This window comes from Adlercreutzia sp. ZJ154 (assembly GCF_011039055.1).
GTDB lineage: Bacteria > Actinomycetota > Coriobacteriia > Coriobacteriales > Eggerthellaceae > Adlercreutzia_A.
Map to the genome: position 1 here is coordinate 1 of NZ_JAAKEF010000013.1, position 57,671 is coordinate 57,671.

Below are 57,671 nucleotides of genomic sequence, written 5' to 3' on the forward strand. Positions count from 1 at the left end.
TGGTAAACACGTCTGAAATTGGAGGCAAGCAACGATGGGTTATCGCCTAGCCTGTCCGGCCAGACAGGCTAGGCGATTATTTGTCCTTGACAAGAAAACTGGTCATATGAATGTTCTACTCATATTAAAGGCAGCTATATGCTTCTCTCGTTCTGATGCTGCTTTAAATATGCAACCTGTTCAGAGATGCTCTTACTTTGGTCATGAAGAACAAGCGTAATCAGATAATATGGAGCATGTTTTTCGTAGACTCCGAAGTCGCCGGATTCATCTATGAACACGCTTAAATCTGCCATATGCTCCTTATACATTAAAATGGCGGGGAAATATCCCCGCCTTAGGGTGGACCAGGGTCTTTCGACCAGCCCAGAATATGTTTAGTTTATACCATGTTTTCAGTGAAACTTCAATCTCTTGGAATCTGTTTGAATCATTGTGTATCTGAATTGACCGATTGCCGTCGAAATTACTTTTATAAACTAGATACGTATGCAAATGACTTGGAAGAGCGCGTGGTTCGCAATCACGAGGTCGTGGGTTCGATCCCCATATGCTCCACCAGGAACCTCAAGGGCTTCGGGTTATCTCGGAGCCCTTTTTCGCGCCAGCCAACTTCCTTTGCGGCATTGGCACGCCGCGGCATCGACGATGTGGCGCAATACGAGCCGTGCATCATGGGCAAGCGGACGACTCGCTAGACTCAAGCGCCGTGGCTTATGGCAGATGCGCGTCCGCTGGGTAGCAGATAGAATACGAAAGCCCCGGAAGGGGTGATTCCTCACCGTTCGGGGGCTTTTGTGCTTAATATGGTAACTGCGGACGCTATTTGATGTCAATGATCTCTCGATCACGATTTATAAACCACAAACGCTTGACGGCTTTGACGTGTGGGTATAACTTGCGCAGCTGCCTTTCGATTTCGGCATCGGACGCACCTTTCATCCTCTGGGAGTCAAGTAGCCATCTCGTGCTCCTGGATGTTGAGATTGGACGGTGCGGTTATTTTCCCTTGGCGCTTGGTCATGCGATTGATTATACGACTGCCGACAAGAGCACTTTGAGAGGCTATGCGGGCATCGAAGGAAATCGCATCCATTTCCCGGGACTCTTCTTCTGCAACTTCGCCTAAACCGCAATTCACAACCCACGTCCCATCAATGAACGAAGGGCGATTCCTATACGCAACCCACTTGTCGCCATAAGCAACAATTTCGCTTTTCCCAAGAACAATGTTTTCACAAGAGCAAAGTTTCTCTAGTATGTGATAAACAACACAAACCTATCGCGCTATACTCTGCAATCTAAATAACCATCCAAACACTCGCGAACACATACTCCGCGAGCAGTCAAATTAGGAAGGAATAGCGCGCGATGATAGACCCGTTTTGGTTCGTCACCATTGTGACGTTGCTTTCCGGCGCAGGCGGTACGGGTATCGGCGGGCTTATAGGCGCGCTGTTCAAGAACGGATCGAACCGCACCATCAGTCTGCTTTTAGCATTCGCTGGTGGTGTTATGACCGCCATGGTGTGCTTCGAGCTATTAGCTGAGGGCGTTGAAGCTGCAAACCAGCTCTTCAATATGGGAGTCTTGCTTGTTGTTGTTTCCGTAGCGTTTGGCGTTGCAGTTGTATACGCGCTCAACTACATTATCGACCGGCGCACCGTTCGGGAAGTGCAGCACACGGCGAATGAAGGTCATCCTCAGGCACATGACGACATCGATGAACTCGTGCATGCCGATCACTATGCTGAGCACAAGCGTGCGGGCGATTCGCGTGGATCGCTCGTAGTGGCTGGCATTGTTATGGCATGCGCAATTGCGTTACATAATGTCCCAGAAGGTATGACAATTGGCGCAGGGTTTGTCATCTCGGATAATCTCATGCTCGGTACAGGCATGATCATGGCCGTCCTTATCGGTCTGCATAACATTCCCGAGGGCATGGCTGTCTCGGTGCCTCTTATCAGCGGCGGTATGAGTAGGCTGCGTGCGGTTCTGCTCACTGCGCTATGCGGTCTGCCAACGCTCTTCGGTGCGTGGCTTGGCTTGTGGCTTGGCGACATAGGACCACTCGGTCTTACCATTAGTTTGGGATTTGCATCGGGCGCGATGCTATACGTCGTATTCGGCGAAATTCTGCCCGAGGCATATCTCATGTACCGCTCACGCATTCCAGCATTCTCTTTTCTTGTTGGTCTTATGCTTGGTCTATTCATGATATTTAGCTAGCGAACGCTAAGACAGTTTCTAAGCCAGAAGGGGTTCTTAGCTAAACTATAGATTCTTAAGTATTCATATTACCTGTTCGGGTAGATCAGGCAGCTTACGCGACGCTACACCCTTTTGCGCAAATCGCATAACAAACTGCTTTGAGGCCTTTAAGTCTACTTTAAAAGACTGCTGCTCTGACTAATGGTGACGCCTATTTCGTCTGCCCTCTGCGCCGCAAGACCGGCTCTTTCCGCGAACTCGGACCAACTCTCCGCAATATCAACCATACGATCGATCCGCGCATACGGATCCGAGATACTGAAGCGCTCGGCCAACCGAAGCAAATCGCTGCGATCTATTCCCGTGAACTTTCCGTTAACAGACAAGAAATGCTGGGACAACCAAGGATTGTTCTCTGCATACGCATAAGTCAGGTCGTAAGCAGGAGCAAGCTGCCAGCTGCCCCCTTCTGGAAGCAAAAACGACCAGTTCTTCGTATGGTCATCGTTGTTGGTCATACACACATTGAACACCACTCTGTCAAAAAGCTCATCGAGAGCATCCAAGTCAAGCCCCAAGTCAATTGCAACCTCGAACAGCTGCACAGTACTGAACGTACCTACCATATTGAAATCGAGGTTAGCAAGCACACACAGATGGCTTGAACTCCAGCGCACCCACTCGTTTGCCCCAGCAGATAACATCGATCCCAAAAACAGGCTTATACGCCATAGCTACTCCGCCTTTGTACTTCCCTGTGCACCCTTGGATCTTGCGCGCTTCCTTTGCTTTCCATATTGCCTCAATTGAATCGGACTGATGGGTGTGGCAGGCGCGATCAGATCAAGCTGTTCCTCTATGCCAAGCACCTTCATCACCTTAATGAGCGTCAAGAGACGCGAGCCGTCACCTCTCTCGAGCTTTGCTATGGTCGCTTGCGTCAACCCCGAACGAGACGCGACCTCGTCTTGCGTCATATTCATATCGAGGCGATGCCTCTTCAGGCGCTGACCAAGCGTCGTTTCCCAATCCTGTGCATTTCTTTTCATAATGTTAATCTTAATATTTCTATGGTTTATTAAGTATATATAACTATACCATATAATTTTATTATGTTTATTGTGCATATCTATTGTTGCTTCAATGCTGACATGTTCCATATTCAGCCCGTACACGCAAAGTTGGTGAAAGTGATTAGCGCTTTCTTTCTTAGAGATCTTCCCCTAGCTCAGCCTTCCAATCGAAATCTGCGGGCGGCATAACGGGAAGTGAGCCGTCTTCTTCAATTCCATCGCGTCCGTTCCACTGGCACTTCTCCATATCGACGTGGGTATCATCAACAAAGATCACGCCCTCAGCCTCAAGCATCTTTTTCTGCTCGTTCGGTCCACCGAAGACGTAGCCCTCGCACAGCGCACCATCTTTAAATACCACGCGGTGACAGGGGATATCTTCTGGTCCTGTGCCGGGACGCGGGTTCGAATGCATGGCGAATCCGACGAAGCGTGACTTGCGCGGCTGCCCGATGAGCCGCGCGATCTGACCGTAACTAGCCACCTTCCCACGCGGAATACGAGACGTTATATTATAGACTTTGTCCGAGAAGTCGCCCACTACACACTCTCCGATCCCAGACGCACTGACCGAGACATTCCCCACAAGACACAACACGCAAATGCCTACTACATGATACCATCCTATTATCGACGGAAAACAATCTCTACCCAACAGACCAATCTGCAAGGAGATGCATGGACAAGCTTGGCATACTCATAGCAAACACTGGCAGCCCCAGCGCTCCCACGCCAGATGCCGTCCGCATCTACCTGCGCGAGTTTTTGAACGACCCGAGAATCCGCCCTATGAACCCGATTCTGTGGAAGGCGATTCTTGGTGCGTTTATATTGCCGAAACGTTCAGTAGCGTCAGCCGAGAAATACCAGAGCATCTGGACTACTCAGGGGTCCCCTTTGTCTGCAAGTATGGCTTCTCTTGCCCGCAAGCTTGAGAACAATCTGGACGAATGTATTGTCAAGGAAACTATGAGCTACGGCTCGCCCTCTATGCCAGACACACTTCGCGAACTGCGCGATGCCGGCTGCGATCAGCTTATAGCAATACCCCTCTACCCGCAAAGCGCGTATTCCACCACAGGGGTTGTCAAAGACAAGCTCAATGCTGCGCTCGCCAAACTGAACTGGAACCCAAAGCTAACATTTGTTGAGAATTATTGGGAGCAGGAAGCTTATCTGGATGCTGTAGCCAACTCCGTACTAGCCGCCGGATTCTCCAAAAACGATAAGCTGATGATAGCTTTCCATTCCATTCCCATGCGCGACGTTGCCGCAGGTGACACATACGCCGAACAGGCAAAAGTCACAGCAGCCGAAATCGCCAACAGGCTATATCTCGCACCTGATTGCTGGCGCATCGGGTTCCAATGTCGCTTCGACAGTCGCAAGTGGGTAGGCCCTTTCACTACCGAAGCACTACAGCACCTACAAAAGAGCGTCGGGAAACTCTTCGTAGTGGCTCCGAACTTCTCAATTGATTGTCTCGAAACACTCCACGACATAGAAGTAACTCTCAGGCAGAATTACCTCAGAATCAACCAAGACGCAAGCCCTGACAGTTTCGTGTATGTGCCGTGTCTGAACGACTCCGATGCCCATGTACATATCTTAAAAACGCTCATATACCCCCAAGAATATAAAATACACAACGAACGAATGGAATAGCAATGGCAGAAGTTTCATTAACAAGACAATTCATAGGTCAAGCTAGATTAGTACGGCTTCTGCTTTGGCGCGTAGGAGATTCTACAGATATAGACGTGTGTTTTAGCACAGCACGGGAAGCATCTATGCTAACTGAAGACGACGAATCATTCCTGCGTGCATGCTTAAAAGCCGAAGAATGCCAGCGAACCGACAACAAACAACTTACAGAAATTGACCAGTCCACAATTAAGCGTCTGCGCCGCTGCGCCGACAAGCTTAACCGCGCAGATGCCGCCTAAGCGCTATGGCTTTATCTGGCACAAAATTTCCCAACCAGAAAGCTAAACACCGTACAAACAATTAATTAATCAGATCGGTATTCATTATTCGTTACGTTTTTCCAACACATACTTATCACGAATATCAATTACTTCTTGCTTAGAATTCACACCAAGCTTGCGATACATATGATAGTAATGAGACTTAACCGTATTCTTTGAAATGAACAGCTTATCAGCGATTACAGACATAGTATGACCTGCAAGCAATAGATGTAATATTTCTTGCTCGCGCTTTGAAAGGTCATAATCTTCCGCAATTAGGGCTTCTATTTCGAAAGGAATTATATTCTTATTGCTATTTTCAGATTCAGCGCTGCCCTCTGCCCCTGTCACTTTATGCGATTTATCAACCAGCTCTTCGGGCATAAAATCTGCTTTCGAACATGAAGCAGGGGCTCACAATGCTCTACTCATATCGTCTTGTTTCAAATCGTGCTTGTTGTAATAAGCTTGTTGCGATAACTTACAAATTGGTTTCCAGTCAATAAATTAATCTTTCTATACACCCTTAATTCTTGTTACAGCAAACACCGCCACCAACAACGCAATCTCCAACATAAAACACAATTGACTGCCCGGGCGCAGTACGAATATGGGGCGCGTCATAGTGAACATGCGCCGTTCTATCTTTCGCAATCTCTATACGCGCCGCCACTGGGGCTTGCCTATATCCCGCCTTAACTTCACCAACAAATGCTCTCTCAGTGTAATTGCCAGAAATTATGTTCACATCACTAAGATAAGCTTCACTCTCAAACAGTGCGCTTTGCGGCGCAACAACAAGCTGATTGTTGGCTAAGTTCTTTTCCAAAACATATAACGGCTCTTTGCTTGCAATACCTATACCGCGCCGCTGTCCAATCGTGTAATTTATAAGACCGTTGTGGCATCCAAGTTTTTTGCCTTCAATGTCCACTATATCGCCCTGCTGAAATAGCGAATCGCGCCCGTTTAATTCCTTATATCGCTCAATAAAATCTTTATAGTTTCCATTTGGTATAAAACAAATGTCTTGGCTTTCGCTTTTATCTGCGTTATTGAACCTTTGTTCATGAGCAATTTCTCTAACTTGATTCTTAGTTAAATGACCAATGGGAAACAACATATGAGAAAGGTCGTCTTGAGTTAAGTGGTACAACACATAACTCTGATCTTTGGTCTTGTCGGTGGCGCGCAAAAGTTGCCATTTCCCCGTTGCTTCATCAAAATGCCGGCGCGCATAATGACCTGTTGCCACATAAGTAGCTCCCAGCTCCCGCCGTCGCTGCTGCAAAGCCTCAAACTTGAGATACCTATTGCAATCAATACACGGATTCGGAGTTAATCCCGAGATATACGCATCACAAAACCTGTCTACAACGTCGTGCCTGAAATGCTTTTTCATGTTGAATACAAAATGCTCAATACCAAGCTTTGCGCAGGCATTACGAACGTCCATAACATCATCAAGCGAACAACAACCAGATTCTATATCTTCTCCAATTAATTGATCGTCAAACAACTTCATTGTAGCGCCCGCAGTCTTATAGCCCTCTTCGAGAAGAAGAAATGCGGCAACTGTGCTATCCACGCCGCCGCTCATTGCCATAAGCACATCTGCTATTGGTACAAGATCATAATTGCTCATATTGGTTTGACACCACTAATTAAGTCTCTCCTCTAATGCGCCAACTATTATTCGCAGCGCCTTTACGCGAGCATAGCGCTTATCGTCGCTTTCCAGCACCGTCCACGGCGCATAACTTGTACTTGTTAGACGGAACATGTCATCTATTGCGCTTTTGTATTGCGGATACTTTTCGCGGTTACGCCAATCGTCAGGCGTTATTTTCCACTGCTTTGCAGGGTCTGCCGCCCTAGCCTCAAAACGCGCTAGCTGCTCTTCGGGGCTTACATCCACCCAAAACTTCAACAAAATTGCGCCCCAATCAACCAGATCGTGTTCAAACTCGTTTATTTCATCGTATCCGGCAGCCCATGCATCTGGCGGCGTTATTTCCTCTACTCGCTCAACTAGCACGCGCCCATACCACGAACGATCGTACATTCCCACATGCCCTGCCTTCGGAAGACGAGTCCAATAGCGCCACAAGTGCGGATGCGCCAATTCGGGCTTTGTAGGCGCGGGACTTGGGAATATAGTGTAGGCACGCGCATCTAAAGCCTGAGCAACGCGCTTAATGTTGCCACCTTTACCCGCTGCATCCCATCCCTCGTACATTAAAATTAACGGAATACGCGCCTGAAACATAAGGTTTTCAAGTTTGAACAGCTTAGACTGCAAGTGCTTTAGCTCTTTTTTGTATTCGCTCTGAGGTAGCACTAAATTATGCTTCATGGTGTCTACTGTTGGATGATTTGCCACTATTTCGAAACGGGACTGCGCCGGCGCAAACGAATGTTGAGCTATAGCAATCGCTTCAGCATCTTTTTGGTTGGCATCATTTTCTTCATATTGCGCACCTGCTGATTGCGCATCCATTGCAGCTTTAGTTTTCGTTTTCAGCGCTTCTGTTTGCTCCGCCGCTTTATTTGCAGCCTCTTGTTTGCGGGCAAGTGCATTCTCTAGTGCATCTACTAAAGTACGCGCAATTAGCAAATTTGCACTTCGCTTATCTTCGCCATTCACCAACACCCATGGCGCAAAATCGTAATTCGATCCTTCTAGAAGCCTATCGTATAGCTTATAGGCGCTCTCATAATCTTTCACACTTGCCAGCTTTTTATCAGGCACACGCCAACGAGTAGCTTTATCGTCATACAATCTATCAAGGCGTTTCTTTTGTGCCTTTTTCGACACATGTACAAAGAATTTCACGACCACATAACCATCGCGCGTCAGTTGACGCTCAAAGTCGCTTATAGACTCTAGATAATGCCGTGTGCCACCCTGCGGAAGCAACAATTCAGCCTCTGATTTCGCCATCATTAGCTGCATTGCCTTTGTATACCAGCCGCGATCATAAAATGTGATATGCCCGCGCTCGCCTAGCGCTTTCCAATATTCCTGCATCATAGGGAAAAAGCCAGAAACACCCTTATTATGTCCCGCAAAATCTTTCACTTCCTGAGAATTAATATCGGGAGAAACATACACACTGGTTGCACGTGCATCTAAATTGTACATAAGGTCAGATATGCGTGAGCCTTTTCCGGCACCATTCCAACCTTCGAACAGCACCACTAACCCAGCCCCTTCTGCAACTGCACGCTGTTGCAAAACCACAAGTTTATCCATTAATTCATCATGAGCATCCTTATATTGCTGCTTATCAGGCTGCGGCATGTTGAAATCTACTGTATCAAGCATGAGTACTCCTTCCATTTTGCGCTAAACATATTAGCATTCAGGTTCCGCACAATTCGGGCAGGAGTGTCTACTTATTTATGTATACACCTTTTTCTGATGCTCAATTTGCCGATTTCTGACGGCATGACGTTATACTTGTAGATATACACAAAAATCTAAATGGAGGCTTCAAAATGAGTGAAGATGGCAAGTCACTATATGTAACAGCGCCCTATCTGCAAAACCGTGAGCTTTCATGGCTAGAATTTAACAAAAGAGTTCTAGACCAAGGGATTGACGATACCGTACCGCTGCTAGAAAGACTTAGCTTCATAAGTATTTTTTGGAGCAATCTGCAAGAGTTTTTCATGGTGCGCGTTGGCAGTCTTACCGACCTTTCACTTTTGAAAAAGACAATAATTGATCAAAAGTCAGGAATGACACCGGCAGAACAATTAAGCGCCATATATAAAAGATGCCACGAGTTATACCCCTACTACGAAGATTGCTTCAATAAACTTCAGCAATTGTTGCTCCAAGAAGGCATACTGAATGTTGAAAACCACGAAATTGACGAAGAGCAACGCGCTTTTCTGGATGAGCATTTTCAAAATAACATTATGCCGTTTTTGTCTCCACAGATAATAAATGCTCACCATCCATTTCCGCATTTGGAAAATGGCGCATTGTATGTAGTGGTACGGCTTGACGAACACGGAAGTAAGAAGAAAAGCAAGACAGAAAAGGGTGGCGCAGAAGGCGTTACACTTGGCATAATTCCACTACCGCGTCAATGCGAACGCATCGTGAAATTGCCGGGTGCGGGATGTCAGTTCATGTTGCTAGAGTCGATTATAGAAATGAATGCTGCCGCAATTTTCAACATGTACAAGGTGAAGCACACAAACGTCATCTGCGTTACGCGCAATGCCGATTTAGATGCTGCCGAAGGCAGTGAAGAGCAGGGTGAAGATTATCGCGAGCAGATGAAGCGCATCCTAAAGAGGCGCGCTAGGTTGGCTCCTGTGCGTCTGGAAAGCCACCGCGAATTGTCTACAACGGTGAAGCGCGAATTACTAGAGCGCTTGCAACTAAAAAGCTATCAAACGTTTGTGTCGGCTGTGCCGCTAGACATGAGTTATGTTTATGATTTGCGCAAATACATTGATAGCCAGAAACTCAGCCAACTTACATATGAGCCGTTTACGCCTGCATGGCCTGCTTGCTTAGACCGCAAACGCTCTGTAATCAACCAAATTGTCGAGCGCGATATATTGGTTTCGTATCCATATGAAAGTATGGATTCGCTAGATATGTTGTTGCGCGAAGCGGCAGTTGATCCTGCAGTTGTTTCCATAAAGATAACGCTATACAGACTGGCAAAACAGTCGCGAATGGCAGAAGCGCTTATAGCCGCGGCTGAAGCAGGTAAAGAAGTAACCGCCGTATTCGAACTGCGCGCACGTTTCGACGAATCGAACAATATAGAGTGGTCGCAGCGCTTTGAACAAGCTGGATGTAAAGTGTTATACGGCTTCCGTGAATTAAAAGTGCATTCAAAAATATGCTGCATAACTCGTCAAACTCCAGATGGATTACAGCATATTACGCAACTTGGCACCGGCAATTACAACGAGAAAACCGCTGCGCTCTACACTGACTTCTCTTTCATGACAGCCGATCCTCAAATCGGCGAAGACGCTACAATGTTCTTCCGCAACTTAGCCCTAGAGTGCTTAAGCGACGAGTATAAAACCTTATGGGTAGCGCCCCTAATGATAAAACAGCATATTTTAGACGGCATAGACGAGCAGATAGAACGCCACAAACAAGGATTGCCAAGTGGGCTATTTTTCAAGACCAATTCAATAACCGATTTGGAAGTAATTGAAAAAATAGTTGAAGCTTCACAGGCAGGCGTGAAATGCACTCTGCTGGTTAGAGGCATATCATGCATCGTACCCGGACTTGCCGACTACACTGGAAATGTTTGCGTAGTAAGCATAGTTGGTCGTCTTTTAGAGCACAGCCGCATTTATTGCTTCGGACCGCTAGATGCAGATGCGCGCATTTATATGTCTAGTGCCGATCTTATGACGCGCAATATGGACAAACGAGTTGAGATAGCTTGGCCCATTACTAACGAGCGTCTGCGCCAAGAAGTTATAGGTTATATTGGCACATGCATGGCTGATACTGCAAAATTACGCGACCTGCTACCCAACAAAGAATATACTCCTTTGCGCTTCTTTGCACCCGAAGACCCGCAAACTGGAATGCCGGTTTTATTCGATGCGCAAGCATTCCTTATAGGAGAAGCACAAAAGATGAATTTGGCTGCAGCCGAGTTAGATGCGTTTGCTAGAGCATCCAGTATTGCAGATAGCCCATGCATGACTGCACGGCAACACCAATCGAAAAAGAAAAAGAAATTAAAGCCGGAAGATTTGCCAGCAATAGAAACAACAGCACCAATAGTGCCTAACCTACAAGATGCGCCCGTCTCCTCTGCCCAAACGAAAACTATCCCCGTTTCGCCCAAAGAGCAGGAGCAGGAACAGAAGCAAGAGCAAGCGTTTGGCTACGGAATGAAATCGCCCAATAAACAGGCGAACTCTACACAAGCTGCAACCACTATGCCTATAGATGCAGAGTTGCTTCAAAAGCTAGTTGATAATACTCCGCGCCCCGAGCCTGTTGCGAAAGCTGTAGCGCGCCATGCAAAGGCGGCACACGACAAAGATAAAGTGCTTTATAATTCGCCGGAAACTTTCTTCGAGAAACCACAGGAAGACAATCAGATTGTTATTCCAGCTGAAAAGACAGGCTTCTTTAGCAGATTATTCGGCAAATAGAACACTAGCTTTCCACATTAATAATCGAAGGAGGGTGAAGTGAAGGCTGCGTAGCTTCCGAGCGTAACCCTCCTTCGATTATTTATACATCAACATTAAACCGCACGAACCGCCTGAGCAACTTGTTCAGCTATGCGCTTTGCAACCGACTCGTCTGCGGCCTCTACCATGACACGCACAACAGGTTCAGTACCGCTAGGACGCAGCAGCACTCGCCCATTGTCACCAAGTTCATCCTCAGCAATTTTCACAGCCGCAGCAACACTTTCATCTGCGCTAACAGCATGTTTATCAGCAACATTAACGTTGATTAGTTCCTGAGGAAATTTTTTCATAACGCTGACAGCTTCTTCAAAAGTACCACCAATGCGTTTTACAGCTGCAAGGAATTGTACTGCTGTCATAAGCCCATCGCCAGTGGAGTTGTGCTCAAGCAATATCATATGCCCCGACTGTTCGCCACCAATAGAGTACCCATTAGTGCGCATCTCTTCTAGCACATACCTATCGCCAACTTTTGTTTGAATGACATCTATACCTGCGTCGCGCATTGCATGAACGAAGCCAAGATTACACATAACTGTACTAACCACTGTATTTTTGGCAAGAGCGCCTCGACGCTTCATATCTAGCGCTATAACCGCTTCTACAATATCGCCATCTATTTCGATACCTTTAGGCGTAACCATCATAACTCGGTCGGCATCTCCATCATGTGCAATGCCAATGTCAGCACCTGTGTTGCGTACAAGCTGCTTGATCGGCTCTAAATGCGTAGATCCGCATTCAACATTTATATCGGTACCATCGTAATCATCGTTAATGACTATTACATCGGCACCAAGACGCTCAAGCGCAACAGGGCTCGTAAGAGAAGAGGCACCATGACCCGTATCAAGAGCAATAGTCATGCCTTCAAAATTAATCCCCTGCTTTTCAATAGAGCGCACTGCATGATCGATATAAATATCGCATGCATTTTCAACTTCTATAGCCACGCCTAACTCAGATCCTGACGGCATAGCCGCATCAGGGCTTCCTTCAGCGCACGCAACTGTAATTTCGCCTTCAAGACCACCAGAAGTGATGAACTGCTCTATTTCGTCTTCCAATGCATCGGGCAACTTAAAGCCTTTTGCGTCGAAAAGTTTAATGCCGTTATACTCCGGAGGATTATGAGATGCAGAAATAACAGCACCACCTGCAGCATTAAGCTCTCGCACTAGAAGTGCCACGCCCGGTGTAGGAATAACGCCGGCTAGCAATGCACTACCCCCAGCGCTTGTTATGCCTGCTACCATAGCCGCTTCAAGCATATCACCAGAAAGGCGCGTATCCTTGCCGACAACTATTGTCTTTCCTAAAAACTTAACAGCCGCCTGACCTAAATAATAGGCGATCTTATTAGTAAGTTCGACGTTAGCAACGCCTCGTACACCGTCGGTTCCAAATAACCTTGCCATACTATTTCCCTCGCTTAATATGACCCTCAACAAGACGAGCTGCCCCACTAGGTCGCTCTTCGTCGGTCATGCGCTCGTTCAATTCCGCTGCAAATTCATCCATAGATATATTGAAGCGCGAAAGCAAAACCATTAGATGATACACAATATCAGCTGTCTCATAACGCAAATGATCCACAGCAAAGTCAATTATAGCCTCATCATTAGAATACACATTAAGCATCTCAGCTTCCTTGGCAGCAAGCCCCGCTTCTGCCGCTTCCTCAGATACTTTCTTGCATAAATCGTCCAATTTCCCTTGAAGCAGTATTCGTGTATAGCTGCTTTCCCGGCCTTCGCTTTTACGCGACTCTATGGTGGCAGCCAGACAATCAAGTGCCGCCCCTATCTGAGATAAGGGCGGCACCTCGCCTTCGGCAATATATATCTTGCTACTATTCATTATCGCCTTCATTATCGGCATCAGTATTGTTAGCTTCAGCTTCGACATCGGTTATGCCAAATCCAAGCCCTTCAACAGCCCCGAGCAGCGCATCAAGCTCTTCAAGGTTTCGCTGATAACTGCGCGGCGGCAAAGCCTCGCCTAGCATTTCTTCGCCTTCATTGTTGAAACGCGGCGGCTCATCTCCGCCTATCAGAATAGTATCGTCAGGGCTAAACACCATGTCTAGCAGCTGCGACATATCATCGCTTGTGGCAGACAGGTCATCTTCTATCACGTGCATAAGCCCGCGCTCTTCTAGACCCTCTTTCAATTCCTCAATAGCCTTAACGCCTATTCCCTCTATGCGCAGAAGATCATCTTCAGTATGACCCAAAAGATCGGCAACTGTTTCTATACCAGCCTCGCTAAACTTATTAGCCCAGCGCTGAGACACTCCCAAATCGTCAAATATATAAAGACGCGCCTGCTCGTCGGTCAGATTATGTCTGCGACTACCCATGCTTAAAGCATTCAGATAGCTACCGTAGCTGCCTGTAGTGTTAAAGAAACCATCGCCATCTAAAGACCAATCTTGAGGATGCGGCAGTAAGTCTTCTATTTCACGAAGCGCCTCTGGAGCATATTCTGGCAAAACATCGCCATCTGCTGATTCAACAGGTTGCCCCTTATATGTAATTCCCACATTGCGATAACGCGTAAGTCCGGTACCAGCAGGTATGGGTTTGCCAATAATTACATTCTCTTTTAAGCCAGCCAAATGATCGGTCTTGCCCTCTATGGCAGCGTCGGTTAGAACCTTGGTAGTTTCTTGGAACGATGCAGCTGACAACCACGAATCAGTTGCCAGTGATGCCTTTGTAATACCGAGCAGAAGCGGCTGACCTATAGGCGGCTCTTTGCCTTCCGCAATAAGATCGTTTGCGACTTTCTCAAATTCAAAACGATTAACTTGTCCGCCCGGCAATAGGTTAGAATCGCCCGCATCTAATACCGCTACCTTGCGAAGCATCTGGCGCGCAATAACTTCGATATGCTTGTCGTTAATATCAACGCCTTGGCTTACATAAACACCTTGAACCTGTCCGACAATATAGCGAAGCGTGGTATTCGGGTCGGTCAAACGCAGCAAGTCGTGCGGATTAATAGAACCCTTTGTAAGCTGCTGCCCTATATGAACTTCACAACCATCTACCACACCGGGCATCATAGTAACGCGCGCTGATACTACGTATTCGCGCAGATTACCCTCTTGGTCATGGATGGTAAGCACCTTAGATGACTTATCGCCACCTATTTGCAAAGTGCCGGATATTTCCGCAAGCACAGCCTGACCCTTAGGCTTACGCGCTTCGAAAAGCTCTTGAACACGGGGAAGACCATGGGTGATGTCTTCACCAGCAACGCCGCCGGTGTGGAACGTGCGCATCGTTAGCTGCGTACCGGGCTCACCAATAGACTGCGCAGCAATAATGCCGACAGCAGTACCTATGTTAACTGGACGACCAGTTGCCAAATCCCAACCATAGCATTTCTGGCAAACGCCATGTTCAGCATGGCAAGTCATTATTGTGCGAATTATAACTTCTGTGATACCAGCGCTTTGCATATTGCGAAGCTGCTGCATGGAAGTTATATAGTCGCCAGCATCCATCAAAACTTCGCCATTTTTGCCAGTAACAGGTTCTAATATACAACGCCCAATCAGGTTCTCGTCAAGTTCGCCCTTTTCAGTCTCTAGCGCATAAGGTACGCCCTCATGAGTATGGCAGTCTATTTCGCGAACAATAACATCTTGCGCAACGTCAACCAGACGGCGAGTCAGATAACCAGAGTCGGCAGTACGAAGCGCCGTGTCAGCCAAACCCTTACGAGCGCCATGCGTAGAAATAAAGTACTCCAACACCGACAAGCCTTCGCGGAAGTTTGCCTTAATAGGACGGTCAATAATTTCGCCTTTCGGGTCAGACATAAGACCACGCATACCAGCCAACTGACGAATCTGCTTGATATTACCGCGGGCACCCGAGAAAGCCATCATGTAAATAGGATTAAACTTGTCAAAGTTTTCAGCCATGGCATCGCCAACTTCTTCGTTGGCTTCATTCCAAATGTCCACAACCTGCTTATGACGTTCCTCGTCGCTAACAAGACCTAGTTCGTAGTCTTCATCTATGGCAGCTACCTTAGCATCAGCCTTCGCAAGTATTTCACCTTTGTTAGGCGGGATAGTAGCGTCGTACACCGATACGGTAACACCAGCACGTGTGGCGTAGTGGAAACCAGCATCTTTCAAACCATCCAAAATTGGAGGCAACTCAGAAAGTTCATAGGTGTTGCAAACATCCTCTACCAGACGGCTAATTTCCTTCTTGTTCATTTCGTAGTTTAAGAAAGCATAATCTGGCGGCAGAACATCATTGAAAATAATGCGTCCAACTGTGGTTTCTATACGATCGCCTGCCTTGTGTTCCTCATAAACGCCATAGCTAGTAGCAACTTGGCAAGGTACACGAAGACGCACTTTAATCTTAGCCTGCAAATCTAGGTCGGCACGCGCATCGTATGCACGCATTGCATCATCTATGTCGGTAAATACGCGCCCTTCGCCCTCAAAGCCATCACGTGCAGCTGTCAGGTAATACAAACCGATAATCATGTCCTGCGTAGGTACAGTAAGCGGGCGACCGTGTGCCGGAGACTTTATGTTGTTTGAAGACAGCATAAGAACGCGAGCCTCAGCCTGCGCCTCGGCACCAAGCGGCACATGTACAGCCATTTGGTCGCCGTCGAAGTCGGCATTAAAAGCAGTACAAACAAGCGGGTGCAGACGAATTGCTTTACCTTCAACAAGCACTGGCTCGAAAGCCTGAATGCCCAAGCGGTGCAGGGTTGGTGCGCGGTTCAAAAGTACCGGATGATCTGCGATAACTTCCTCAAGCACGTCCCATACGCGGCTTGCTCCGCGATCTACCTTGCGCTTCGCATCTTTAATATTGTTCGCATATTCAAGCTCAACCAAACGCTTTATAACAAAAGGCTTGAACAGCTCTAATGCCATCTGACTAGGCAGACCACATTGATGCAGTTTCAGCTGCGGACCAACAACAATAACCGAACGACCTGAATAGTCAACGCGCTTACCCAACAAGTTCTGGCGGAAACGACCTTGCTTGCCCTTCAGCATATCGCTAATCGACTTCAACGGACGATTACCGGGACCTGTAACCGGGCGACCACGACGACCGTTATCAAACAAACTGTCAACCGCTTCCTGCAGCATGCGCTTTTCGTTGTTAACGATAATTTCAGGTGCACCCAAATCGAGCAGACGCTTCAAACGATTGTTGCGGTTAATTACACGACGATATAAATCGTTTAGGTCTGAAGTAGCGAAACGACCACCATCCAACTGCACCATTGGACGCAGATCGGGCGGTATAACCGGCACTACATCCAAAATCATATCGGTGGGGCTATTGTCGCTCTTCAGGAACGCATCTACCACCTTCAAGCGTTTTGTAGCCTTAACGCGCTTTTGACCCTTACCGGTGCTTATAACTTCGCGCAACTCTTCTGCCGTGGCTTCCAAATCTATCTGATCTAGCAAATCGCGGACAGCCTCAGCGCCCATGCCGCCAGTAAAGTAATCGCTATAGTTCGCGCGCATTTCGCGATAAAGAGCCTCATCTGGCACAAGCTGCTTTGGCTCTATACGCATAAATTCATCTAGCGCATCGGCACGCAGCGCCTTGCGCTCGTTAAATTCTTCGTAAATGTCGGCAATTTCTTGATTAACCTCTTCGGGGGTTAAACGATCGTCATCGTCGGCATAATCGATAAAATCGTCATCCTCGGGTACATAGTCGGTAGAAAGCTTACGTGTAGCCTCTATCAACCTGTCGCGCTCAGCGTCAATTTCCTCTAAGTCAGCCGCAAGTTCATCACGCAGCTCATCTGCATCTTCTTCGCGCGCTTCCTTATCTACACTAGTAATAATTGAGCTAGCGAAATAAAGGACCTTCTCCAATTCCTTCGGCGGAATGTCTAGAAGATAACCTAGACGCGAAGGGGACCCTTTGAAATACCAGATATGACTTACCGGCGCTGCCAGTTCTATATGACCCATGCGTTCGCGGCGAACCTTTGAACGCGTAACTTCAACACCGCAGCGTTCGCAAACAATGCCGCGGAAACGAACGCGCTTATATTTACCGCACGCGCATTCCCAGTCTTTCGTGGGACCAAATATCTTTTCGCAGTAAAGACCATCTTTTTCAGGCTTCAAAGTACGATAGTTAATAGTCTCTGGCTTTTTAACTTCACCACGCGACCAGCTACGTACATCTTCAGCACTTGCAAGGGATATGCGAAGCGCATCGAAATTGCGCACATCGTATTCGGTGTTCGCCATTATTCGGCTCCTTTCTCTTCATTGGAACCGATCAACTCATTAGCAAGGTTGTCCAATGCTTCTGCGGAATTATTGTTCACAGGTGCGCTGGTGCCTAAATCGGCGCCTATCAGCGTATCTCCATCATCAATCAATAAATCGGCTGTGTTGTCGCGGTCGATATCACTCATAAGTTCACCAAGTTCAGCAGCTATATCGTCTATAGCGTTGCTCTCTTGCTTCTCGGTTTCGCGGGCACCCGATGCCAAAGCCTCATAAATAGCACGGTCTTCGTCGCCCTCGTCACCGTCAATGTTTACATCGCTTGCGCCGAGCGCACCTTCAAGTTCAACATTCAAGCAAAGGCTCTTCATTTCCTTTACCAAAACCTTGAACGACTCAGGCACTTCAGGAGCCGGAATATTTTCGCCTTTCACAATGGCCTCGTAGCTCTTTACACGACCTGCCGTGTCGTCAGATTTCACAGTTAGAATCTCTTGCAACACATTGCTTGCGCCGTAAGCGTAGAGCGCCCACACTTCCATTTCGCCGAAGCGCTGACCGCCAAACTGCGCCTTGCCGCCTAGCGGCTGCTGGGTGATAAGACTGTAAGGACCAGTAGAGCGTGCATGAATCTTATCGTCAACCATATGACCAAGTTTAAGAATGTATGTAGCACCCACAGTAATAGGTTCGCGGAATTTCTCGCCTGTACGACCATCGTATAGCCAAGTCTTACCGGTAGGAGTAAGTTGCGGCACCATTTCGTCGCGCGCCATTTCGCCATACTTCTTATGGTTCATATTTATAAGGTTGCGATTAGCCTTCACAATGGCATCTGAAATTTCGTCTTCAGTGGCACCGTCAAACACAGGCGTAGCAACAAACATGGGGCCTTCCACCACGTCGTCGGTTTCAGCGTCGTCAGACCAACCCCACTTCGCAGCCCAACCCAAGTGATTCTCAAGCAGCTGACCCACATTCATACGGCTAGGAACGCCCAGCGGATTCAGGATTACGTCGATAGGCGTACCATCAGCCAAGTAAGGCATGTCTTCCACAGGAAGCACGCGACTGATAACACCCTTGTTACCGTGACGACCGGAAAGCTTGTCGCCCTGTTGCACCTTACGCTTTTGAGCAACATAGACACGCACCAGATCTTTAACTTGCGGCGGCAAATCGTCGCCAGCTTCGCGGCTGAAACGCAAAATGCCAATAACGCGACCACCCGCACCATGCGGCACCTTCAAAGAGGTATCGCGCACTTCGCGTGCCTTTTCACCAAATATAGCACGCAGCAGGCGCTCTTCAGCGGTAAGCTCGGTTTCACCCTTCGGAGTAACTTTGCCGACCAAGACATCGCCCGGACCAACCTCGGCACCTACGCGAATTATTCCGTCGGCATCAAGGTCGGTAATCATATCGTCAGAGATATTCGGTATTTCGCGCGTTATTTCCTCGTCGCCCAGCTTTGTTTCGCGGGCATCAACCTCGTATTCGGCTATCTGAATGCTGGTAAGCAGGTCTTCGGAAACCACGCGCTCGGATACGATAATAGCGTCCTCGTAGTTGTAACCTTCCCACGGCATGTAGGCAACCATCAGATTTGCGCCCAGCGCCAACTCGCCATGATCGCAGCTTGGACCATCAGCTAAAACATCTCCCACTTCCACTCTGTCGCCGGGGCGAACAATGGGCTTATGGTTAATGCAGCCAGACTGGTTAGAGCGCTGGAATTTAGGAATTAGATATTCGTCGTATTCCCCATCGTCTGTCTCTATGATGATGGTCTGACCATCTACATAGTCAACCACGCCGGAATTCTGCGCGACTAATATCTCGCCAGAGTCAACCGCGATGCGATGCTCAATGCCAGTACCAACAAGCGGTGCTTCGGTGCGCAGCAGCGGCACAGCCTGACGCTGCATGTTTGAACCCATCAACGCACGGTTAGCATCGTCGTGTTCGAGAAATGGAATAAGAGACGTAGCCACACTAGTCATCTGGCGCGGAGAAACGTCCATATAATCAACTTGCGTAGGCGGAACTTCATCAGGTTCGCCAAATTCACCAGCAGCATTCTTTGTACGGCAGAGAATACGAGCACTGGGATGCCAATTACCGTCTTTATCGTATGTGCCGAACTCGCGCGTTTCAGGATCGAATGGATCGTTAGCCTGCGCGATAACATAGTTTTCTTCCTCGTCAGCCGTAAGGTAATCTACATCATCTGTTACTTTGCCATCGACCACACGGCGATACGGACTTTCAATAAAACCAAACGGATTAACGCGCGCATATGCCGCCAGCGAACCAATCAGACCAATGTTTGGACCTTCAGGTGTCTCAATTGGGCACATGCGACCATAGTGAGAAGTATGCACGTCACGCACTTCAAAGCCTGCGCGTTCGCGCGACAAACCGCCCGGACCCAAAGCCGACAGGCGGCGCTTATGCGTAATGCCGGCAGCAGGGTTTGTTTGATCCATGAACTGAGACAGCTGCGAAGATCCGAAGAACTCCTTGATAGCTGCCACAATTGGACGAATATTCACAAGGCTTTGCGGAGTGATTTCTTCAGGCTCTTGCATGCTCATGCGCTCGCGTACCACGCGCTCCATGCGTGAAAGACCAATACGGAACTGATTTTGAATCAGTTCGCCCACAGTGCGGATACGGCGATTACCAAAATGGTCAATATCGTCAACCTGATAACCTTCTTCGCCTGCATGAAGTGCAATTATGTAGCGCATTGTGCGCACAATATCTTCGCGCGTAAGCGTGGAAGACTCAGCCGATTCAGGATTTTCGCCCAGCTTTTTATCTATCTTGTAGCGACCTACCTTCGCCAAATCGTAACGCTGCGGATTAAAGAACAAGCCATCTAACAGCGTGCGAGCTGAATCAATTGTAGGCGGCTCACCCGGACGGAAGCGCTTGTAAAGCTCAATTAGGCTTTCTTCGCGGGTAGTAGCTGGGTCACGCTCTAGGGTGCGGCGCAGCATTTCAGAATCGCCAAGAAGATCGATTATCTCTTCGTTCGTCTCGGCTAGTCCAAGTGCGCGCACCAACAGCGTGGCAGGCTGCTTACGCTTACGGTCAATACGAACCGACAGCACATCGCGCTTATCGGTTTCAAATTCTAGCCAAGCACCGCGGCTAGGAATAACCTTAGCGTTATATATAGTTTTGTCAGAAGTCTTATCGCGCTCGCTTCCAAAATAAACACCCGGGCTGCGCACTAGCTGACTTACCACTACACGCTCGGTGCCGTTTATGATGAACGTACCACGCGGAGTCATAAGCGGAAAATCGCCCATGAACACCTTTTGTTCTTCAATAACACCTGTTTCACGATTAATGAAACGCACATTTGCGCGAAGAGCAGCTTGGTAGCTGACATCTTTCTCCTTGCATTCATCAACCGTATACTTCGGCTCTTCGAATTCGTGTTCGCCGAATTCGAGCGCCATATCTTTAGTGCTGTTCTCAATTGGAGCAATATCGTTGAAAGCTTGCGTAATTCCTTCTGTTTGGAAATGCTTAAAGCTTTCTGTTTGGATACCGATAAGATTCGGAAGATCCATTACATCTTGGATCTTTGCGAAACTGCGTCGATCTCTGTAATTGCTGGTAGTAGGTGATTTTTTTAGCTTTGCCACGAAGCTGATCCCCCTTCAAAATTCCTTTGGAACTGAAAATTGCAGCAACGCACTAAAATACTTAAAAGTACGCCCTTGGTCAAGAAAAATTTTTTAGAAATATGTAATTTTTGTGTTTTATATATAAACAACCACCAATAAGCAAACCAACAACGGATGCGTTCAATCTTAACATTCATATAACCGATCAAACGTAAGCGATGCCTAACGATGTGTGATACGCTTTCACCATAACTTTCTAAACAGAAAAGGAGTTCGAAATGGGCAATTGTTTGGTGGCGCAATCTGGAGGACCAACTGCTGTTATAAATGCTTCACTGGCAGGCGTTGTGCGCGCAAATCAGCTAAACCCAATATATGACCACGTATATGGTGGCATTCACGGCATAGAGGGCGTGCTTGAAGAGAAACTTTACGATCTGACCAATCTTTCAGGAGCAGAAATTGAATTACTGCGCCAAACTCCATCAAGCGCGCTTGGTACTTGCCGCTATAAGTTAAAGCGCGACAATCCAGCCGATTTCGAGCGCCTGTTAACCATAATGGATAAAAACGATATAGACGTAATGTTTTATATCGGCGGCAACGATTCTATGGACACAGTAGATGCACTTTCGGAATATGCCGCCGCGCACAACAGCAAGAAGCGCTTCGTTGGTATTCCGAAAACTGTCGATAACGACCTAGTGCCTGTAGACCACTGCCCCGGCTTTCCAAGTGCCGCTAAGCTGGCTTGCCTAGTAACGCATGCCACACGCTTAGATTATGATGCCTACACGCGCCCCGAGGTATTTGTGCTTGAAACCATGGGTCGCGATGCTGGCTGGTTAGCTGCAAGCTGCTGTTTAACTGGCGATGTAGATTTGTTGGTGCTACCCGAAGTAGACTTCGACCGCGAAAAGTTCTTAGCGCAGGTGCAAAAGAAGATGGATGAAGGCGGCTCGTGCTATATAGTGGTCAGTGAAGGCGCACATTATGCCGATGGCACCTACATCTCTGCAGGCGATACTGCAAATGATGGTTTCGCGCATGCTGTGTTGGGCGGTGCTGCACAAACACTAAAGCAAATGATAATCGATGCTGGCATTGCTCCGCGCGGCGTAGTGCAAGACCTTTCGCGCGCAGCACGGTCTTCAAATTTCGCACAATCGAAAATAGATGTGACCGAGGCTTACGAACTTGGCATGAGCGCACATATGCGTTCCGCAAACCCAGAGTTTACTGCGCAAGTTGTAGGTGTAAAGCGCGGTAGTGCACGCAAGATGGAATGTTCGGGCGGCAGCTGCCAAATGATTGAGTCTTACAATGCAGAATTTTTCGCAGGACCTGCAAGCGAGTTCGCGAATTATGTAAAAGCATTCCCGACCGATTGGATACTGCCCGACTATCAAGGCATAACTGAAGATGCGCTTGAATACTTCCGCCCATTAGTAGAAGGCGAACCGGCAATAATCTATGGCAAGGACGGAATGCCCGCTACCATAGAGCCTTTCAACAAGCGCTAAAACGCCGCTTCAAAAGGGTCAGATTCCGATATTTCGGACTGACCCTTCGTAATTTCTATAAGTTTATCTATAAGCGCTTGCTGGTTGCCGGCAAGCGCTCTGAATTTCAAAGACACATCCTGAGCAAAATTACTTTCTTGAAGTTTCGCCCCTGTGGGCTGCACCGTACGCAGCACTTGCTCGTATTGTGAGTACGGAACGCACAAAGACACATCGATACATTGCGATATGGTAACAACTTGCGCCATATCAATTGCCGCTTGTACTGCCCCCGAATACGCACGCACAAGACCACCTGTGCCAAGCAGCGTGCCGCCAAAATAACGCGTTGTTACACAAATAATGTCTGTAAGCTCTGCATGACGCAAAACATTCAAAGTAGGCATACCAGATGTACCGCTAGGTTCTCCATCGTCTGAATATCGCACACGCTCAGATGCACCACCCGCGCCCCGCACAATATAGGCATATACGTTATGTCTGGCTTGCGCATGCTTAGTACGAACGCTTTCAAGAAATGCCAACGCTTCATCTTCAGTTGAAACTGGTGCTAGCTGCGCTATGAAGCGTGATTTTTTCTCTACAATTTCCGCCTCGGCAAAACCTTGTATTGTGCGATACGCTTGCGTCATTGCCCTAGCCTCTCGGCAGCATCGAACCATTCCAGTTCTAGCTGCTCAATTGATTTTTCAAAGTCTGCTATTTCTTCCTGAATTGCACTTAGCAGTTGATAATCGGTTGGGTCGGCTTGCGCCAGTTCCTCTTGCTTGGAAGTTATTTTCTTGCGAAGTGTATCTATTTTTCCCTCGTTGGAAGCCATAAGCTTACGCAGTTTGCGCTGCTGACCACCCGATAGTTTCTTATCAGCGACAGTATCAACTTCGGCGCTCGTTTCGGGTGCGCTCACAAAGCGAGTTCCGCAGGCGCTTTGCGCCGAGGACTGTTTGAGCGACTGAGCATTCCCGAAAGGAGCACCGAAACCCCCGGAACTCTCTGAAAGGTTTTCCGTAATTTGCAGATATTCATCAATACCACCGGGAAGATGACGCAACTTGCCATCTATCAGCGCAAACTGATGATCGGTTACGCGCTCCATTAAATACCTGTCGTGCGTTACAAGCAGCAAAGTGCCCGGCCATCCATCCAGCAGACTTTCTACCGCAGCCAACATGTCGGTATCTAGGTCGTTGCCGGGTTCGTCCAATATAAGCACGTTTGGCTGATCTAGCAAAATAAGCATCAAAGCCAGCCTGCGCTTTTGACCGCCCGACAAGTCGCATACCGGTTCATTCAAATCGGCTTTGGAAAACTCTAGGCGCTCTAATAGCTGAGCTGGCGATTGCTCTTTGCCATCTAACATAATGCGGCGGGAATATCTACTTATAACTTCACGCACTCTATCACTACCAAGAGATGCAAGCTCATCTAAATGCTGCGAAAGCACGGCAAAGCGCACGGTCTGCCCTATTTTTATACGACCGCTGCTGGGCTGCAATTCGCCCTGAATCACTTGCAGTAATGTTGTTTTGCCCGCACCATTTTCTCCCACAATTCCGTAGCGATCGCCCGGACCTATCATCCACGTTATATCGTCAAGCACACACCGCGCCGCGTTGTCTTCACCTTCGCAAAATTGAACAGTTACATCCTCTAAATCTACCACTTGCTTTCCAAGGCGCGCCATTGCCATGCGCTTCAGTTCTAGCTGATTGCGCAAAGGCGGCACATCGGCAATTAAGGCACGTGCAGCAGCCACATGAAATTTTGGCTTAGTTGCACGAGCGCGCGCACCGCGCGATAGCCATGCCAATTCACGACGCAACATATTCTGTCGTTTTGCTTCTGCTTGCGCAGCTATTCTTTCACGTTCAACTCGCTGCATTATGTACGCAGAAAAACCGCCCTCAAACGGCTCTATAGTGCCATCATGCACTTCCCACATTTGCGTAGCCACTTCATCTAAAAACCAGCGGTCGTGCGTGACCACCAAAAGCGCCCCTTGACCGCTGCGCCAGCGAGTGCGCAGATGCCCAGCCAACCACGTAATAGCGCGCATATCTAAATGGTTTGTAGGCTCGTCTAGCATTAACACATCCCACTCGCCTACCAGCAAGCGCGCTAAATCTGCACGGCGACGCTGACCACCAGATAGCTCTTTAATATGCTGCTGCGGATCTATGTCGGATAGAAGCCCTGAAAGTACTCCACGTATGCGGCTACTGGCAGCCCACACATATTCAGGAATATCTCCCAAAACCACCTGTTCTACAGTTGCATCAGCCGCTAGCGAATCGCTTTGACCAAGCACGCCCACACTTATGCCATGCGTTCGCACCTCCCTACCACTGTCGGGCTGCACATTGCCCGCCAATAGTCCCAAAAGTGTAGATTTTCCATCGCCATTGCGCCCAACTATGCCGATACGATCGCCTGTATTTACCCCAACAGACACGTTCTCGAAAACGCGCTTTGTCGGAAAATCAACCGTAGCTTTCTCGCAACCTAAAAGAAATGACATTAACGCTCCGTCCGCTTTTGTTTATAGCCGCGCAGCTTTCAGCGCCGCTATCTCCGCCGCCCAGCCCGACAAATTATCTTGCGGCGTTTCTAGAAAAAACGGCAGACTGCGCAGCGCTTCATGGTTTATAACTGCCGTAAGAACTTCAAAGCCTATCTCTCCTTCGCCAATTTTAGCGTGACGGTCTTTGTGCGCTCCGCAAATGTTTTTTGAATCGTTTAAATGTATGGCGTGCAGGCGGTCCAAACCTACAATTCTGTCGAATTCCTCTAGCACATCATCTAAGTGTGCAATGTTATAACCACCATCCCAAACATGACACGTATCCAAGCAAACTCCCACACGATCACTTAATTCCACCTGAGCAATTATTTGCGCCAATTCAGTAAAAGTAGCACCAACTTCACTGCCTTTTCCTGCCATAGTTTCTAGCAATAACAACGTAGTTTGCTCTGGGCGCAAAACCTTATTCAGCGCATCGGCAATAAGTTGAATCCCCACATCGACACCTTGCCCCACGTGGCATCCCGGGTGCATGTTATACATTTGATATGGGGTAGCTTCCATACGCTGCAAATCGTCAGCTAACACTTCAAGCGCAAATTCGCGAGTTTCGGGCTTTTTTGATGCGGGATTCAAGGTGTAGGGCGCATGAGCCAGAAAACAAGTTATGCCTGCCTCTTGTGCAAGCGCGTTAAACGACGCAACATCTGCAGGATCTATGGGTTTTGCCTTGCCACCACGAGGGTTGCGCGTAAAAAACTGAAAAGTATTAGCCTCAATAGATAAAGCATCTTTTGCCATTTGACTATACCCTTTCGCGCTAGACAAATGACATCCTATTGTGAACATGACCTTCTCCTCTGAATTCGGCTATACGCAAAACCCAAACGCTTTAAAACATTACCAAACATAGAACTACAAACAAATTCTAGATGCTTCATATTACGACAAACGATAGAATACCTCTTTAATTAAAAAGCATACTGCCTGTATCGGAGGTATTCTGCATGCCGTCGAAGCGCTGCGAAGTTCGTTTTCTTGCTGCATTACTGCTTGCGCTGACGCTTGCGTTTGGGTGTTTGCCGGGTTGCTTGCCCACGCCGCAAAAAGCTACACCACCAGTCGCAACAAGCACAACCAGCAGTTCGGCTGATAGCTCCAGTTCCACCGATAACTCCAGTTCGGCTAATGCTCCTGCAGAAGCGCACCCTAATGCAATAACGAATCGCGCGCTAGAAAACACAACACAAATTGCCACAATTACTCAAAACATTGAGTCTATCCAAGCACTTCCCGCTTTTACCGAAGCGCCGGGTGTATACATAAATGGCAACATTCCTTCATTTACAAGCGAAGACTTAGCTCTTCCATATGGAACGGAAAACTACGGACAACTAGACCAACTAGGGCGATGCACAGCCGCAATAGCTATGGTGGGTCCAGAAACTGAACCGACCACCAAACGCGGTAACATATCGCATATTCACCCCAGCGGTTGGGTGCAGGCGCGCTATCCCGAAATAGGGCTTGACCACTTATATGAGCGCAGCCATATGATTGCACATTGTCTAACAGCTGAAGATGCAAACGAGTGCAATTTAATAACTGGTACAAATTATATGAACCAAGGTGCCATGCAAAAACTTGAGCAGAAGATGAATGTTTTTGTAGATTCTACCGGCAATCATATTTTGCTGCGCGTAACGCCAGATTTTCACAATGAAGAACTGGTTGCACGAGGCGTGCAAATGGAAGCATATTCGCTGGAAGACGATGGCGAAGCAATTTGTTTCAACGTGTATCTATACAATGTACAACCGGGCGTTCAGATAGACTATTCCACAGGACAAAGCCAAGTTGCAACGTCTACCGCATACAATAACTGCGATCCGCAAAACAACGGGATTCACAATGCACACAGACATCACCAGAATCCAAATACTCTTTAGAAGTAGTGCGATACTGACTTGCTTCGTATCGCTAGCAATGATCGTTCCTGCAATAGCTTTAATGTTTAACGTACCCGTAATGGGCTGGATGATTCCATTCGCATTCCTACTAGGCGTGCTTATAGTTGCCCTAGCAGCCAAAAGCGGCTCTGCGAAAATTACGCTTTACGCTTGCGGCATAGCTTTAGTAAGCCTAGTTCTGTGCACATTAATTTGCGGTGCATTCTTTGACTTTTCGTATGACGGAAACACACATCATAAAGAAGCGGTGGTATTTTTAGCGCAAGGATGGAATCCGCTGCGCGAATCTGTTGCCAACTGGCGCGGCTTTCAAGAACTTTACCCCAATGGCAGCATGATTCAGCTATGGATAGACCACTATGCGCACGGACCGTGGCTTTTCGGCGCAGCAATGTATGACTTAACGGGGTGGATAGAAACCGGCAAGTCATACACACTGATATCAATGGTTGCAGCGGGATGCATGTTAGGCGCAATGCTTAGCGGACGCGGCTTTCCGGGTTGGCAATGCGTACTGCTTGCATTGCTTGCAGCGGTAAATCCGATAACTGTACCGCAATTTATCACGTTTTATAACGACGCATTTCTTATGATGTCTCTTTTTGCGGTGTTGCTTAGCCTATACATTGTGGCACTTAGGAAAAACAGCTTACAAAATGATGTGATATCAGAAGTATCAGTGCCATCGGATAGCGCATTTCGTATAAGCTTGCTGGTGTTTGCATTCGCGTTTATATCGTGCGTGCAAGCCAAATTCACTGGCTTGGCGTATGCCGGTTTATTTTCAGTCGCATTTTTGGTGGTATATGCGGTGCAGGCTGCGAAAAGCCGCAAGGGCTGCATTGACGGCGGTGCGGACTCGTGCACGCGTGCCGCTGAAATTACCAGCGCCGAAATTGATGCCGATAAAATTGCGCAAGATTGCAAAAACTTTGCCCTAAAGCGTTTCTTACTAATGGGCATACTTATGCTTAGCACGCTTATTGTTTCGGTTTGCGTTGTTGGCTATAGCCCCTATATAACAAACTTTTTAAATGCCGGGCATCCATTCTATCCGCTTATGGGCGAAGGCGCTGTTGACATTATGACAGCCAACAGCCCAGCAATATTCGCCAATATGAACACGCTGCAAAAAGAATTTGTGTCGCTGTTTTCGCCACTTGCTAGCCCCGAAGTAACCGACAACTACGAATTGGCGCTAAAGTTGCCGCTTAGCATCAGTTTCAGCGAACTAAGGCAAATGCCCGCAAACGATTCGCGCATAAGCGGATTCGGTTTACTGTATAGCGCAATTGCTATTGTGAATTTCATATGCGTTATCCCAATGCTAATAATTAGCCGCAAGCGCTGGAATGTATTTTTCATGGGATGCGTTGCGTATTATGCGTGCGTAGTGGCGCTAGTATTCATTTTTAGCGACGGCTGGTGGGCGCGATATAGCGGGTACAGATATTTCTCAAGTATTATTTTGTTAGCGTTTATGTTTAAGTTGCTAAACGAAAGAAATTGCCACATCATTAATTACCGCATCGTTAAACCAGTTGCGGTGCTGTTTGCCGCACTATTGGTGGCAAATACAGCGCTTTTCTTAGTATTGAATACCAGCGTGCAATATGTCAGATCTTGCGCCTTAAACAGCCAGCTTATGCAACTGAAGCAGGAAGTTGACAATGGTGCCGAGCTGCATCTAGCCTCAGAAAATCAAGAGCTTGGATTGCTGTTCAACCTAGACTCTATGGGGGCTAGATATATATACGATGGTCCCGTTACGGAAGATTTCGCCCCCACCGGTGCCACCCACAGATTCTTATACAGGCTTGATTAAATAATAAGTACCAAGGATGGAGACGACGCTCGTATCCATCCTCCCTCAGGTGAATGTCAGCAAAGACTCACAACTCCAAGCTATTCGGATCAAGCAGAAACTGCTTCAATCCTATAGTCACAATGCCCCGCTCATCGCGACTCGCCTTTGCACTGCCTCCCACCACAACGATTTTCTTGAAAAAGTCCTTCACAGCAAGCAACGGACGCTCTTCTTGAGCGCGCTTTTCGGCATCAGGCAGCGCAAATGCCGACTGTATGTAGTAACGCCTACTCCCCTCGTTGGCGACGAAGTCGATCTCAACACGCTTGCGCTTGCCGTTTTCAACAAGATCCACGACCCCAACATCAACATGATATCCGCGAACGACCAGCTCGTTGTACAACACGTTTTCCATGAGATGCGTTTCCTCTTGCTGGCGGAAATTGAGTAGAGCATTACGCAATCCCACGTCCTCGAAATAGTATTTGAGTGGCGTGCTGATGTACCTCTTGCCTTTTACATTGTATTGTTGGGCTTCGGATAGCAGGAAAGCGTCTTCCAAGCAATCGAGATACCTCTTAATGGTAGGGGCGGAAATCGACGAACTTTTTAGTGTACGAAAAGCCCGCGCAAGCTTATCAGGGTTAGTCAGCGACCCCACTGCAGAAGCGACAATGCTAACCAGTTCACCAAGCTCAGCTTCATGGCGAATGTCGTTTCGCTCTACGATGTCGCGTAGATACGTTTCACGAAACAGTGCCTCAAGGTAATCGGTCTTGTCGCGATCCGTTTTTAGACCAACAATGTAGGGCATGCCACCGAACGTAATGTAATCACCTTCACAAGACCGTTATGCTTACGAGCTATCAACTTCCCAAGGTATGTATCGCGTCTGATTCTCATATCGACTCCTACTTTAGAAATTTGTAAATTTTTACATTTTTCTAAAGTAGGAGTATACGACAAATCTGTCGTGCCCAACACGATACGAATCTGCATCGCTACGCCATCGACATCATCTTCTAAAATAAAAAGAGAAGTATCTTTAACGTGAATGATTCGCAAGTAACTGCAACTCATTCTGTCTGAAAGTTTCGCAATTACCTAACTTTGTGTGTAACGGCATATCTTCCGTTTCCGCAATAAGGCATCCCAATCTATTACGGGAAGTTTAACGGGCAGTTTAGGCTGTTATGATTCGGCTATAGATTGGCAAATATCTCGAGGATAGAAGGGAGATCCCGTAATGAATATCAGCGAGGCGATGAAAAACCAGATAACCGCAAAAGGTTACGACCTCGATAACGTTGAACTTCTTGAAATACGAGGAAAGTTTGACAAACAAGTAGTGGGATCCTACACCGAAGGTGTATTCAAAGCCGGAGATGGCAGTTATTTTAAGTGCGGCGAAGGTATGCCGAAGTCAAATTACGAGCTGCGTGCGGGACTGCTTGTGCGAGCAGGCACAAAGCTGTTTGAAATTACCGAAGAAGAAGCCAATGAATGGCTGAAGAACAAGGACATGTCGATATATCCCGTTCAATAAAAACAAACGAAGGGATAATGTTATTACGCAGCAATAAACTATGCGTTATCCCTTCATCGTTTATTTCTTCATCCAGCTATCTTTATGCGCAACGCACATACCCCAAGCATCAGTGAAACGCCGACTCCCGCGAAATAAGCTCAGTCGGAATAATTTTTCCCGATAGCGACTTAACCATATTGAGCGCATCGGGCGATTCAAAACACCGATTGCGAGTATTTTTGTTCATGGGTCTAAGTATTTCGGCTTCTACAAGTTGATGAATAGCATCATTAGCCGCCGAAAATCCTTTACCGGTAGCATCCATCACGGTAGCCACTGTAATTATTGGCTTTCCGGGAAGTTCCTGCAAAACAAGGTCTATCACGCTTCCCTTTCGCATGCCCGGCAATCGCCTGAGCCATTTTTCTTCCATATCGGTTATCTGATCCATAAGCGAACGGACAAGGCTAACTGAAAAAGCCATGCATTCCGCACAATGAAATGTCCATCTATCAAGAGCCATAGCTGCTTCTCGCTCGCTGAACGGCTTATTCGCCCGATAAGGGAACAAAAGCTGAGCATGGTCGCGCACATTCATAGCGGGAACAACCGCTATTGGAGGAATTATGTGGTTATAAAACAAGCGCCTTTTCATAATCATGTGGGCAAAGGCTCTCCCAGTGCGATCCATACCAGTTTTGAACGGTCGAATTGCTTCTAAATGAAAATGAGCAACAGCAGCTTGAGTAGTCGGAGAAAGATTGTTTCCGTTGCAAAAACTCATCAGATCATCAATAAGCATGGGAATGCGATCTGGTTCCGGGGCAATATATATGTTCTTTACAACCCCAGAAAAAGCCATGCGCATCCGATAGGGCTGCTCGCGAAAGTGCATTTCCTCGTCTGCCTGTTCCCCATCTTCATACATAATCTGACTATGCAGGCGCAACAAAGTATTGCGATCGAATGTGAAATTAGCCGTCCCGCAAGCTATATCTTGAATAGCGGCGCAATAGCGCACAGCTGCTTGCGACGCGCGCTGAGTATTATCGCCTGCTATTTTGCCGCACGAAAGCGCAGAATCGTAGCCATAGCGTTTCGCATGCCGCAACGCCTCTGCCTCTATAAGAAGCATGGTTTCAATATCGGGTGCGGTACCATCAACGCATATGGTAGCCATAGCCTCCAAATGCGCAAGCAAAACACGCAGCGCATGATTATATGGGTAGCGAACACTACGTTCGTCAATACGCGCATACTTGATTTCAGCATCAGCCATAGTGCCAAGTGTTTTGTTCTGAAAAACAAAATTCCGATTACTGAAAGGACGCGGCGAATAAACGCTTCCCATAGTAGGTTTTTGAGCTTCATGAACAGCATTCAATGGATCTTCAGTAACCATTTGGACACCAATCACGCGATTGCCTACAGCAAATCTTTAAGGCAAATACTCGCCCAACGATTAACAGTACCTATCAACTAGCAGCAATTACAATAAGAAACGATCAGCCCATCTAGGATTCGCCCAATACTCATCCAAAAAGCGAACAAATAGGTGCACGCATATTAAAGAGCACCTATATTATCCTGTACAACCTCAAAACGCTCTCCATTAATGCCGCGGAAAAACATGATTATTAGATTCAACCCCTTATCCCCATAAGCAGAAAATATTGTTGAATCATCTAGCTGTCGGTCAAATTCTATTGAAGTTGCAAATGGACCAGCTTCAATAGGTATGGAAAGTTCATTGAGTTTCTGCTCGAAGGCTTCCATGCTATCCACGCGAAATGAGATGTGATTCTGCGTGGATGCTGCCCCTTTTAGTGTTTCTTTATCCTCCTGCTCAAGCAATTCTAAAATAATATTATCCCCGGCTTTAATCCAAGCCATATATAGCGGCTTATCGCCCTCCATTGCTTGCGTCTTAAATAGCAGTTCAAACCCAAGATTCTCGTACCAGAGGATCGTTTCATCTATGTTATTACAGTATATACCACCATGATGTAGATTCTTCAGCATTCTCAATTCACCCCATTCTCCTAATTGGTCTATATAGCCTATATAGGCAATTCGCAGACCACCTCTATCCTAGATAATACGCGCCAAACAAGGCGCCTTTTACGATTTACCAAAAGTCCTTTTATGTATTGCGGTCTGTTGCTTAAACAGCAATATTCCACCCCGCTCTTCAGATTGCCTGTTGCGGTTTATAAGGCAAAAGCGAATAGGTGTGCACATTATTTAACGGCATATTGCGAAGGTCTTTTTGCCTCCTTATGGTGATAGAAGTCGAATAAATTCGCAGAGCAAACTAGGGGGCCCAAGTATGTTCTGCGAATCCCTTTTCAATACAAAAGATAGGCCAACTAATCATCTCGACCACCTTTTCACACATAGTTCGACAAAAAACGCCGAACTAAAAAAGAGAGGAGAAGAAATGGGTAGAGAAGAAATCGTCAGCAAGCTATCCGAGCGTCATGAAGGGGTTCACCATGTTTATACAACATGCGTGAACAACGGATGCTGGGATGCAAGCTGCATCATGAAGTGCGCCGTAAAGGACAATAAAATAATTTCAATCGAGCCTGATGACTCCATCCATCCAAACAACGCCCGTGAGGATGTAGGCGATGAAGCCATCAATCAAGGCATGATTCAGATGCGTGGATGCCCCATGGGTCACGCATGGCGACAAGAACTGTACGCCGAGAGTCGTTTGCTATACCCAATGAAGCGCATTGGAGGTAAGGGCGCTGGCAACGGACATTTTGAGCGCATTTCATGGGAGGAAGCGCTTGATACTATCGCGGAAAAAATGCGTGAAGTAAGCGACAAATATGGGGATGCCTCGATCGCTTATTGCCAATATTCCGCTTTTGAACATTCTGATCTTCCTCTTGCTCCATGGCTGCGCGGCGCGCTGGCAACATGGGGCGACCATTCTACTTCTGGCGGCCATGCGGGTGAGGAATTTTTTGCCGGGGTAGACCTTGTTGACATAATGTTTAATGGCACGTCTCAATCGTATCCGGGCTTTGAGGCTCCAGACCTGCTGAACAGCGACCTTATCGTACTTTGGGGATTTGATCCTTTAGTCGGATGGTTTGGCGCAGTTCCGTACTACATGAAGCTTGCTCAGGAACGCGGATGCAAGGTTGTTTGCATAGAGCCACGCTACACGGTTTCTTGCGAAGTTTTGGCAGATCAGTGGATTCCTATTCGCCCCGGCACCGACATGGCTTTAATGTTAGCCATAGCGTATGTGCTCTACACCGAAGATTTATATGACCATGAATTTGTAGACCAATATGTTGAACCTGTAGGTTTTGAAACATGGCGTAAGTATGTAGTAGGTGAAGTTGACGGCGAACCTAAAACTCCAGAGTGGGCAGCACCGCTTACTGGCATTCCTGCTGAAACTATCCTCGCTTTCGCGCGCCTTTACGGCAACGCAAAAGCAGCTCATCTGCAGGTACATTATTCAGTTTCCAAGCGCAACTTGGGCGACTATGCCGGTGCAGGCGCTATGCTGCTGCAAGCCATGACCGGAAATATTGCTCGCCCCGGCGGCTGCGAGTCGGGATGCTCTCTTGTTACTATGCCGCACGTAATTCCACCGAACCTAGATTGGGGTCGCGCTCCAACCGAATTCTTCCCACCAGTGGTGTGCAATAACAACAAGATTACAGAAGCTATCTATTGCAGGCCTCTATACGATGCTGGCGAAATGCCCGAAGAGGAATATCGCCGTCGCATCGGCGCACCGCTAGATTCACCTCTACCAAACATTCACATGATTATCATGGACAACAATTATGCGAACAACCAGCACAATGTGAATAAGCGCATGCGCGGTTATGCATCTATGGATTTCTCGTGGGGTTGGCAGTGGCATGAGGGTCAGCCTTCCGCAGAGTTCCTAGACATTGTTCTTCCTGCGCCTATCCATCAGTTTGAAACCATGGACACATACTTCTTTGGTAACGAGCGTATGTTCTTAGGACCTTGCGGCATGCGCAACTACTTCGTGTATTGCGACCAAGCAGTAGAACCGCCTGAGGAAGTTCGTCCGAAGGAATGGGTATGGATGCAGATAGCAAAACGCTTGGGTATTGGCGAGAAATACAGCTCGAAACTTTGCCAGTACGACGACCCGAAAGAATTTACCGAAGGCGTTAAGGCGATTTATCGCGAGGGATACGAAACTTGGGCACGCGACGATTACGGCATGCTTGCCGCAGCTGGCATTACGCCCCTACCTTGGGAAGAGTTCGTTAAGCACCCCATTATTCGCGTTCCTATGGAAGAGCCGTTCTATCCATTCAAGAACTGCATAGAAGCAGGTGTAAGTCCGTTCATTACTCCTTCCGGTAAGTTCGAATTCGATTCAAACTACATCAAGGAAAACCCGCTGCCTCAGACAAAATACCGCGGCGAGTTCAACACTTACCCGGTTTGGCAGCCTAAGTACCAAGATGTTCCCGCCAACGATAGTTACTATCATCCAAAGACCGGCGAATTCCCGCTTTCACTTGTAACGCCTGTTACGTCTTATCGTCAGCATTCGTCTAACGATAAGAATCCATGGATGCGCGATGATGTATACAAACATGCGGTGTGGATCAACCCAGCCGACGCGGTACCTCGCGGCATCAAAGACGGCGACATGTGCAGCGTATACAACGAATTAGGTGAAGTTCGCATACCTGCCTTTGTTACTTCCCGCACAATCCCCGGCACTGTATCTATACACCACGGTTCATGGTATCGCCCTGACACAACGGAAGTAACAGACAAGATGCCCTATGGTGTAGATCAAGGTGGAAACTGTAATTTGCTTATCGGCGATACGCATCTCCCGCACATCATTGGAGCACTTTTGACTGCGGGTCTAGTGCAGATCAAGAAGTTTGGAGGAGATGAATAATGACACAATATGGATTCTTTTTCGACCAAACGCGTTGTTACGGATGTCAAGCGTGCTCAATAGCTTGCAAAGACTGGAATGACATAGCGCCCGGTCCTGAAAAGTGGATGTGTGTATATGAATGGGAAGTTGGAACATTTCCCGAAGTGCGCCTGCATGAACTAGCTTTCTCTTGCGGTCATTGTGAGGAACCAGCTTGTATCGGTGCTTGCGCTCACGGTGCAATCTTCAAAGATGACAAGTATGGCACCGTATTGATAGATAAAGAAAAGTGCGAAGGCGATCGCAACTGCTTCGCCGCTTGCCCTTACGGATCCATCAAATTCGCAAGTGATGATAAGTCTGAAAAAGCGAGCAAATGCACCATGTGTATCGATCGCTTGGAAAAAGGCTATCTTCCCGAGTGTGTTATGTCCTGTCCAATGCGCGCGCTGGACTTCGGTCCCCTTGATGAACTTCGCGCAAAATATGGGGATTGCTCTCAGTTAGAAGAAATGCCTGCACCGACCACAAAACCGGCATGGATAGCCAAGCCTATCGGGGATAAAAGGCAACTTTTGCCATACGATGCAGACGAAGCTATTAAGTTGAGTATGCAGAGGGGAGATCTGCCGCCGGTGTTTACGAATGCCGAAGACATTACGCCGGAAGACGGTGTTATCAGACGCAACAAACTTATCATGAAAAACGCCACCGCAGAAGATGTCATGCTTAATACCACTAACAATCAGGGTTAAAAGTTCAGAAGTTCGGGGCGGCAATTTGGTTTAGCCGCCCCACACCGCTAGTGTTAATCGCTTAGCTCGCGTAAATTGCCGTGAACCGTTTATTGCGCAATTTTCACTTTGCGGGTTTTGCTTTTACTTTTGCTTTTGCTTCGCAGCTTTTACTCTGTGTTTTCCTTCGCATGACTTCCTCAGTGTATTGAAGGAGTTAATATGTCCGAAATTAAAAAACAAAGATATGGTAATTGGATTCTTATAGCCGTTGCATTGCTGTTATTCGGTACTGCAATCGCCACAACGCAGTTCAAAGTGCCAGTAATTATGGCGAACCTGATGGAACAGTTCAGCATGGACCCAGACGGTGCATCATGGCTTATGTCCATCTTCACGTTTGTTGGGATTGTGCTTGCCTTACCAACAGGAATGCTTGCCAAGCAGTTCGGTCCCAAGAACATGCTAGTTGCAGCAGCGGCTATTATGGCGGTTGGCTCGCTTATAGGCGCATTTTCAACTAGCAGCTTAATGCTTATTATTTCGCGCGGCATTGAAGGCGTGGCATTTATCTTCGTAACCATTTGCGGTCCGCTTGCCGTGCAAAAATATGCTGCACCAGACAAAATAGGTTCCGCCACAGGAATTTGGGCACTTTGGGTATGCCTAGGTTCGGTAGTAGGTGGCACGCTAACCCCGTCGCTATTCTCCGCTACAGGATTTATGGGTGTTTGGATTATTTATGCAATAGCGGTAGTCGTTTTCATCGTTGGCGTAATCGTATTTGTGAAGCTGCCGGATGGCGAGGCTTCTGCTGCTAGCGAGGTCGATATTGCCGGCATCGAGGCTGAGGCTGAGGCTGGGGTTGAAGCTAGCGCTGGCGCTGGCGAAATTAGAGCAGCTCACGCAGCAGAAAAAGTAAGCTATGCAACATTTTTCAAGCCTAACACTTTGCTGTTCTTCTTTACGTTCCTAGCCTTTAACATGGTGCTGATGGCTGTGCTTTCTTTCTCGCCTACATGGATGCAACTTCAAGGTATAGACCCAACAGTATCCGGATTTATCAGCACGCTTCCTATGCTGCTTGCTGTTATAGCCTCACCAACATTTGGCTCTCTGGCAGACAGATTGGGTCGCTGCAAGCCTCTGTACATAATAGGCATGCTAGCCATGGGTCCTTGCGCATTCCTAATGCTTACAGGCTCCGATGCCATGCTGTGGGTTGGCGCTGTTTTGATGGGTCTTTTGGGCTTGGGCGTTCCGGTGATGTGTCTTACATCGTTTAATGGCGTTCTGGCTGAGCCAAAACTTGCTTCAGTTGGCATGGGTGTACTTATGCTGGTGCAAAGTCTTGGACAGTTTTTGGGGACATTTATCTCCCCGATGCTGCTTGGACCAGCATCCGACCAGTGGATGACCCTTGGAATTGCCATGCTGATAATTGGACTTATCGGTACGTTGTCTATTGTTGTATGTAAGTTTAAATAATGCGATAGCGTAAAACAGTGGAACGAAAAGCGACGCTTTCTTGTGCTTTCTCGTTCCACTGTTTTTTTGTTTACTATCCTCTGAGCACCCACTTTCCATCATTAAAGAAAAACTTCCTAAACAAGCTAGCCCCAGAAATTAAAAGTTTAGAAATAATTTGCATATTTTGTCGCTATATCCATTGCGAATCTCCTGCCTACTTTATCCCTCATTTTAAAAACATGGGGTAAATTGGGATAAACCGGAACACGGCAAAATAATTTCAGATTCACGAAAGCCTTACTCGGAATTTACTGCAGCATTACGAAAGCTACGAAAAAGAAGGCACTCAGTCACTCAGCCAACTATTCAAAACAAGACTTCCAAAACCATCGGTTGAGGCGATCGCGTAACAGTGAAAATGCTGAAGACTTTCATCCAGCGGCACCGAAACTAAATCCGATCTTAACTGAAAATATTGACTATCTTTCATGGCCGATGGAAGTATAAATACTTCGTTGGTCATATCTATTGAATAGAACTCCGTTTTTGATTCGGAATTGATATACCTGAATAAGGGCTTGTAGGTATGCTGATTGAATAATGACACGATGGAGTCCATTGTTATGTTGCATTCGTCATTAGGTGTAAAAATCGGCATGTCTTTAAAGTCCTCGAATAAAGCAGCGTTTTGAAGCGATATCGGCGAATCATATCTACAAAACACGCTGAAGTGAACGGGTGTCAACAATTTTGCGATTATTCTTTCACTTCTGAAATAGTCTATCTGCTCATTCGGCTCACCATATCGATAAGAAACGGCGAGATCTAGTTTTCTATCATTTAACGCTGTCATCAGATTAACTCGGTAGGTGGGTACGAATTTGAAGGAATAGTCATTGTGCTTTTTGCGGAAATCCCGTAGAAGCGAGATATAAATAGGAGTGGATTCATCGTTGTATGGTGCATCCATAACGGTAAGATCTTTTATTTGGATAGAATCCAATTCCCTACATTTCGATATAAGATTGTCATATTCATCTACGATAGGCTTTATGCCATTTGCAAAAGTCTTTCCACAGGGAGTAAGGCTGATACTGTTTCCATTGCGCTCGAGAAGCTGAATCTCCAAAGACGATTCCAACTGCTTTATATGTCGACTTAAATTCGATTGCGAGATATAAAGTGAGGCTGCTGTTCTAGAAATATTAAGATTAGCTGCCAAGGATAGAAATTCTCTAAATGGAGCTAGAATCATTTCTCTCACCCTCTTATTCAGCTGAGTTAGAACATGCGGCGCACACATTAGAATATGAAAGCACTTATCAGCATGATTAATACAAATATAAATTAAATCCGAGCTTCACCAGTATCTAAATCCTGCATAGCAGGTTTCATTTTCTCCATCCCATTATGCGTATAAAACACAGCCTTATCAGATTGTAACAGGTCTGAAATTCCAATGTCGATTTTAATCTGATACGTGAAGAGAATCAGATTCTATCGACTCTAAAAGCTGGTAAATCGAATAGATAGGGAGTTAATCATGTGTTTCAGGCCGGCAACCGTTGAGCAGGCGCAAGTGTGCCCGAATTGCGGAAAGAAGGTTAATGCCGCATTGGGAAAAATGCCTTCCAAATGTCCATTCTGCAAAACCGTTTTTAAAAACGCCGAGGACGATAGTGCTACGGAAGGCGCACAGCCTATCCCTCCTTCGGTACCTAAAAGACCGGCTGCCCCGGGAAGTACAAGCAATAAATAGATAGAGGGAGAAAGGGAGGAGAAATGAAGGATACATGGAGAGAAGAAAAAGACGGCAAGATTTATGTGAGAACCTGCGGATGGTCGCCTCCGGGAGATCACCCAGTAGGTTGCGGAATGATCTTGACTGTTAAAGATGGCAAGCTCATCAAAGTTGAAGGCGACCCAGAGCATCCGATTTCACAAGGGCGTCTGTGTCCACGATGTTTAGCAATGAAGGAATTCATCGATAGCCCAACCAGAATCAAATATCCGATGAAGCGCGCCAAAGAAGACCGCGGAAAGGATACATGGGAGCGTATCACATGGGACGAGGCGCTTGATATAATCGAAAAAGAAGTAAGGCAGATATGGGAGAACTACGGTCCTGAGTCAATTCTTCTCTTTCAAGGCACCGGTCGCGAATCCACACTTTATGCGCCAGCCATGGGTTCTGCCGTGTTGGGAACGCCGAACTTCTGCTTCTCTATGAGCGGTGCTTCCTGTTATGGGCCGAGAACTGCCGTGGCAGACTTCCTTTTGGGAGCCGGTTATCCGGAACTCGATTACGCACAGTTCTTCCCGGATAGATACGACAACCCTGAATACGAGATTCCGAAGTACATCATTTTGTGGGGTAAAAGTCCGTTGCAATCGAATCCCGACGGGTTTTATGGGCATTCACTTATCGACCTTATGAAACGCGGCTCGAAGATCATCACCATCGACCCGCGTCTTACATGGCTCGGTACACGCGCCGCATATCATCTACAGCTTCGTCCGGGAACAGACACCGCTTTGGGTCTTGCGATGCTTAATGTAATTATCACTGAAGATCTGTATGATCACGACTTTTGCGAAAATTGGGTATTCGGTCTTGATGAACTAAAAGAGCGCGTAAAGGACAAGACACCTGAGTGGGCCGAAGAAATTACGTGGGTTCCTGCGGAGACTATTCGCGAAGCAACAAGAGCCTTTGCTACCAACAGACCGTCCTCTATTATGTGGGGTTTGGCTATCGATGAACAGCAGAATGGTGTTCAAGCAGGTCAGGTTCTGCTTTCAATCGCTGCCATTTGCGGCTACATGGATGTTCCCGGCGGAGTTGTATTAGCTAAGCCATCCAGCTTCATGGGTAAATGGCGTTTTGAGTGCTCAAAATATATTGATCCGGAAGTCGCTGCAAAACGCATAGATGGCAAAGAGCAATATCCGGCATATGCGGCAGGTCCTATGGCGCATCCTGATCTCATCTTGGAAGCTTTAGATACTGGCAAGCCATACCCGCTGAAGATGATGTACTTTTATGCCACCAATCCGTTGGCCGGCACATGTTGGGGCGAGCCGGAGCGCTGGGCAGCTCATATGAGGAAGATGGACTTCAATGTAGTACAAGACTGCTTCATGACTCCTACCGCTATGGCATTCGCCGACATATTCCTCCCTGTGAGTGGCTTTGCAGAGCATGACGGCGTAGTTCTTCCCCACTTCGGTAGAAACACCCACTTCCTAGGTGCCATGAATGCGGCACTCGACCCGGGCGAGGCGAAATCCGACATTGAGATAAACATTGCATTGGGTAAAAGACTTAACCCGGAGGCTTGGCCATGGGATACAGCCGCCGAGTTCTTTACGGATCAAATCCATACTATGTACGATTGGGATTTCGATGACCTGCGTGACATGGGTGTATTCCAACAGGCGAATCCCTACTATAAATATGAGAAAGGTCTTTTGAGAGAAGACGGCGAGCCCGGCTTCAACACGCCTACTGGTTTGATCGAAGTTTCAACATGTCTGTACGAAGACTTCGGAGAAGATCCATTGCCTTATTTCCAAGAACCTCCCTACAGCCCAGTAAGCACTCCTGAAATCGCCGAGGATTATCCGTATGTTTTGACGACCGGTGGTCGCGATTTCGTTTCGTTCCATTCCGAACATCGTCAGATTCCGTCACTCAGAAGCATCACACCTGATGCAATCGTCACCATACATCCGGAAACCGCAAAAAAGCACGGTATCAAAGACGGCGACTGGGTTGAGATTAAAAATATGTACGGCAAATGCGTTGAGAAGGCACGTTTGACCTACGAAGTTATGCCGCAGGTCGTTCATGCAACGCATGGATGGTGGTATCCGGAGCAGGACAGCGAAGCACCTAATCTTTACGGCGTATACAAATCCAACATCAACAAATTGATCCCCTATGGCTACAACAGCAAATTGGGATATGGAGCACCGTATAAAAGCATGCTTTGTAGTATACGAAAAGTTGATTCGCTCGAAGGGTAGGGATGGCGATGTCAGATTACGGAATGATCATAGATTACAAATACTGCACGGGATGCCATACGTGCGAGGTGGCATGCAGACAGGAGAAAGACTTTCCCCTTGATCAATGGGGCATCAAGCTGACCTCCGAAGGTCCGGCGAAATTAGGAGATGAGTGGTACTGGATGAATATCCCTGTTCCATCCAACCTCTGCGATTTGTGCATCGAAAGGATAGAAGAAGGCAAGAAGCCGGCATGTGCGCACCATTGTCTCGCTCAATGCATAGAAGTAGTCCCGATCGAAAAGATTGGCGAAACGATGAAGACCAAAGAGGATGGGGTGGTTTGCTTTATTCCTTAATTGGTTCAAAGGTTTTTTGGAGAGTTTGAATGTCAGGCGGATGGGCTCCCTAGAGCTCATCCGCAGTTGAAGGGATGCAAATATGGCTGACCAAGAAAAGAAACAGACGGTATGTCCAAATTGCGGAAAGCCAATCAGAAGGGCAGTGACAAACCGTGAATTTGGAGGACAGGTACATAAGTGCCCTTGGTGTAAAACCGAATTTTCTTCGGATGGTCAAAAAGACAGTCTGCAGCATGGAAAGCAGGAATAATCATGGATGAAACTAACGTTCAAAATAAGTTAGAGTTGGAAAAAGTTCATAAGAAGTCGAATTACGCATGGGCCGTGGCGAGTTCAGGTTTTCTGTCCCAGATAATCTGCGTTTGGTGTTTGGCGATTTTCGGCACATGTCTTGTATATATTGCACAGGATTTCGGGGTGGCTCCACCATCGCTCTCCATCGGAATTTCCGTTTTCGGTCTTCTGTATGCAGGATGCTCCTTCATTTGGGGCACCATGGCTGATAAGATAGGTTTGAGGATAACCATAACCATTGCAGGTATTGGTGTAGGCGTTTTCCTGATAATTTGCGGATTCGTTGCCAGCAGTCCGATTATGGCAATCGTGCTTTACGCCTGCGCAGGCGTATTCGTTTCCGGATGCGGATCTGCGGTTCTTCCAAAGATCGTGAGCACATGGTTCGCTCCGAACATGCGCGGCAAAGGCATTGCCGTAATCACGTTAGGCGGAAGCTTAGCAGGTGTTCTGGGCGGAATCGTTATGCCACAGTTAATTCTTGCTGGTGGGTGGAGATTATGCTTTGAGGGAATAGGTGCCATCATTGTTGTTCTGGGTATCGTAATGTTCCTTGTGATGCGCGATAGCCCTGCGAAGATTGGCACGGTTCCGCTTGGCAACAAAGGGATGCCGAAGCCTATTGAGAAAAAAGTAGTAACTCCTGAAGAGAAAGCTGAAGACAACAAGAGAAGGCTTCTGGTGCTGAAGCAGCCTATTACTTGGATGTACGGTGCTATTTTGATTTTCTGGCAGCTCGGTTTGATGTCACACACAGCGTTCAATACAGCAGCTGTCCAAAATGTAGGTTTCGACATTGTGGTTGCAGGTTTGGTTGGAACAAGCTGCACCGTCGGTATGACCATCGGGCAAATCATCTTCCCAACACTGTCAGATAAGCTCGGAAGAAAAGGTGTTCTAGTGGTCATTATGGCCTTGGCCGGCGTAATGGCGATCGTTTACTTCTTCGTTCTTACATCGGGGACCACCAACGACATGTTCTTGTATCTTACCTATGGTGTTTTCGGTCTGTTCTTCTCAGCCACGCCGCTTCACAACACGTTGATGGGTGAGTGCTATCCGGACGACCTGCGCGGCACAGGTCCTGGTGTTATTTCCACCATTGCTTTGGTTGGTCGCTTCGGCGGACCTATTGCTTGCGGCGCCTTCATCGGTATGATGGCAGATCAATCGGCTTACTATGCGGTATTCATGGGAGCTTGCTTCATAATCTCAGCGTTCCTTGCACTGCTTTGGGCTCCTAAGACCGGCGGTAAATATGGCGATCCTGAAGCACATGAGGAACTTGTATAGATAAAACCTTTCACACGAAACCGAGGCTTCATTTGAAGCCCCGTAAAATTCGAAATAACTAAACGAGAAGCTTATCGGATTAAATAAGATGTAATTGCATTTCTTATAGTATTGGAGATAGAAATGAGTGCATATACTAGTGATATAGCGAATGCACCACAGTTAACAATCCCTCAGTTTATAGATGAATTAGGCACGAACAAAATCACATGGATGCTATTTATTCTACTCGGACTTTCCATGATGTTCGAAGGATACGACTATGCAATCGTCAATTTTGCTCTTCCTTCCATTCAGGCAGAATGGTCGCTGAATTCGGTTATTGCCGGTTCTCTTTCATCGTGGTCGCTTATGGGTCTTGTTATAGGTGGAGTGATTTCAGGTCCGTTAGCTGACAAAATCGGTAGAAAGAAAGTGTTGGTAAGCTCGGTATTCCTTTTCGGATTACTAAACCTTCCACTCTATTTTGCGCAAGACTGGATTGTATTTTCGGTATTCAGAGTTTTGGCAGGTGTCGGTTTAGGTGCATGCATTCCGATAGTCACCACATGCTTTTCGGAATGGATGCCGTCCAAACGCCGTGGATTCTTTATAACGTTTGGTATGGCATGGATGATTCTCGGTACGGTCATCGCCGGAATTGTGGGCGGCGCGCTGTGCAACTCCGCTGCTGCCGCAAGTGTAATAGCCGGAGAAACCGAGTTGTCATCGGTTCAGACGGTGGCGCTTCCTTTTTTGGATGGCTTGCATATTGATCATTGGAGAGTAGCATTCTTTATTGGTTTCTTGCCGATAATCTATTCGGTCATCCTGCAGTTCTTCATGCTGGAAACCCCCTATTATTATGCATCCAAAGGTCAATCGAAAAAGTGTATCGCTGTACTTGAAGATTACGAGCGCAAAGCCACAGGAAAAACCGTTCTTGCCGAGCGCTTGAACCCTAATCATCTTCTACCCGTAAGACCCGAAAAGGTGAAAGTAAGCCCATTGGAACTGTTCAATAAGAAATACGTTAAAGCTACTTTGGGGATTTGGATAGGGTATTTCTGCGGATGTTTGGTCTTGTATGGAATGAACGCCTTCTTGCCGAGATTGTGTGGTGCCATGGGTTATACCTACACCCTTGCCACCATCAGTATGGCAGCTGCATTTATCGCGAACATATTGTGTGGTTATGTGTCTGACATAATTGGTCGCAAGAGAACCGTGGTAATAGGGTTCATAGCTGGCGCTGTGTGTATGTATTTGCGGCTTCGCCTGCATAGAGGCATGGCCGTATGTAGCGCTTACAATCGTGATGATAGCACTGGGCTTCACGGTGAATTTCGGACAAACCGCTATCCAGCCAATCATGCCGGAATCGTATCCGACTGAATTGCGTGGTATGGGTACGTCGTGGTGTCAGGCCATCGGTCGTTTTGGCGGAGCGCTTGGTCCTATCATGTTGGGAGCAATAGTAGATGCGGTCATGCAGTCGGGCGCAACACCGACGTTCGCTATGGGCACATCTTTCATATCGTTGACGGTCTTTGCGATCATAGCGGCTTTAGCCATCGCGATATTCATCAAAAACGACAGAGCCGGCAAAGATCTTGAAGGTTAATTCAATATAAAACTTTATCGAACGGATAAAAAATGATTAGAAAACCTGAAGAAATACTTCCTTCATACAATGAAGATATATACAAAGACGAATGGCAATGGCAAGAGGGAGACATTACGGTTACAAGAACTGCCCAGTACACGGCTCCTGGCTGTCATAACAGTTGCAGCGTTTTGTTCTATACGAACAAAGACGGAAAGTTGGTGGATATAGAGGGCGACCCCCGCAGTCAATACAATAACGGTCGTCTTTGCATGCGCTGTCTTAACATGGTGGAAACAGTAAACCACCCGGATCGTTTGAAATATCCGATGAAGCGGGCGCGAGAAGACAGAGGCAAGGATGCATTCGAGCGCATTTCATGGGACGAAGCATACGACATCATAGAAGCCAAAGTAAGGCAAATATGGGAGGAGTCGGGTCCTGAGGCTATAGTGGGTCTTCAGGGCACGGGCAGAAATGTCGTGTGGCTTAACCCACTTTTGACGTTTGCGGGTTTCGGAAGCCCGAACGTGGGAATGGCGTTTCTTTCCGGAGATGCTTGCTATTTGCCAAGGCTCTGCTGCAGTGTTCTCTGCATGGGAGAGCTATTTGTTTCAGATTGCTCACAGTTCAATGAGCAGCGATACAGTGATCCCGAATGGGTTCGTCCGGAATGTATGCTTATTTGGGGGAACAACATCGTTGCAAGCAACGGTGATGGTTTCTTCGGTCATTGGGTTGTTGATCTGATGCGTATGGGAACCAAGATCATCGTTGTAGACCCGCGTCTCACTTGGCTCTCGGCGCGTGCCGAGCATTGGCTTCCCATTCGTCCCGGAACAGACGGTGCTCTTGCCTTGGCCATGAGCAATGTGATTATTGAAGAAGATCTGTATGATCATGATTTCGTGGAGAATTGGAGCTTCGGTTTCGATGACTACGCTGAAAGAGTGAAGGAATATCCTCCCGAGAAAGTGGCAGAAATCTGCTGGATTTCAGAAGACAGCATAAAGGAAGCTGCCAGAGCATTCGCTAAAGCCAAACCGGGGTGCATACAGTGGGGCTTGGCAGTGGACCAGCAGAAGTACGGTACAGAAGCCGCAAGGGCGATATGTAATATAACCGCGATGTGTGGCAATATAGACGTTCCCGGAGGAAATGTTCTCTCTAGAACCATCTACAACATTTACGGAACGTATGCATGTGGCATATGGACCGTTGCGGAAAACGTTTTGAAGAAAAATCTAGGACAAGACGCTTCCCCGTTGTTCGCTGCCGGCTTCGGATCGGAATCGCAAGGCGATGCAATTCTTCGCGCAATCGAACACGGCGATCCTTATCAGGTGAGAATGTTGTTCATGCAAGGTACCAACCCGATAGCCAACATGGCGGCCGACGCTCCCCGTGTTTACCGGGCTTTACGGGACAAAGTGGAATTCAATGTAGTTTGCGATGTGTTCAAGACACCAACCATCATGGCGTGTGCGGATGTTGTTTTGCCAGCGGCGATGAGCTGCGAACGCAATTCTGCGCGAGCGTGGCCTTGGCCGTTGAGATCTATCGTAAAAGTAAGCCAGTATTACGAAGCAAAATCGGACGAGCAGATAATTCTTGAGCTTGGTAAGCGTCTTAAGCCAGAAAACTGGCCTTACGAAACAGACATCGACCTTATGACATGGTGGATACAATCCGGAGATTTGAAGCGTCAGGTTTCAGACAAGAGCACGGATACTGACGGAATTGAAGTGAATTCCAACAACGCTGCATGGCCTCCGACCGCTGATTTCGATTGGTATCAATTGCGCGATGAGGTCATCAAATGGGAAGACTACATTTATTACAAGTATCAAAAGGGAATTCTGCGTCCCGGAAATGAACCCGGCTTCAATACGGTTACCGGTCTTTACGAATTCAAGAGCACTTTGCTTGAGATGTGGGGGTTAGATCCGCTGCCATTTTTCGGTGAACCGCCGGAGAGTCCGTACTCTACGCCGGAACTTATGGAGGAATATCCGCTGATTCTGACAACGGGAATGCGTTCCTTCGAGTTCTTCCATTCAGAACATAGGCAGTTGCCTACGATGAGGGAGTTCCATCCTTGGCCGATAACCGAACTCCATCCCGAAACCGCGACGAAATACGGCATTTCTGAGGGTGATTGGATTTGGATCGAGAATATGCGAGGAAAATGCAGACAAGTAGCCCACCTGAATCCTTCACATCCTAAATGGCTGGTAAGTTCGGAGCACGGATGGTGGTATCCAGAACAGGCAGCTGCCGAGCCCCATCTGTTCGGTAATTTCGATTCGAACATCAATAATCTGACCCAGATGGATGAGTTCGGACCAACCGGATACGGCGCGCCTTATAAGTGCCAAATTTGCAAAGTGTACAAGGATGACGGCAACAATAAGATGACTGTTACCGAAGAGATAACAACTAATAAAGGAATGTAGAATGAATAGCGAAAATTTGCGTGGGCTGCTTTTTGATTATGATTTTTGCACAGGATGCCATACTTGCGAGGTTGCATGCAAAAAAGAGCATGGATACGAAAAAGATCAATGCGGGATACACGTTTTAAGCGTTGGTCCCAACTTGAAACCTAATGGAAAGTGGGAATTGGATTACATCCCTGTGCCCGGCGACCTTTGCGATTTGTGCGCCAAGAGAACGGCTGCCGGTAAGAAACCTTCTTGTGTTCATCACTGTCAGGCTTTGATAATCCAATACGGTACGGTTTCCGAATTGGCTGCGAAGATGGATAAAGAGAAGATGTCAATCTTTATTCCGCCTAGTCAATAAGGCACTTTATAGCGAAATAAGAGTCTTCCGATCAAGTTCATATCACATGGGAAAGCGAGTGGTTTTTACCATTCGCTTTCTTGTATTCCAAAGAGTCTTATGGAAGATGGACCTTCCCTAAGACCCCTATGGCAGTCCATACCCTCAGAAAGATAGGTCAACATGAACAGTACGAACAAAACCACCGTAGGTGGTCTGTCTCTAATACTTTAGTACCTAGCAGACGTTCTCATCGCAGATGGTCCTGTTCCTTCGATGTCCAATGCGATCGAGAATATGAACGGAAGGATAAGAAGAATGCTTGAACTCCATCGAGGAATGAGCATCGATCACAGGATCAAGACTGTGTTCTGGTTCTGCTACATAAAGTCGGAAGCCCCTGTCGGCTTCGCCGAGATGATGGGGGAGTTCCCGGACGACGATATGGTCCGTGAATAAAGAAGACATACCGCCAAGGAACTCCCCATTCGCACAAAAAGGCGCTCCCGAAGGAGCGCCGAAACGAGGACTTTCCTTTGCTGAGCAAAGATTAGCTTATAGCTGGTCCGGGTATAATCATCATAGCTACCGTAAGTATAACTAGACAGACCACACCAAGTATCAAGAACAGCTTCCAGCCAAACTTCAACCATGTGGTGTACTCAATCTTAGCCAATGCTAAGCCGCCCATAATAGCGCCCGATGTAGGTGTGAACAGGTTCACAAGACCATTGCCGGCACTGAAGATCATCGTCATAACATCTGGCGAGAAGCCAAGCCCATTCGCCAAACCGCCCATAATGGGGATAGACACAGTTGCCATGCCGGAAGAAGACGGAATCAGGAACGACAAAACCACATAGAGCAAGAACGATAGCGGTGCGAAAATCAGCGCCGATAGTCCCGCCAAAGCTGCTGCCGCATTGGTGAGAATCCACATATCCAGACCAGTCTCGCCCATAAGCACCGTGATAGAACGAGCCAAAGCGATGATAAGAACAACACTCATCATGTCGGCAGCACCACTGATAAACGTCTTAACGAAACGGCTTTCAGATACGCCACCTATAACACCAATGATAAGAGCCATGATTAGGAACCATGTTGAAGCTTCATCAAAGTACCACTGTCCCAGCGGAAGACCAGTTAGGAACGAAGACCAAGCAGGTGTAACTTCTTCTTCAGATGTAGCTGTAGCCTCTACATCGCCCTCAAGTGTCAGTGCAGTACCTGTGGCTTCATCATACACACTAGTTATTTCTTCAGCATCTACAGGCGCTACAACTTCTTCATAAGTTGCGCCCTCAACAAACGCATTTACGCCCAAGTCTTCCCAAGGAATGAAGCTAACTATCATAACTACAAACGTCAAAGCAAATACGATAAGCGACCATTTCTGGCGACCAGTCATCTTAGGAGCAGGCTTCTCATCGTCAGAAGCAGCCTCAACCTCAGATTCGACCATGCCCCATTCGTTCATCATATCTTCCTGCTCTTGCAGAGAAAGAATAGTAGAACCCTTATCAGCCTTTACTTTTTTAGCGTAACGCATAACAAATACAATGGAGATAGCAAGTGTAGACAACCAAAGCACAACACCTAGCCCCATTACTACTACCTGATCGGGCACTATGCCCATGCTGTTTAGCGCATCGTTGGCAACACCTACTGCAAACGGATTAACCGTAGAACCCAAAACACCACAACCAGCACCTAGGAGAACAACTGCCGCACCAGTAATGCTGTCGAATCCAGCAGCAACCATCGTGGCTGCTAGCAATAGATAAAATGGCACTGTTTCTTCGCACATGCCATATGTAGTGCCACCAACAGAGAAGATAAACATCAGGATAGGAATAAGAATAAGTTCGTTGCCCTTAAGCTTATGCACAAGTGCTGCGATGCCCGCATCCAATGCGCCTGTCTCGGTAATTATTCCGAGGAAGCCGCCCAGGATGAGGACGAACAGACAAACACCAATTGCATCTTGGAAGCCAAGTACGGGAGCAGTAACTATATTAGCAAGAGTTGCGCCTTCCACACCTTCTACCCCGAGTGCGCCCATAATCATGGTTATGACCGCAAGAACAACGAGGATAATTAGCAAAATTGTAAAAGCGGAAATAGCTGCACGCTTCTTCTTTTGCTTCGTGCCAGTATTCTCAGCTGACATGATCTTACCTTTCTACTAGACTCGGATATATCCGAGTCGCAGGGTATACACCCTACCCCACCGTTATGGTGGTGCCCGTCTCGCCGCGTAAGCCCTCGGCTGCTTTTTCAAGAGACGTAATCAGTGCAGTACCCTTTGGATGTTCAGTTAGATACTCTATACATGCCTGCACCTTTGGAAGCATCGAACCTGGAGCAAATTGTCCTTCCTCGATATAAGAGCGCGCTTCCGAAACGCTCATGTGGTCAATATCTTGTTGATTTGGCTTGCCAAAATTAATGGCAACCTTTTCAACCGCCGTCAGAATAACGAGCATGTCTGCATTAAAACCAGCTGCCAGCTTCGCACTGGTGCGGTCTTTGTCTATAACAGCAGGAACGCCGTGATATGAATCGTCATATTCGAACACGGGAACGCCACCGCCACCCGCTGCTATAACCACATATCCGTCATCCATTAGGTCTTTGATAGCGTCTATCTCTACAATGCGTTGCGGCTTTGGACTCGCAACCATCATTCTCCAACCACGACCCGCATCTTCGGCATATGTAGCGCCCGTTTCCTCTGCGCGCTGTTTTGCCTCTTCTTCGGTGAAAAATGGTCCGACTGGTTTAGTTGGATGCTGGAAAGCCGGGTCTTCTGGGTATACAACCGTTTGCGTCATAACGCATGCAGTAGAGCGAAGGATAGACCTGCGCTTCAATTCTCCCAAAAGCGCTTGGGAAAGCTGATAGCCAATGTAGCCTTGGCTCATAGCTCCGCACTCTGGAAACGGCATCTCCGGAATAGAGGAATCGCTTGTACTGGCTTCCGAAAACGCATTCGATATCATACCGACCTGCGGTCCATTGCCATGCGATACTACAACATTTATGCCTTCAGCTATCATATCTGCAATATGAACTGCGGTTTCTTCAACCAACTGAAGCTGTTCCTCGGGAGTGTTTCCCAGTGCATTACCGCCGAGCGCAATAACTACGCTTTTGCCATCGCCTTTTGCGTATGCCAACTGTATCACCCCTTCCTTTGTTGTGTTGGACAGAACAAAGAGCCGCAAGACAACGCAACCCTACGGCTCTTTCATTAACTAGCGCATAGTTGCGTACATAACCGCCTTAATGCTGTGCATACGGTTTTCGGCTTCGTCAAACACTTTCGAACGACTAGATTCAAATACCTCGTCGGCAACTTCCATCTCGGTAACGCCAAACTTCTCAGCGATATCAGCGCCGATTGTGGTGTTTGTGTCGTGGAAAGACGGTAAGCAATGCATAAATATTGCATCCTCATCAGCCGTATCCATTATTTCTGTGGTTACACGATAAGGCTCTAGTTCTTTAATGCGCTTTGCCCAAAGCTCTTCGGGCTCGCCCATAGATACCCAAATGTCGGTATAGATAACCTTAGCGCCGCTAGCAGCCTCTTTGGGATCTTCTGTAAAGTGAACAGAGCCGCCCGTTTCCTTGCAAATTTCTTTGCAGGTATCTATTAGGCTAGCCTCGGGCTTCAAATCATCGGGACCACAACCGACGAAATGCATACCAAGTTTAGCGCACGTAACCATCAGTGAATTGCCCATATTGTTGCGGCAATCGCCAAAGAAGACAAACTTCAAACCCTTCAATCCCATTGGGAAGTTTTCTTCAATAGTCATCATGTCTGCAATCATCTGCGTTGGATGGAATTTGTCGGTAAGACCATTCCAAACCGGAACGCCCGCAACACTAGCCAATTCCTCTACAAGCTCTTGGCTAAATCCGCGATATTCAATACCGTCGTAGAAGCGTCCAAGTACACGCCCGGTATCTTCAATAGACTCTTTTTTACCCATCTGAGAAGAGCCGGGATCTAGATAGGTTACGCCCATACCTAAATCGTAGCCCGCAACCTCAAACGAGCAGCGTGTGCGAGTAGAAGTCTTCTCAAACAGAAGTACAATATTTTTGCCCTCAAGGTAGCGATGCGGAACGCCAGCCATCTTCAGGCTTTTAAACTCGCGTGAAAGCTTAATAAGGTAACGAATTTCATCTGGAGTAAAGTCGAGCAATTTCAAAAAGCTACGGCCACTAAGATTAACTGGCATGTTAGTTCCTTTCCTAAAGGGTCTATTGACCCGATCAATACTGCGCCTCAACTAGTTTTCTACTAATCAGCACGGCACTACTTTCCAACTTCAAATAACGAATTGTTGCAGCTGCGTATAGGCATCGCAGCTGCAACTAATTTACTACTGATCTTCGCGCCAGATAGGCATGCTCATGCAGCGTGGACCACCACGACCACGTGACAGTTCAGCAGACGGCATCTCTAAAACGTTAATGCCTTCTTTACGCAGCACTTCGTTGGTAACGTTGTTGCGCTGATAAACCACAACAGTACCCGGGCGCACGCATAAGGTGTTGCTGCCATCGTTCCACTGTTCACGCTCGGCAGCAATGCGATCGCCACCGCCGCATGGGATTAGCTTCACTTTCTCGCCAACATACTCGGTAAGTACCTCTTCGAGAGTTTCATTGCGCTCGCGCACATGAATGCCGCCTTCACCATCAGGCTTAATCTCGAATACGGTCAGCGGACCCATAATGCCCGGATGAATGGTGAATTTGTCGTAGTCAATCTGAGTAAATACCGTATCAAGGTGCATAAACGCACGAGAGTTCGGAATATTGAATGCCAGAATTGTCTCTACAGGAGAAGTGTCTGAGTAGAAAATATTCTTTGCAATCTGATCAATAGCGTCGGGCTCGGTGCGCTGCGAAATACCAATAGCTAAGGTCTTTTCGTTAATATTCAGTATGTCGCCGCCTTCAATGTGGAACGTATAATCGCGCTCATAGTATTGCGGCACGCTCTGATAATCTTTGTGATACTTGAAAATGTAATCGCCGTAGATAGTTTCCCTATTGCGGGTTTGCGAATACATACGATTAATAGATACGCCATTACCTATCATGGCAAATGGGTCGCGCGTGAAATAAAGATTTGGCATTGGCGCACATACCAATTTAGATGTGTCACTTACAAGATCTACCAGCGAATCGCTTTTATCGGTATGAAGTTCTTGCAGGTTAACACCCGCCATAGTTTTTTGCACCAAATCTTTATTAGCAGGATAGCTGTCGTTGATGTAATCATAAATGATCTTCTGATAACGCTCAGTGCGAATACCTGCTTCAAAAATCCATTGCTTCAGGAATTTCTCGCGAAGTTCAGGATACTGATCTAGAACTTCAGCCATCAAATCTTCAAGATAAACTACCTCTACGCCTTCATCGCGAAGTATTTTCGCAAAGGCATCGTGCTCAGCCTGCGCCACCTCTAGAAATGGGATGTCGTCAAAGAGCAATTCCTCCAACGTATTCGGAGTAAGGTTCAAAAGCTCATCTCCGGGACGGTGAAGTAGAACCTTCTTCAGCGGCATGATCTCGCTTCTAACGTTCACGCCTGACATGGTACCACCTCTTCTTTCTGGGATCGGTACTGATGATTTTGCGCCCGTTTAGACGCTATAACTATGCTTCAATTGTAGAAATCACTGGTTCTAATTACTATGTGTAAAGTAGCCATATTTTCTTAAATTTTATGGTTATAATTAACATAAAATATTGGATTTTTAACGCGAAATAGCAAAGCGCGATACGAATAGGTAACGGTTTGGGGAGGCGCTTCATCATGATGTTTCCGCTTGATATTATTGTTGGACTTTGTGAGCGTTCCAGCATTGCAGTACTAAAGCAACCGAAGCACCCCAATTCGCAATTTGGCTGGATTTCCGCCATTCCGGATACAGAAAGCATCAGTTCAAAAACTGTAGGCAACACAGTATATGTTGTAGAAAATGTATCGTTTGCGCCCAAGAATGCAACATGTGTAATAACACGCCCCGACCCCGATAAATCAAAATGGGACCAAAATTCCGACCACATTTTCATCAGTACCGACTTACCACCCATTACTGTGGCGGACATCCTTCAACGCAGATTGGTAAATATAATCCAATGGAATGACAAAATGGCGCAAATGCTAGAGGACGGCTGCATAAACCAAGATCTTCTAAAAGCTAGCGAAAGCGTGCTTAAATGCTATGTAGGTCTATCGGATTCCACCTTTTCGCATATTGCCCATACTCCCAATTTGCACCCACTAGATAAACACAGCCAATATTTTGTAGAACATGGATGTTACAGCCAAAAAACGGTTGACCAAATAAGACAAAGCGGACTTATGCATAAGTGGAATTCGCAAGACTTCACAATAGCAAACAACGATGAAAGCATATTGGACGGTTTTCCGTATGCTAGCCATGTTATAAAGCGCCATGGGCGCTACGCTGCACACTTAATAATGGTTTCCCCAACTCGCATAACACCGCACTACATATTTCTATTCAATCTTCTTGCGAAAAAAGTTGAGGTATGCCTTTCGCGCTATTGGCGACTGGAAAACCCGCTTGAGCAACGATATACATATTTCCTAAAAGAAGTTTTAAGCGGCAACACATACGACAAAGCCGGTCTGGAAGAGCGTGCGCGTATGCACGGACTTCCCACAACTGGGCTATTCGAAATATGTGTCGCAAATAGTGCTTGGAAAACAATGCCAACCGAATATTTTGCAAGGCTTATACTTACAGAAATCCCCGAATGTAAAGTAGCTGTAAACGAAGAAAAAATCGTCGTGCTAATTTGCGCCGATTCAAATAAGCCGCAAAACTTAATTGACACCGAAAAGGCGCTTTGCAATCTGGCGCAGCGCATGGATGTAGAAATTGGCGTATCCGACAGGTTCACACATTTAAGCAAAGCCGATTTTGCGCTGGAAAAGGCGCGCATTGCGCTAAATTACGGACACAGATATTCACAGCGCTATATAGCATTTGAAGGTCAAGATACTGAAACAACAACAATGTATCGGTTCTATAGATACTTCCCATACTTCGCCACAGATCCTTTTGCGCATTCGGAAAAGTTTATTGCAAAGTTAATTGTCAGAGATAATCCTATAGCAGCCCTGCGCACAACCGACAAAACACGCGGCACCAACGATTACGAAATATTGCGTGTATACCTGCGCAGCGAAGGACATATAAATATGGTGTGTGAAATTATGCACATGCATCGAAATACAGTTATGTACAGACTTAGCAAAATTAAACAAGCTATCGGAGAAGACTTAGACAACGGCGATGTGCGTATGTATCTGCGAATACTTTATTTATTGTCCGATTGATTGCCAACATCATTTTCATCATCCGATGAACTGTCGTGCTTTTTACCACGCCTATTCACATTCTGAAATTCGGCAACAAAACCAGCTGAGAATATACCTCCGGGTATAGCTACCAGCGCCACCGATAAAAACATAATGACAGAACCAATAGCACGCCCAAGCGGCGTTACAGGAGCAATATCACCATATCCCGTAGCAGTTATAGTGGTAACAGCCCAATAGACACCCGAAAGTAAATCGCTAAATTTGTCAGGCTGTACCGGATGCTCTATTTCATACATAACCACACTGGTGACAATTATCAACAAAGCAAGCACAAGAAAAGCCGCTATTATTTCATGGCGACGTTTCTCTAATACGCGCCCTATAGTGCGAAGACCCCGCATGTATCTGGATATCTTCACCAAACGAACCAAACGTACAATGTTTACAATTGTACGCAGCGCAGGTGTCATAGGAATAAACCATGCTAATACGCTAGGGAAAAATGACAGCAGATCTATTATCCCCAGTGGCGAACATATATAGTGAAGGCGCGCTTTTGCCCTAGAGTTATCCTCGAACACAATGTCGGCTACCCAAATACGAGCCAGATACTCCGCAAAGAAACATAACGTAGAGAAAGTATAAAACGCCGAAATGGCACTAGATGTAAAAGAGTCTAGTCCAGACTGCGTAGATATAAACACCACTACGGCATTTAGTACTATTAATATGAACAGCGCACACCCAATAACTTTGCCTACAGCATTCGCACACATAACACTTTCTAGCGCATAATATGTTTGGCGCTTTAAGTTTGAAACGCGGGCAAGCTTTGAACGACGTGTTTGTTTTTTCGTTTGCGCATCTTGGCTGTTTTGGTTGTCTTGCTCATCGGGCATTCGCGAAACCCTTCCATCCTAGATAACATGCATTATATTAGTTGAAAGAGCTAAGCAAAATCATGTGAAGGGTATTACATACGCCGAGGAGGAATTCTAAAAGACATTTTTGCTAAAGCAAAAGAGCAGCATTTTACAATAACGATATACTGATTTATGAATAATTGCCATACATACAAAGGAGTTCTCCATGCATGCCGAGCAGCATAGTCTTATTACCGCGCAAGATTGGAATAATGCATGGAAAGCATCTTGGGCAAATCGCGCAGAACCGCATGGGTCAACTTATTGGAATACGCGCGCCAAGACATTCGGGGGGAAAGATTCGCCCAGTTCATACACTAGTCAATTTTTAGAGCTTGCAGAAATATTGCCAGAAGAATCGGTGTTCGATATGGGATGCGGCACGGGCAACTTATCTGTACCTTTAGGCACCGCAGGTCATAATGTACTTGCAGCAGATTTCTCATCTGTAATGCTAAACCGCCTTAATGAAAACTTGCAAAAACACGATATAGCATGCGTAAAAACAACATTGCTGTCATGGGAAGACAATTGGCAAGACTGCGGAATACTGCCAGAAAGCTACGATGTATGCGTGGCATCTCGCTCTATTGCCACATCCGATCTTGCAGATTCACTTGCCAAACTTACCACCATTGCCAAGCGGCGTGTTTGCGTAACATTGGCACATGGTGCATCCCCTAGAATAGATGACAAACTTCTTCGCGATATGGGAATTGAAGTACCACCCAATTACGATTTTGTCTACGCCATCGCCATACTTAAAGCACAGGGGTTTATTCCTGAACTTAGATATATACCCACCGAGCGCCGTGACTATTTTACGGATAAAGAAGAAGCTGTCGAAAAATACTCCGAGATGATTACAACTGTCGTCGGCAACAATTCACCCAAGCTTCCAGATGCATTAGAGCGCTTGCCTAAATGGCTTGATCAGAATTTAGAAAGTCAAGACGACATGTTTACGTTAAAACATCCGCGGCAAGTGCCTTGGGCATTTATCTCTTGGAATAAGTTCTAAACAAAAGCAAAGCATTCTGATGGGGGTAAAATGGCTGAATTTCAAATATATGAAAGCGTCTATAAAAGCGAAATGCTTGGCGATATAACTGTAGCCAGCGATGGTAAAAATATAGTTGGACTATGGCTTTCAGGGCAAAAGTATTTTGAAGCAACCATAGAAGGCACCACAAAGTCTGGCGA

The 57,671-nt window shown here is 47.0% G+C and carries 45 protein-coding genes and 1 pseudogene (1 of these 46 running past the window's edge); 23 read left to right on the top strand and 23 right to left on the bottom strand.

Going from position 1 to position 57,671, the window contains the following annotated elements:
• Positions 1-134: 134 nt before the first annotated feature.
• The gene (locus G7Y37_RS06015; protein ID WP_165062575.1) at positions 135-296 is read right to left on the bottom strand and encodes a hypothetical protein; all 162 of its coding nucleotides are present in this window, start codon (positions 294-296) and stop codon (positions 135-137) included.
• Between the two features lie 1,075 nt (positions 297-1,371).
• Between G7Y37_RS06015 and G7Y37_RS06020 the strand changes: the two genes are divergently transcribed.
• Positions 1,372-2,232 carry a ZIP family metal transporter gene (locus G7Y37_RS06020; RefSeq protein WP_241156037.1) on the top strand — a complete coding sequence of 287 codons (861 nt, stop codon included), beginning with the start codon at positions 1,372-1,374 and terminating at the stop codon, positions 2,230-2,232.
• Positions 2,233-2,387: 155 nt separating this feature from the next.
• On the opposite strand, the gene G7Y37_RS06025 is transcribed toward G7Y37_RS06020, so the two are convergent.
• From G7Y37_RS06025 to G7Y37_RS06035, 3 genes are read right to left on the bottom strand one after another with little or no spacing between them, the layout of a single operon-like run.
• Entirely contained in the window at positions 2,388-2,918 is a 531-nt protein-coding gene (locus G7Y37_RS06025) for a HipA domain-containing protein (protein WP_241156040.1), read from the bottom strand.
• Between the two features lie 30 nt (positions 2,919-2,948).
• Positions 2,949-3,374, bottom strand: a complete 426-nt coding sequence (locus G7Y37_RS06030) for a helix-turn-helix domain-containing protein (RefSeq protein ID WP_165062577.1) — start codon at positions 3,372-3,374, stop codon at positions 2,949-2,951.
• 49 nt (positions 3,375-3,423) lie between these two features.
• A complete protein-coding gene (locus tag G7Y37_RS06035; protein WP_370514606.1) occupies positions 3,424-3,942 on the bottom strand; it encodes an MGMT family protein in 519 nt (172 codons plus the stop codon).
• A gap of 23 nt (positions 3,943-3,965) precedes the next feature.
• Here G7Y37_RS06035 and hemH point away from each other — a divergent pair, with 23 nt between their 5' ends.
• Both hemH and G7Y37_RS06045 read left to right on the top strand, forming a co-directional pair.
• On the top strand, positions 3,966-4,952 hold the full coding sequence (hemH, locus tag G7Y37_RS06040) for a ferrochelatase (RefSeq protein WP_165062578.1): 987 nt from the start codon (positions 3,966-3,968) through the stop codon (positions 4,950-4,952).
• A gap of 2 nt (positions 4,953-4,954) precedes the next feature.
• A complete protein-coding gene (locus tag G7Y37_RS06045; protein WP_165062579.1) occupies positions 4,955-5,233 on the top strand; it encodes a hypothetical protein in 279 nt (92 codons plus the stop codon).
• 84 nt (positions 5,234-5,317) lie between these two features.
• On the opposite strand, the gene G7Y37_RS06050 is transcribed toward G7Y37_RS06045, so the two are convergent.
• From G7Y37_RS06050 to G7Y37_RS06060, 3 genes are all read right to left on the bottom strand, one after another.
• Positions 5,318-5,641, bottom strand: a complete 324-nt coding sequence (locus tag G7Y37_RS06050) for a helix-turn-helix transcriptional regulator (RefSeq protein WP_165062580.1) — start codon at positions 5,639-5,641, stop codon at positions 5,318-5,320.
• Between the two features lie 142 nt (positions 5,642-5,783).
• Positions 5,784-6,902 (bottom strand): tRNA 2-thiouridine(34) synthase MnmA, encoded by a 1,119-nt coding sequence (gene mnmA, locus G7Y37_RS06055; protein WP_206214114.1) that lies wholly within the window; start codon positions 6,900-6,902, stop codon positions 5,784-5,786.
• 15 nt (positions 6,903-6,917) lie between these two features.
• On the bottom strand, positions 6,918-8,585 hold the full coding sequence (locus tag G7Y37_RS06060; RefSeq protein WP_165062581.1) for a polyphosphate--AMP phosphotransferase: 1,668 nt from the start codon (positions 8,583-8,585) through the stop codon (positions 6,918-6,920).
• 173 nt (positions 8,586-8,758) lie between these two features.
• Between G7Y37_RS06060 and ppk1 the strand changes: the two genes are divergently transcribed.
• Positions 8,759-11,419, top strand: coding sequence for a polyphosphate kinase 1 (gene ppk1, locus G7Y37_RS06065; RefSeq protein ID WP_165062582.1), 2,661 nt, complete (start codon positions 8,759-8,761; stop codon positions 11,417-11,419).
• A 95-nt stretch (positions 11,420-11,514) separates the two neighbouring features.
• Here ppk1 and glmM read toward each other — a convergent pair whose 3' ends face one another.
• The 4 genes and pseudogenes from glmM to G7Y37_RS06085 all read right to left on the bottom strand — a co-directional run.
• Complete coding sequence (gene glmM, locus G7Y37_RS06070) at positions 11,515-12,882, bottom strand: phosphoglucosamine mutase (protein ID WP_165062583.1); 1,368 nt, start codon at positions 12,880-12,882, stop codon at positions 11,515-11,517.
• A 1-nt stretch (position 12,883) separates the two neighbouring features.
• Positions 12,884-13,324 carry a phosphoribosyl-ATP diphosphatase gene (gene hisE, locus G7Y37_RS06075; protein WP_165062584.1) on the bottom strand — a complete coding sequence of 147 codons (441 nt, stop codon included), beginning with the start codon at positions 13,322-13,324 and terminating at the stop codon, positions 12,884-12,886.
• Entirely contained in the window at positions 13,317-17,738 is a 4,422-nt protein-coding gene (locus G7Y37_RS06080; protein WP_165062585.1) for a DNA-directed RNA polymerase subunit beta', read from the bottom strand. The genes hisE and G7Y37_RS06080 overlap by 8 nt, the downstream gene beginning before the upstream one ends.
• 266 nt (positions 17,739-18,004) lie before the next feature.
• Positions 18,005-21,307, bottom strand: a pseudogene (locus G7Y37_RS06085) (DNA-directed RNA polymerase subunit beta); the annotation flags it as partial.
• A gap of 335 nt (positions 21,308-21,642) precedes the next feature.
• On the opposite strand from G7Y37_RS06085, the gene G7Y37_RS06090 reads away from it, so the two are divergent.
• Positions 21,643-22,887, top strand: coding sequence for a diphosphate--fructose-6-phosphate 1-phosphotransferase (locus tag G7Y37_RS06090; RefSeq protein WP_165062587.1), 1,245 nt, complete (start codon positions 21,643-21,645; stop codon positions 22,885-22,887).
• Here the strand turns inward: G7Y37_RS06090 and G7Y37_RS06095 are convergent.
• From G7Y37_RS06095 to G7Y37_RS06105, 3 genes are read right to left on the bottom strand one after another with little or no spacing between them, the layout of a single operon-like run.
• Positions 22,884-23,519 carry a YigZ family protein gene (locus G7Y37_RS06095; RefSeq protein WP_165062588.1) on the bottom strand — a complete coding sequence of 212 codons (636 nt, stop codon included), beginning with the start codon at positions 23,517-23,519 and terminating at the stop codon, positions 22,884-22,886. The two genes, G7Y37_RS06090 and G7Y37_RS06095, sit on opposite strands and share 4 nt — an antisense overlap.
• On the bottom strand, positions 23,516-25,405 hold the full coding sequence (locus G7Y37_RS06100) for an ABC-F family ATP-binding cassette domain-containing protein (protein ID WP_165062589.1): 1,890 nt from the start codon (positions 25,403-25,405) through the stop codon (positions 23,516-23,518). Before G7Y37_RS06100 ends, G7Y37_RS06095 begins: the two co-directional genes overlap by 4 nt.
• A 21-nt stretch (positions 25,406-25,426) precedes the next feature.
• Positions 25,427-26,257, bottom strand: coding sequence for a deoxyribonuclease IV (locus G7Y37_RS06105; protein WP_165062590.1), 831 nt, complete (start codon positions 26,255-26,257; stop codon positions 25,427-25,429).
• Positions 26,258-26,415: 158 nt separating this feature from the next.
• Here G7Y37_RS06105 and G7Y37_RS06110 point away from each other — a divergent pair, with 158 nt between their 5' ends.
• A complete protein-coding gene (locus G7Y37_RS06110) occupies positions 26,416-27,357 on the top strand; it encodes a DNA/RNA non-specific endonuclease (protein ID WP_165062591.1) in 942 nt (313 codons plus the stop codon).
• Complete coding sequence (locus G7Y37_RS06115) at positions 27,320-29,203, top strand: hypothetical protein (RefSeq protein WP_165062592.1); 1,884 nt, start codon at positions 27,320-27,322, stop codon at positions 29,201-29,203. Before G7Y37_RS06110 ends, G7Y37_RS06115 begins: the two co-directional genes overlap by 38 nt.
• 67 nt (positions 29,204-29,270) lie before the next feature.
• Here G7Y37_RS06115 and G7Y37_RS06120 read toward each other — a convergent pair whose 3' ends face one another.
• On the bottom strand, positions 29,271-29,999 hold the full coding sequence (locus G7Y37_RS06120) for an ATP-binding protein (protein ID WP_165062593.1): 729 nt from the start codon (positions 29,997-29,999) through the stop codon (positions 29,271-29,273).
• Between the two features lie 432 nt (positions 30,000-30,431).
• Between G7Y37_RS06120 and G7Y37_RS06125 the strand changes: the two genes are divergently transcribed.
• Positions 30,432-30,731, top strand: a complete 300-nt coding sequence (locus tag G7Y37_RS06125; RefSeq protein ID WP_165062594.1) for a hypothetical protein — start codon at positions 30,432-30,434, stop codon at positions 30,729-30,731.
• A 109-nt stretch (positions 30,732-30,840) separates the two neighbouring features.
• Here the strand turns inward: G7Y37_RS06125 and G7Y37_RS06130 are convergent, their stop codons facing one another.
• Positions 30,841-32,130: a Fic family protein gene (locus tag G7Y37_RS06130; RefSeq protein WP_165062595.1), complete on the bottom strand. Its 1,290-nt coding sequence runs from the start codon at positions 32,128-32,130 to the stop codon at positions 30,841-30,843.
• A 149-nt stretch (positions 32,131-32,279) separates the two neighbouring features.
• Positions 32,280-32,735: a VOC family protein gene (locus tag G7Y37_RS06135; protein WP_165062596.1), complete on the bottom strand. Its 456-nt coding sequence runs from the start codon at positions 32,733-32,735 to the stop codon at positions 32,280-32,282.
• 418 nt (positions 32,736-33,153) lie between these two features.
• Here G7Y37_RS06135 and G7Y37_RS06140 point away from each other — a divergent pair, with 418 nt between their 5' ends.
• The 3 genes from G7Y37_RS06140 (at position 33,154) to G7Y37_RS06150 (ending at position 37,847) form a co-directional block, all read left to right on the top strand.
• The gene (locus G7Y37_RS06140) at positions 33,154-35,643 is read left to right on the top strand and encodes a molybdopterin-dependent oxidoreductase (protein WP_165062597.1); all 2,490 of its coding nucleotides are present in this window, start codon (positions 33,154-33,156) and stop codon (positions 35,641-35,643) included.
• Positions 35,643-36,380 carry a 4Fe-4S dicluster domain-containing protein gene (locus G7Y37_RS06145; protein ID WP_165062598.1) on the top strand — a complete coding sequence of 246 codons (738 nt, stop codon included), beginning with the start codon at positions 35,643-35,645 and terminating at the stop codon, positions 36,378-36,380. Before G7Y37_RS06140 ends, G7Y37_RS06145 begins: the two co-directional genes overlap by 1 nt.
• A 201-nt stretch (positions 36,381-36,581) precedes the next feature.
• Positions 36,582-37,847 (top strand): CynX/NimT family MFS transporter, encoded by a 1,266-nt coding sequence (locus tag G7Y37_RS06150; protein WP_165062599.1) that lies wholly within the window; start codon positions 36,582-36,584, stop codon positions 37,845-37,847.
• A gap of 328 nt (positions 37,848-38,175) precedes the next feature.
• Here G7Y37_RS06150 and G7Y37_RS06155 read toward each other — a convergent pair whose 3' ends face one another.
• Complete coding sequence (locus G7Y37_RS06155; protein ID WP_165062600.1) at positions 38,176-39,084, bottom strand: LysR family transcriptional regulator; 909 nt, start codon at positions 39,082-39,084, stop codon at positions 38,176-38,178.
• 288 nt (positions 39,085-39,372) lie between these two features.
• Here G7Y37_RS06155 and G7Y37_RS06160 point away from each other — a divergent pair, with 288 nt between their 5' ends.
• The 9 genes from G7Y37_RS06160 (at position 39,373) to G7Y37_RS06200 (ending at position 48,617) form a co-directional block, all read left to right on the top strand.
• The gene (locus tag G7Y37_RS06160) at positions 39,373-39,588 is read left to right on the top strand and encodes a hypothetical protein (protein ID WP_165062574.1); all 216 of its coding nucleotides are present in this window, start codon (positions 39,373-39,375) and stop codon (positions 39,586-39,588) included.
• 23 nt (positions 39,589-39,611) lie between these two features.
• The gene (locus G7Y37_RS06165; RefSeq protein ID WP_165062601.1) at positions 39,612-41,858 is read left to right on the top strand and encodes a molybdopterin-dependent oxidoreductase; all 2,247 of its coding nucleotides are present in this window, start codon (positions 39,612-39,614) and stop codon (positions 41,856-41,858) included.
• Positions 41,859-41,866: 8 nt separating this feature from the next.
• The gene (locus G7Y37_RS06170) at positions 41,867-42,199 is read left to right on the top strand and encodes an oxidoreductase (protein ID WP_165062602.1); all 333 of its coding nucleotides are present in this window, start codon (positions 41,867-41,869) and stop codon (positions 42,197-42,199) included.
• A gap of 255 nt (positions 42,200-42,454) precedes the next feature.
• Entirely contained in the window at positions 42,455-43,789 is a 1,335-nt protein-coding gene (locus G7Y37_RS06175) for an MFS transporter (protein WP_165062603.1), read from the top strand.
• Between the two features lie 123 nt (positions 43,790-43,912).
• The gene (locus tag G7Y37_RS06180; RefSeq protein ID WP_165062604.1) at positions 43,913-45,163 is read left to right on the top strand and encodes an MFS transporter; all 1,251 of its coding nucleotides are present in this window, start codon (positions 43,913-43,915) and stop codon (positions 45,161-45,163) included.
• Positions 45,051-45,392 (top strand): MFS transporter, encoded by a 342-nt coding sequence (locus tag G7Y37_RS06185; protein ID WP_370514608.1) that lies wholly within the window; start codon positions 45,051-45,053, stop codon positions 45,390-45,392. The genes G7Y37_RS06180 and G7Y37_RS06185 overlap by 113 nt, the downstream gene beginning before the upstream one ends.
• A gap of 32 nt (positions 45,393-45,424) precedes the next feature.
• Entirely contained in the window at positions 45,425-47,830 is a 2,406-nt protein-coding gene (locus tag G7Y37_RS06190) for a molybdopterin-dependent oxidoreductase (protein WP_165062606.1), read from the top strand.
• 1 nt (position 47,831) lies between these two features.
• Positions 47,832-48,179, top strand: a complete 348-nt coding sequence (locus tag G7Y37_RS06195) for an oxidoreductase (RefSeq protein WP_165062607.1) — start codon at positions 47,832-47,834, stop codon at positions 48,177-48,179.
• A gap of 297 nt (positions 48,180-48,476) precedes the next feature.
• Positions 48,477-48,617 carry a hypothetical protein gene (locus G7Y37_RS06200; RefSeq protein WP_165062608.1) on the top strand — a complete coding sequence of 47 codons (141 nt, stop codon included), beginning with the start codon at positions 48,477-48,479 and terminating at the stop codon, positions 48,615-48,617.
• 91 nt (positions 48,618-48,708) lie between these two features.
• Here the strand turns inward: G7Y37_RS06200 and G7Y37_RS06205 are convergent, their stop codons facing one another.
• The 4 genes from G7Y37_RS06205 to arcA form a co-directional block, all read right to left on the bottom strand.
• Positions 48,709-50,331 carry a YfcC family protein gene (locus tag G7Y37_RS06205; RefSeq protein ID WP_165062609.1) on the bottom strand — a complete coding sequence of 541 codons (1,623 nt, stop codon included), beginning with the start codon at positions 50,329-50,331 and terminating at the stop codon, positions 48,709-48,711.
• A gap of 52 nt (positions 50,332-50,383) precedes the next feature.
• Positions 50,384-51,340, bottom strand: a complete 957-nt coding sequence (arcC, locus tag G7Y37_RS06210) for a carbamate kinase (RefSeq protein ID WP_165062610.1) — start codon at positions 51,338-51,340, stop codon at positions 50,384-50,386.
• A gap of 78 nt (positions 51,341-51,418) precedes the next feature.
• Positions 51,419-52,414, bottom strand: a complete 996-nt coding sequence (argF, locus tag G7Y37_RS06215) for an ornithine carbamoyltransferase (protein ID WP_165062611.1) — start codon at positions 52,412-52,414, stop codon at positions 51,419-51,421.
• A 144-nt stretch (positions 52,415-52,558) separates the two neighbouring features.
• Entirely contained in the window at positions 52,559-53,782 is a 1,224-nt protein-coding gene (arcA, locus tag G7Y37_RS06220) for an arginine deiminase (RefSeq protein ID WP_165062612.1), read from the bottom strand.
• A 221-nt stretch (positions 53,783-54,003) separates the two neighbouring features.
• Between arcA and G7Y37_RS06225 the strand changes: the two genes are divergently transcribed.
• Positions 54,004-55,560 carry a CdaR family transcriptional regulator gene (locus G7Y37_RS06225; RefSeq protein WP_165062613.1) on the top strand — a complete coding sequence of 519 codons (1,557 nt, stop codon included), beginning with the start codon at positions 54,004-54,006 and terminating at the stop codon, positions 55,558-55,560.
• Here the strand turns inward: G7Y37_RS06225 and G7Y37_RS06230 are convergent.
• A complete protein-coding gene (locus G7Y37_RS06230) occupies positions 55,542-56,444 on the bottom strand; it encodes an ion transporter (RefSeq protein ID WP_165062614.1) in 903 nt (300 codons plus the stop codon). The two genes, G7Y37_RS06225 and G7Y37_RS06230, sit on opposite strands and share 19 nt — an antisense overlap.
• Before the next feature lie 190 nt (positions 56,445-56,634).
• Here G7Y37_RS06230 and G7Y37_RS06235 point away from each other — a divergent pair, with 190 nt between their 5' ends.
• Positions 56,635-57,489 carry a class I SAM-dependent methyltransferase gene (locus G7Y37_RS06235; protein WP_165062615.1) on the top strand — a complete coding sequence of 285 codons (855 nt, stop codon included), beginning with the start codon at positions 56,635-56,637 and terminating at the stop codon, positions 57,487-57,489.
• A 30-nt stretch (positions 57,490-57,519) separates the two neighbouring features.
• On the top strand, positions 57,520-57,671 hold the beginning of the coding sequence (locus G7Y37_RS06240; protein WP_165062616.1) for a methylated-DNA--[protein]-cysteine S-methyltransferase. Its footprint extends 403 nt past the window's final position; the window shows 152 of its 555 coding nt (coding positions 1-152); its start codon is at positions 57,520-57,522; its stop codon lies beyond the right edge, outside the window.

Excerpts from the sequence above, each read along its gene's own strand:
- G7Y37_RS06195 (WP_165062607.1), top strand. The coding sequence starts at position 47,832 with ATGAATAGCGAAAATTTGCGTGGGCTGCTTTTTGATTATGATTTTTGC.
- ppk1 (WP_165062582.1), top strand. The coding sequence starts at position 8,759 with ATGAGTGAAGATGGCAAGTCACTATATGTAACAGCGCCCTATCTGCAA.
- G7Y37_RS06230 (WP_165062614.1), bottom strand. The coding sequence starts at position 56,444 with ATGCCCGATGAGCAAGACAACCAAAACAGCCAAGATGCGCAAACGAAA.
- G7Y37_RS06180 (WP_165062604.1), top strand. The coding sequence starts at position 43,913 with ATGAGTGCATATACTAGTGATATAGCGAATGCACCACAGTTAACAATC.
- G7Y37_RS06150 (WP_165062599.1), top strand. The coding sequence starts at position 36,582 with ATGTCCGAAATTAAAAAACAAAGATATGGTAATTGGATTCTTATAGCC.
- G7Y37_RS06170 (WP_165062602.1), top strand. The coding sequence starts at position 41,867 with ATGTCAGATTACGGAATGATCATAGATTACAAATACTGCACGGGATGC.
- G7Y37_RS06125 (WP_165062594.1), top strand. The coding sequence starts at position 30,432 with ATGAATATCAGCGAGGCGATGAAAAACCAGATAACCGCAAAAGGTTAC.
- G7Y37_RS06175 (WP_165062603.1), top strand. The coding sequence starts at position 42,455 with ATGGATGAAACTAACGTTCAAAATAAGTTAGAGTTGGAAAAAGTTCAT.
- G7Y37_RS06030 (WP_165062577.1), bottom strand. The coding sequence starts at position 3,374 with ATGGAACATGTCAGCATTGAAGCAACAATAGATATGCACAATAAACAT.
- G7Y37_RS06045 (WP_165062579.1), top strand. The coding sequence starts at position 4,955 with ATGGCAGAAGTTTCATTAACAAGACAATTCATAGGTCAAGCTAGATTA.
- G7Y37_RS06080 (WP_165062585.1), bottom strand. The coding sequence starts at position 17,738 with ATGGCGAACACCGAATACGATGTGCGCAATTTCGATGCGCTTCGCATA.
- G7Y37_RS06165 (WP_165062601.1), top strand. The coding sequence starts at position 39,612 with ATGAAGGATACATGGAGAGAAGAAAAAGACGGCAAGATTTATGTGAGA.
- G7Y37_RS06025 (WP_241156040.1), bottom strand. The coding sequence starts at position 2,918 with ATGTTATCTGCTGGGGCAAACGAGTGGGTGCGCTGGAGTTCAAGCCAT.
- glmM (WP_165062583.1), bottom strand. The coding sequence starts at position 12,882 with ATGGCAAGGTTATTTGGAACCGACGGTGTACGAGGCGTTGCTAACGTC.
- hisE (WP_165062584.1), bottom strand. The coding sequence starts at position 13,324 with ATGAATAGTAGCAAGATATATATTGCCGAAGGCGAGGTGCCGCCCTTA.
- G7Y37_RS06110 (WP_165062591.1), top strand. The coding sequence starts at position 26,416 with ATGCCGTCGAAGCGCTGCGAAGTTCGTTTTCTTGCTGCATTACTGCTT.
- G7Y37_RS06140 (WP_165062597.1), top strand. The coding sequence starts at position 33,154 with ATGGGTAGAGAAGAAATCGTCAGCAAGCTATCCGAGCGTCATGAAGGG.
- G7Y37_RS06090 (WP_165062587.1), top strand. The coding sequence starts at position 21,643 with ATGGGCAATTGTTTGGTGGCGCAATCTGGAGGACCAACTGCTGTTATA.
- G7Y37_RS06105 (WP_165062590.1), bottom strand. The coding sequence starts at position 26,257 with ATGTTCACAATAGGATGTCATTTGTCTAGCGCGAAAGGGTATAGTCAA.
- G7Y37_RS06095 (WP_165062588.1), bottom strand. The coding sequence starts at position 23,519 with ATGACGCAAGCGTATCGCACAATACAAGGTTTTGCCGAGGCGGAAATT.
- G7Y37_RS06050 (WP_165062580.1), bottom strand. The coding sequence starts at position 5,641 with ATGCCCGAAGAGCTGGTTGATAAATCGCATAAAGTGACAGGGGCAGAG.
- G7Y37_RS06120 (WP_165062593.1), bottom strand. The coding sequence starts at position 29,999 with ATGCCCTACATTGTTGGTCTAAAAACGGATCGCGACAAGACCGATTAC.
- G7Y37_RS06135 (WP_165062596.1), bottom strand. The coding sequence starts at position 32,735 with ATGCTGAAGAATCTACATCATGGTGGTATATACTGTAATAACATAGAT.
- G7Y37_RS06235 (WP_165062615.1), top strand. The coding sequence starts at position 56,635 with ATGCATGCCGAGCAGCATAGTCTTATTACCGCGCAAGATTGGAATAAT.
- G7Y37_RS06155 (WP_165062600.1), bottom strand. The coding sequence starts at position 39,084 with ATGATTCTAGCTCCATTTAGAGAATTTCTATCCTTGGCAGCTAATCTT.
- hemH (WP_165062578.1), top strand. The coding sequence starts at position 3,966 with ATGGACAAGCTTGGCATACTCATAGCAAACACTGGCAGCCCCAGCGCT.
- G7Y37_RS06190 (WP_165062606.1), top strand. The coding sequence starts at position 45,425 with ATGATTAGAAAACCTGAAGAAATACTTCCTTCATACAATGAAGATATA.
- G7Y37_RS06200 (WP_165062608.1), top strand. The coding sequence starts at position 48,477 with ATGCTTGAACTCCATCGAGGAATGAGCATCGATCACAGGATCAAGACT.
- arcA (WP_165062612.1), bottom strand. The coding sequence starts at position 53,782 with ATGTCAGGCGTGAACGTTAGAAGCGAGATCATGCCGCTGAAGAAGGTT.
- G7Y37_RS06015 (WP_165062575.1), bottom strand. The coding sequence starts at position 296 with ATGGCAGATTTAAGCGTGTTCATAGATGAATCCGGCGACTTCGGAGTC.
- argF (WP_165062611.1), bottom strand. The coding sequence starts at position 52,414 with ATGCCAGTTAATCTTAGTGGCCGTAGCTTTTTGAAATTGCTCGACTTT.
- G7Y37_RS06145 (WP_165062598.1), top strand. The coding sequence starts at position 35,643 with ATGACACAATATGGATTCTTTTTCGACCAAACGCGTTGTTACGGATGT.
- G7Y37_RS06205 (WP_165062609.1), bottom strand. The coding sequence starts at position 50,331 with ATGTCAGCTGAGAATACTGGCACGAAGCAAAAGAAGAAGCGTGCAGCT.
- G7Y37_RS06060 (WP_165062581.1), bottom strand. The coding sequence starts at position 8,585 with ATGCTTGATACAGTAGATTTCAACATGCCGCAGCCTGATAAGCAGCAA.
- G7Y37_RS06160 (WP_165062574.1), top strand. The coding sequence starts at position 39,373 with ATGTGTTTCAGGCCGGCAACCGTTGAGCAGGCGCAAGTGTGCCCGAAT.
- G7Y37_RS06100 (WP_165062589.1), bottom strand. The coding sequence starts at position 25,405 with ATGTCATTTCTTTTAGGTTGCGAGAAAGCTACGGTTGATTTTCCGACA.
- G7Y37_RS06020 (WP_241156037.1), top strand. The coding sequence starts at position 1,372 with ATGATAGACCCGTTTTGGTTCGTCACCATTGTGACGTTGCTTTCCGGC.
- mnmA (WP_206214114.1), bottom strand. The coding sequence starts at position 6,902 with ATGAGCAATTATGATCTTGTACCAATAGCAGATGTGCTTATGGCAATG.
- G7Y37_RS06115 (WP_165062592.1), top strand. The coding sequence starts at position 27,320 with ATGCACACAGACATCACCAGAATCCAAATACTCTTTAGAAGTAGTGCG.
- G7Y37_RS06225 (WP_165062613.1), top strand. The coding sequence starts at position 54,004 with ATGATGTTTCCGCTTGATATTATTGTTGGACTTTGTGAGCGTTCCAGC.